Origin of the sequence: Micromonospora sp. NPDC049175, assembly GCF_043197345.1 — a bacterium.
GTDB lineage: Bacteria > Actinomycetota > Actinomycetes > Mycobacteriales > Micromonosporaceae > Micromonospora.
Window position 1 is genome coordinate 1 of the sequence record NZ_JBICSY010000010.1, and the last position, 57,163, is coordinate 57,163.

49 protein-coding genes and 2 tRNA genes are annotated in these 57,163 nt (G+C 70.4%); 13 read left to right on the plus strand and 38 right to left on the minus strand.

Annotated elements, in window-relative coordinates:
- The first annotated feature begins 539 nt into the window (after positions 1-539).
- Complete coding sequence (locus ACGFH8_RS29790) at positions 540-764, plus strand: hypothetical protein (protein ID WP_393373609.1); 225 nt, start codon at positions 540-542, stop codon at positions 762-764.
- A gap of 69 nt (positions 765-833) precedes the next feature.
- Here ACGFH8_RS29790 and ACGFH8_RS29795 read toward each other — a convergent pair whose 3' ends face one another.
- Positions 834-1,631: a carbon-nitrogen hydrolase family protein gene (locus tag ACGFH8_RS29795; protein ID WP_393373611.1), complete on the minus strand. Its 798-nt coding sequence runs from the start codon at positions 1,629-1,631 to the stop codon at positions 834-836.
- A gap of 38 nt (positions 1,632-1,669) precedes the next feature.
- Positions 1,670-2,503 carry an EamA family transporter gene (locus ACGFH8_RS29800; RefSeq protein ID WP_393373614.1) on the minus strand — a complete coding sequence of 278 codons (834 nt, stop codon included), beginning with the start codon at positions 2,501-2,503 and terminating at the stop codon, positions 1,670-1,672.
- 41 nt (positions 2,504-2,544) lie between these two features.
- On the opposite strand from ACGFH8_RS29800, the gene ACGFH8_RS29805 reads away from it, so the two are divergent.
- Positions 2,545-3,171 (plus strand): helix-turn-helix domain-containing protein, encoded by a 627-nt coding sequence (locus tag ACGFH8_RS29805; protein WP_393373617.1) that lies wholly within the window; start codon positions 2,545-2,547, stop codon positions 3,169-3,171.
- 44 nt (positions 3,172-3,215) lie between these two features.
- Here the strand turns inward: ACGFH8_RS29805 and clpX are convergent, their stop codons facing one another.
- From clpX to ACGFH8_RS29830, 5 genes are all read right to left on the minus strand, one after another.
- A complete protein-coding gene (clpX, locus tag ACGFH8_RS29810; RefSeq protein WP_053652977.1) occupies positions 3,216-4,511 on the minus strand; it encodes an ATP-dependent Clp protease ATP-binding subunit ClpX in 1,296 nt (431 codons plus the stop codon).
- A gap of 211 nt (positions 4,512-4,722) precedes the next feature.
- Positions 4,723-5,385, minus strand: coding sequence for an ATP-dependent Clp protease proteolytic subunit (locus tag ACGFH8_RS29815; RefSeq protein WP_393373620.1), 663 nt, complete (start codon positions 5,383-5,385; stop codon positions 4,723-4,725).
- Between the two features lie 10 nt (positions 5,386-5,395).
- Positions 5,396-6,037: an ATP-dependent Clp protease proteolytic subunit gene (locus ACGFH8_RS29820; RefSeq protein ID WP_007464111.1), complete on the minus strand. Its 642-nt coding sequence runs from the start codon at positions 6,035-6,037 to the stop codon at positions 5,396-5,398.
- 247 nt (positions 6,038-6,284) lie between these two features.
- Complete coding sequence (gene tig, locus ACGFH8_RS29825) at positions 6,285-7,631, minus strand: trigger factor (protein ID WP_393373622.1); 1,347 nt, start codon at positions 7,629-7,631, stop codon at positions 6,285-6,287.
- Between the two features lie 137 nt (positions 7,632-7,768).
- Positions 7,769-7,842, minus strand: a tRNA-Pro gene (locus tag ACGFH8_RS29830).
- Positions 7,843-8,070: 228 nt separating this feature from the next.
- Here ACGFH8_RS29830 and ACGFH8_RS29835 point away from each other — a divergent pair.
- A tRNA-Gly gene (locus tag ACGFH8_RS29835) sits at positions 8,071-8,141 on the plus strand.
- A gap of 198 nt (positions 8,142-8,339) precedes the next feature.
- Here the strand turns inward: ACGFH8_RS29835 and ACGFH8_RS29840 are convergent.
- The gene (locus ACGFH8_RS29840) at positions 8,340-8,837 is read right to left on the minus strand and encodes a GNAT family N-acetyltransferase (protein WP_393373624.1); all 498 of its coding nucleotides are present in this window, start codon (positions 8,835-8,837) and stop codon (positions 8,340-8,342) included.
- Positions 8,838-9,025: 188 nt separating this feature from the next.
- Between ACGFH8_RS29840 and ACGFH8_RS29845 the strand changes: the two genes are divergently transcribed.
- Positions 9,026-10,678, plus strand: a complete 1,653-nt coding sequence (locus ACGFH8_RS29845; RefSeq protein WP_393373627.1) for a hypothetical protein — start codon at positions 9,026-9,028, stop codon at positions 10,676-10,678.
- Here ACGFH8_RS29845 and ACGFH8_RS29850 read toward each other — a convergent pair.
- The 6 genes from ACGFH8_RS29850 to ACGFH8_RS29875 are packed head-to-tail and all read right to left on the minus strand — an operon-like array spanning position 10,655 to position 18,274.
- On the minus strand, positions 10,655-12,016 hold the full coding sequence (locus ACGFH8_RS29850) for an O-antigen ligase family protein (protein WP_393373629.1): 1,362 nt from the start codon (positions 12,014-12,016) through the stop codon (positions 10,655-10,657). The genes ACGFH8_RS29845 and ACGFH8_RS29850 overlap by 24 nt on opposite strands.
- Entirely contained in the window at positions 12,013-13,377 is a 1,365-nt protein-coding gene (locus tag ACGFH8_RS29855) for a lipopolysaccharide biosynthesis protein (protein WP_393373632.1), read from the minus strand. Before ACGFH8_RS29855 ends, ACGFH8_RS29850 begins: the two co-directional genes overlap by 4 nt.
- Positions 13,377-14,582 (minus strand): glycosyltransferase, encoded by a 1,206-nt coding sequence (locus tag ACGFH8_RS29860; RefSeq protein WP_393373635.1) that lies wholly within the window; start codon positions 14,580-14,582, stop codon positions 13,377-13,379. The genes ACGFH8_RS29855 and ACGFH8_RS29860 overlap by 1 nt, the downstream gene beginning before the upstream one ends.
- On the minus strand, positions 14,579-15,811 hold the full coding sequence (locus ACGFH8_RS29865) for a glycosyltransferase family 4 protein (RefSeq protein ID WP_393373636.1): 1,233 nt from the start codon (positions 15,809-15,811) through the stop codon (positions 14,579-14,581). The genes ACGFH8_RS29860 and ACGFH8_RS29865 overlap by 4 nt, the downstream gene beginning before the upstream one ends.
- The gene (locus tag ACGFH8_RS29870) at positions 15,808-16,989 is read right to left on the minus strand and encodes a glycosyltransferase (RefSeq protein WP_393373639.1); all 1,182 of its coding nucleotides are present in this window, start codon (positions 16,987-16,989) and stop codon (positions 15,808-15,810) included. The genes ACGFH8_RS29865 and ACGFH8_RS29870 overlap by 4 nt, the downstream gene beginning before the upstream one ends.
- Positions 16,976-18,274, minus strand: coding sequence for a glycosyltransferase (locus ACGFH8_RS29875; protein WP_393373642.1), 1,299 nt, complete (start codon positions 18,272-18,274; stop codon positions 16,976-16,978). Before ACGFH8_RS29875 ends, ACGFH8_RS29870 begins: the two co-directional genes overlap by 14 nt.
- A gap of 265 nt (positions 18,275-18,539) precedes the next feature.
- Between ACGFH8_RS29875 and ACGFH8_RS29880 the strand changes: the two genes are divergently transcribed.
- Complete coding sequence (locus ACGFH8_RS29880) at positions 18,540-19,808, plus strand: DUF1800 family protein (protein WP_393373645.1); 1,269 nt, start codon at positions 18,540-18,542, stop codon at positions 19,806-19,808.
- A gap of 1 nt (position 19,809) precedes the next feature.
- Positions 19,810-21,063, plus strand: coding sequence for a DUF1501 domain-containing protein (locus ACGFH8_RS29885; protein WP_393373647.1), 1,254 nt, complete (start codon positions 19,810-19,812; stop codon positions 21,061-21,063).
- 48 nt (positions 21,064-21,111) lie between these two features.
- Here the strand turns inward: ACGFH8_RS29885 and ACGFH8_RS29890 are convergent, their stop codons facing one another.
- From ACGFH8_RS29890 to ACGFH8_RS29935, 10 genes are all read right to left on the minus strand, one after another.
- A complete protein-coding gene (locus ACGFH8_RS29890; protein WP_393373649.1) occupies positions 21,112-21,777 on the minus strand; it encodes a hypothetical protein in 666 nt (221 codons plus the stop codon).
- Positions 21,778-22,171: 394 nt separating this feature from the next.
- Positions 22,172-22,636 carry a hypothetical protein gene (locus tag ACGFH8_RS29895; protein ID WP_393373651.1) on the minus strand — a complete coding sequence of 155 codons (465 nt, stop codon included), beginning with the start codon at positions 22,634-22,636 and terminating at the stop codon, positions 22,172-22,174.
- Positions 22,627-27,171 carry a DUF6531 domain-containing protein gene (locus ACGFH8_RS29900; protein ID WP_393373652.1) on the minus strand — a complete coding sequence of 1,515 codons (4,545 nt, stop codon included), beginning with the start codon at positions 27,169-27,171 and terminating at the stop codon, positions 22,627-22,629. Before ACGFH8_RS29900 ends, ACGFH8_RS29895 begins: the two co-directional genes overlap by 10 nt.
- Before the next feature lie 338 nt (positions 27,172-27,509).
- Complete coding sequence (locus ACGFH8_RS29905; protein WP_393373654.1) at positions 27,510-28,046, minus strand: hypothetical protein; 537 nt, start codon at positions 28,044-28,046, stop codon at positions 27,510-27,512.
- 204 nt (positions 28,047-28,250) lie between these two features.
- A complete protein-coding gene (locus tag ACGFH8_RS29910; RefSeq protein WP_393373656.1) occupies positions 28,251-28,895 on the minus strand; it encodes a hypothetical protein in 645 nt (214 codons plus the stop codon).
- Between the two features lie 155 nt (positions 28,896-29,050).
- Positions 29,051-29,614 carry a hypothetical protein gene (locus tag ACGFH8_RS29915; RefSeq protein ID WP_393373658.1) on the minus strand — a complete coding sequence of 188 codons (564 nt, stop codon included), beginning with the start codon at positions 29,612-29,614 and terminating at the stop codon, positions 29,051-29,053.
- Positions 29,614-34,188, minus strand: a complete 4,575-nt coding sequence (locus ACGFH8_RS29920; RefSeq protein ID WP_393373661.1) for a DUF6531 domain-containing protein — start codon at positions 34,186-34,188, stop codon at positions 29,614-29,616. Before ACGFH8_RS29920 ends, ACGFH8_RS29915 begins: the two co-directional genes overlap by 1 nt.
- Before the next feature lie 83 nt (positions 34,189-34,271).
- Positions 34,272-34,565 carry a WXG100 family type VII secretion target gene (locus tag ACGFH8_RS29925; protein ID WP_393373663.1) on the minus strand — a complete coding sequence of 98 codons (294 nt, stop codon included), beginning with the start codon at positions 34,563-34,565 and terminating at the stop codon, positions 34,272-34,274.
- Positions 34,566-34,584: 19 nt separating this feature from the next.
- Positions 34,585-34,920, minus strand: a complete 336-nt coding sequence (locus ACGFH8_RS29930; protein ID WP_355032311.1) for a WXG100 family type VII secretion target — start codon at positions 34,918-34,920, stop codon at positions 34,585-34,587.
- A 66-nt stretch (positions 34,921-34,986) separates the two neighbouring features.
- Entirely contained in the window at positions 34,987-35,847 is an 861-nt protein-coding gene (locus ACGFH8_RS29935) for a hypothetical protein (protein ID WP_393373665.1), read from the minus strand.
- 60 nt (positions 35,848-35,907) lie between these two features.
- Between ACGFH8_RS29935 and ACGFH8_RS29940 the strand changes: the two genes are divergently transcribed.
- Genes ACGFH8_RS29940 through ACGFH8_RS29950 form a run of 3 tightly spaced genes read left to right on the plus strand, consistent with a single transcriptional unit; the run spans position 35,908 to position 37,329 of the window.
- Positions 35,908-36,201 (plus strand): hypothetical protein, encoded by a 294-nt coding sequence (locus ACGFH8_RS29940; RefSeq protein ID WP_393373666.1) that lies wholly within the window; start codon positions 35,908-35,910, stop codon positions 36,199-36,201.
- Between the two features lie 10 nt (positions 36,202-36,211).
- The gene (locus ACGFH8_RS29945) at positions 36,212-36,931 is read left to right on the plus strand and encodes a hypothetical protein (RefSeq protein WP_393373669.1); all 720 of its coding nucleotides are present in this window, start codon (positions 36,212-36,214) and stop codon (positions 36,929-36,931) included.
- A gap of 47 nt (positions 36,932-36,978) precedes the next feature.
- Positions 36,979-37,329, plus strand: a complete 351-nt coding sequence (locus ACGFH8_RS29950; RefSeq protein ID WP_393373671.1) for a hypothetical protein — start codon at positions 36,979-36,981, stop codon at positions 37,327-37,329.
- 25 nt (positions 37,330-37,354) lie between these two features.
- Here ACGFH8_RS29950 and eccD read toward each other — a convergent pair whose 3' ends face one another.
- Positions 37,355-38,677, minus strand: coding sequence for a type VII secretion integral membrane protein EccD (gene eccD / locus ACGFH8_RS29955; RefSeq protein ID WP_393373673.1), 1,323 nt, complete (start codon positions 38,675-38,677; stop codon positions 37,355-37,357).
- Positions 38,678-38,793: 116 nt separating this feature from the next.
- On the opposite strand from eccD, the gene eccCa reads away from it, so the two are divergent.
- Positions 38,794-42,816, plus strand: a complete 4,023-nt coding sequence (gene eccCa, locus ACGFH8_RS29960) for a type VII secretion protein EccCa (protein WP_393373675.1) — start codon at positions 38,794-38,796, stop codon at positions 42,814-42,816.
- 163 nt (positions 42,817-42,979) lie between these two features.
- On the opposite strand, the gene ACGFH8_RS29965 is transcribed toward eccCa, so the two are convergent.
- From ACGFH8_RS29965 to ACGFH8_RS29990, 6 genes are all read right to left on the minus strand, one after another.
- The gene (locus ACGFH8_RS29965; protein ID WP_393373677.1) at positions 42,980-43,585 is read right to left on the minus strand and encodes a hypothetical protein; all 606 of its coding nucleotides are present in this window, start codon (positions 43,583-43,585) and stop codon (positions 42,980-42,982) included.
- A gap of 163 nt (positions 43,586-43,748) precedes the next feature.
- Positions 43,749-44,591, minus strand: coding sequence for a hypothetical protein (locus tag ACGFH8_RS29970; RefSeq protein ID WP_393373680.1), 843 nt, complete (start codon positions 44,589-44,591; stop codon positions 43,749-43,751).
- A complete protein-coding gene (locus ACGFH8_RS29975; RefSeq protein ID WP_393373683.1) occupies positions 44,588-45,097 on the minus strand; it encodes a SigE family RNA polymerase sigma factor in 510 nt (169 codons plus the stop codon). Before ACGFH8_RS29975 ends, ACGFH8_RS29970 begins: the two co-directional genes overlap by 4 nt.
- A 120-nt stretch (positions 45,098-45,217) precedes the next feature.
- Positions 45,218-46,222, minus strand: coding sequence for a PQQ-binding-like beta-propeller repeat protein (locus ACGFH8_RS29980; RefSeq protein ID WP_393373684.1), 1,005 nt, complete (start codon positions 46,220-46,222; stop codon positions 45,218-45,220).
- 129 nt (positions 46,223-46,351) lie between these two features.
- The gene (locus tag ACGFH8_RS29985) at positions 46,352-46,807 is read right to left on the minus strand and encodes a hypothetical protein (RefSeq protein ID WP_393373687.1); all 456 of its coding nucleotides are present in this window, start codon (positions 46,805-46,807) and stop codon (positions 46,352-46,354) included.
- A 207-nt stretch (positions 46,808-47,014) separates the two neighbouring features.
- Entirely contained in the window at positions 47,015-47,560 is a 546-nt protein-coding gene (locus tag ACGFH8_RS29990; RefSeq protein ID WP_393373690.1) for a hypothetical protein, read from the minus strand.
- Positions 47,561-47,700: 140 nt separating this feature from the next.
- Here ACGFH8_RS29990 and ACGFH8_RS29995 point away from each other — a divergent pair, with 140 nt between their 5' ends.
- Positions 47,701-48,042 (plus strand): hypothetical protein, encoded by a 342-nt coding sequence (locus tag ACGFH8_RS29995; protein ID WP_393373691.1) that lies wholly within the window; start codon positions 47,701-47,703, stop codon positions 48,040-48,042.
- A gap of 8 nt (positions 48,043-48,050) precedes the next feature.
- Here the strand turns inward: ACGFH8_RS29995 and ACGFH8_RS30000 are convergent, their stop codons facing one another.
- The 4 genes from ACGFH8_RS30000 to ACGFH8_RS30015 form a co-directional block, all read right to left on the minus strand.
- Complete coding sequence (locus ACGFH8_RS30000; RefSeq protein WP_393373694.1) at positions 48,051-48,518, minus strand: ribose-5-phosphate isomerase; 468 nt, start codon at positions 48,516-48,518, stop codon at positions 48,051-48,053.
- Between the two features lie 88 nt (positions 48,519-48,606).
- Positions 48,607-49,806, minus strand: coding sequence for a DUF1015 family protein (locus ACGFH8_RS30005; RefSeq protein ID WP_393373696.1), 1,200 nt, complete (start codon positions 49,804-49,806; stop codon positions 48,607-48,609).
- Between the two features lie 79 nt (positions 49,807-49,885).
- Positions 49,886-50,503: a hypothetical protein gene (locus ACGFH8_RS30010; RefSeq protein ID WP_393373697.1), complete on the minus strand. Its 618-nt coding sequence runs from the start codon at positions 50,501-50,503 to the stop codon at positions 49,886-49,888.
- Between the two features lie 197 nt (positions 50,504-50,700).
- A complete protein-coding gene (locus ACGFH8_RS30015; protein WP_393373700.1) occupies positions 50,701-51,327 on the minus strand; it encodes a DsbA family protein in 627 nt (208 codons plus the stop codon).
- Positions 51,328-51,547: 220 nt separating this feature from the next.
- Here ACGFH8_RS30015 and pepN point away from each other — a divergent pair, with 220 nt between their 5' ends.
- Positions 51,548-54,097, plus strand: coding sequence for an aminopeptidase N (pepN, locus tag ACGFH8_RS30020; RefSeq protein ID WP_393373702.1), 2,550 nt, complete (start codon positions 51,548-51,550; stop codon positions 54,095-54,097).
- A gap of 88 nt (positions 54,098-54,185) precedes the next feature.
- Positions 54,186-54,749, plus strand: coding sequence for a Uma2 family endonuclease (locus ACGFH8_RS30025; protein ID WP_393373705.1), 564 nt, complete (start codon positions 54,186-54,188; stop codon positions 54,747-54,749).
- Positions 54,750-54,805: 56 nt separating this feature from the next.
- Here the strand turns inward: ACGFH8_RS30025 and ACGFH8_RS30030 are convergent, their stop codons facing one another.
- The 3 genes from ACGFH8_RS30030 to ACGFH8_RS30040 form a co-directional block, all read right to left on the minus strand.
- Positions 54,806-55,213 (minus strand): DUF5130 family protein, encoded by a 408-nt coding sequence (locus tag ACGFH8_RS30030; RefSeq protein WP_393373708.1) that lies wholly within the window; start codon positions 55,211-55,213, stop codon positions 54,806-54,808.
- Positions 55,200-55,496: a hypothetical protein gene (locus tag ACGFH8_RS30035; RefSeq protein WP_355032334.1), complete on the minus strand. Its 297-nt coding sequence runs from the start codon at positions 55,494-55,496 to the stop codon at positions 55,200-55,202. Before ACGFH8_RS30035 ends, ACGFH8_RS30030 begins: the two co-directional genes overlap by 14 nt.
- A gap of 75 nt (positions 55,497-55,571) precedes the next feature.
- Complete coding sequence (locus tag ACGFH8_RS30040; protein ID WP_393373710.1) at positions 55,572-57,035, minus strand: amidase; 1,464 nt, start codon at positions 57,033-57,035, stop codon at positions 55,572-55,574.
- Between the last annotated feature and the right edge of the window lie 128 nt (positions 57,036-57,163).

The window sequence follows — 57,163 nt, forward strand, 5'->3', positions numbered from 1 at the left end:
AATTGGCACTGGCTTTACAAGCACCCTGTTGAGTTCTCAAAGAACAACCACACACCGACCAGAAGCCCCACCTCAGTGGAACCCCGTTTCGGGGCAACCGCTCAAACCTACTTGGTCGAACTTTCATTGTCAACCTCAGGTTCGAGGTGATCAATGTGGTTCGTCCGGACCCACGATGACGCACGCCGAACCCGGCGGTCGTTACTGTCGTGGGAAACCGCAGACCGGCCGATCGCCGCTTCGCGGCTATCCGCCCGGCTCCTGCCGGCTTCAGAACCTTACCCGGTCGGCTTCGCGTTCGCAACCCCGTTTCCGGGATGTTCCGCACCGCCCGATCCTCAGCCTCGCTCGGCGTCTCCGCCACGAGCCTGGTGCCCGGTCTCAGCCAGTTTGTCCGGCCTCCCCCGTGCAGAGAGAAAGTTACGCGGACGGCCCGGAGAAGGCAAATCAGGGTTCATCACTGGTTCCGGTGGACAGGTTCGCAACGGTCCCGGTGCAGCCGGAGACGCGGGCCGTCCCGCCGTGCCAGAGTGTCAGACATGGATGAGTCCGGGCTCGGCACCACTGTGCTCGCCGAGGAGTCGCTGCTCGGCGTTCTTCTGCCGTTCTGGCAGGTGGTGATCGGTGCGGTCGTGTTGGTCGTGCTGGTGCTCTCCGTCGGACGCCTGGCCCGACGGGGCAGGTCCCGAATGACCACCGCGCTGCTGGTGACCGCCGCCGCCATCGCCGGCTTCGCGGTGATCGGCGTCCTGCTGCAGGGCTGAGGCTCCTGCGGCAGCGCTGAGGCGCAGAGCCCGGCAGCGCTGAGGCTCAGGGCCCGGCAGCGCTGAGGCTCAGAGCCGCCGGTTGGCCAGGCTCGGCAACTCGGCCCGGATCGCGGCGAGCCGGTCGAGGTCCAGGTCGACGACTGACACACCCGGGCCGTCCGGCAACTGGGTGAGGACCGTCCCCCACGGGTCGACAACCATGCTGCGCCCGAAGCAGGTCCGGCCCGGGTCGTGGTCGCCGGTCTGGCCGGCCGCCGCCACGAAACACTGGTTCTCGATGGCCCGGGCTCGCAACAGAACCTCCCAGTGGTCCCGGCCGGTGTGCATCATGAATGCCGCCGGCACCACGAGCAGTTGTGCCCCACCGTCGGTGGCGAGCAACCGGTACAACTCCGGGAAGCGCAGGTCGTAGCAGATCGACAGGCCGACCCGCAGACCTTCGACGTCCACCACCACCGGCTGCACGCCGGCTGCGACAGCCGCCGACTCCCGGTAGGAGACCCGCCCCGGGATCTCCACGTCGTACAGGTGGATCTTGCGATAACTCGCGGCCAGGTTGCCGGCGCGGTCGAAGACCAGCGACGTGTTCCAGGTGTGTTCCGGGTCCGGACCGGCCTCGTGGAAGGAGCCGGCCACCAGCCAGATTCCGAGCCGGGCGGCGATGTCGGCGAAGAAGCTGCCGACCTCACCGTCCACCGGCTCCGGCTCGGGCATCCCGGTGGCCGGGCCGAGGTAGTCGACGTACTCCGGAAGAACGGCGAGGTCCGCACCGCCGGCGGCGGCGCGGACCAGCAGGGCCTCCGCGGCGGCCAGGTTGGCCTTACGGTCGTCCCGGGCATTCAGTTGGCAGACCGCGACGCGCATCAGCCCAGGGTACGGCGGGAGGGGCGGCTCGGACAGCGTCAGAGGCTGGCCAGCACCAACGCTCCGGCGGCGAAGCCGAGCCCGGTGATCTGGACAACGCGCAGCCGTTCCCGGTCGACGGCCAACGCCAGCAGCACGGTGCTGGCCGGGTAGAGGGCGGCGACCGCCGCCACGATGCTCAGGTGGCCACGGGCCGCGGCGGCCAGGAACAGCGCGTTGGCGCCACTGTCGAGCAGACCGGCGACCGCCGCCCAGCCCCACTCCCGCCGCCCCAGGCGCAGCCGCGCCCGGGTGCCGACGGCAAGCGCGAAGCCGAACGCGATCGAGCTTGCCCGGACCGCCGCCACCGGCCACATCCCGGCGCTCTCGTCGGCCTGGCCCAGGAGGGTGTAGAAGACACCGAAGAGCGCCCCGGCGGCGAGGGCGAGCCCGACCAGCCGTGCGGGGACGGCTCGTGTGCCGCCGCTCTCCCCCAGGCTGACGAGCGCGATGGCCACCACCGCGAGGCCGGCGCCGGTGAGCGCCAGGACACCCGGGAAGGACGCCGTGAAGAGACCGGCGACGATCGGCACCACCGCGGCGGTGATCGCGGTGATCGGTGCCACCACCACCATCATCCCGCCGGCGAGGGCCCGGTAGAGCAGCATGACGCCGCCCCCACCGGCCACCCCGGCGAGAAGCCCCCAGCCGAGGTCAGCGACGTGTGGTGTCCCGGGCACGACAAGCACCAGCACGACCAGCAGCGGGACACTCAGCAGCTGGGAGATGAGGGTTACGGCAATCGGGTCGGCGTGCCGGGACGCCTTGCCACCGGAGAAGTCGGCCGTGCCGAACGCGACGGCGGCCAGCGCGGCCAGGACAATGGGTACCATGTATCTGTCGTACCACAATAGTGACCGTGAGGGATAGTTTAATGACCGAACCGGGACCGGATCGGGTGGGCGCGGTCACCGCCGCGGTAGCCCGACAGGTACGCGAACTACGGGCCGCCCGAGGCTGGTCCTTCGACGAGCTGGCCGGCCGGTCCGGAGTGAGCAAGGGCATGCTCGTGCAGATCGAGGGCGCGCGCACCAACCCGAGCGTCGGCACGCTGTGCCGGGTCGCCGACGCGTTCGGCGTCAACATCGGCCACCTGCTCGAACCGGCCGAGGAACGGGCCGTGAAGATCGTTTCAGCCGGCGAGGCGCCCGTGCTCTGGCAGGGCGAGCACGGCGGCACGGCCCGCCTGCTGAGCGGGTTGGGCGAACCGGATCTCGTCGAGCTCTGGGACTGGCGGCTCGTCCCCGGGGAGGCGCACCGTTCCCTCGACCACCCGCGCGGCACCCGCGAGGTGCTGCACATCCTGGACGGCACGGTGATCGTCCGGGTCGACGGGCAGGACCATCAGGTCCGCGCCGGTGAGACGATCGAGATCCACGCCGACCGGGAGCACGGCTACCGCAACGACGGCGACGCCCCGGCTCGACTGATGATGGTGGTCGTCACCCCGTCGGGCGAATGGGACCGCCGGACACGATCACGCCGGCCGCGTCAGGAGTAGGGCTGTGGCACAGTCCTGACGCGGCCGGCGTGGCGTGGCAAGGATCAGGCCGACTTCTCCTCGCGGTCCCGCCGGGCCCGACGCCCGGTGAACTCGCGCGGAACGATCGTCGGGTTGACGTTCTCCAGGACCACCTCACGAGTGATCAACACCCGGGCGGCGTCGGGGTTGCTCGGCACCTCGTACATCGCGGAGAGCAGCACCTCTTCGATGATGGCCCGCAGGCCACGGGCACCGGTGCCCCGCAGCATCGCCTGGTCGGCGATCGCCTCCAGCGCCGGCTCGTCGAACTCCAGCTCAACCCCGTCCAGCTCGAACAGGCGCTGGTACTGCCGGACCAGGGCGTTACGCGGCTCGGTGAGGATGCGCACCAGGGCGCTGCGGTCCAGACTGCGCACGTTGGTGATCACCGGCAGCCGGCCCACGAACTCGGGGATCAACCCGAACTTGAGCATGTCTTCCGGCATGACCTGGCTGAAGATGTCGTCGGTCGAGCGCTCGGAAACCGACCGGAGCCGGGCGCCGAAGCCGGTGCCGCCCTGCCCGGTGCGGGACTCGATGATCTGGTCGAGACCGGCGAAGGCGCCACCACAGATGAACAGCACGTTCGTGGTGTCGATCTGGATGAACTCCTGGTGCGGATGCTTACGGCCACCCTGCGGCGGCACGTTGGCGACAGTGCCCTCGAGCATCTTGAGCAGGGCCTGCTGGACACCCTCACCGGAGACGTCGCGCGTGATCGACGGATTCTCCGACTTGCGGGCGATCTTGTCGACCTCGTCGATGTAGATGATGCCGGTCTCGGCGCGCTTGATGTCGTAGTCAGCGGCCTGGATCAGCTTGAGGAGGATGTTTTCCACGTCCTCGCCGACGTAGCCCGCCTCGGTCAGTGCCGTGGCGTCGGCGATGGCGAACGGGACGTTCAACATCCGGGCGAGGGTCTGCGCCAGGTGGGTCTTGCCGCACCCGGTCGGGCCGAGCAGCAGGATGTTGGACTTGGCCAGCTCGACGGCGTCATTACCGGAGCCCGGCGCACCAGCCGCCTCGGCCTGGATCCGCTTGTAGTGGTTGTAGACCGCGACCGCGAGCGCCTTCTTGGCCTGGTCCTGCCCCACGACGTAGTTGTCGAGGAACTGGCAGATCTCCATCGGCTTGGGAAGCTCTTCCCACTTCACCTCGCCGGACTCGGCCAACTCCTCTTCGATGATCTCGTTACAGAGATCGATGCACTCGTCGCAGATGTAGACCCCTGGGCCCGCGATGAGCTTCTTGACCTGCTTCTGCGACTTGCCGCAGAAGGAGCATTTCAGTAGGTCGCCGCCGTCACCGATCCGTGCCACCTACGTTCTCCCTGCACTCATCGGCCGGAGACCCGGCCCTGACCTGCGGACGCTGCGCGCCGTCCGGTTTGGTTCACCTCACCGGCCCAACCGGCGAAGCGGTACGGACCCGACGTTACCCGCTGGCGGGGCATTCTCCGACCCCCAAAACGGGTGTGTCAGAGGTCGGCCGGGAACTGCACGCCCCGGCCAACCTCTGACCCGGCACTGCTCAGCTGGCGGAGTGGGTCGCCAGCAGACCCTTCTTGCGGCTGGTCAGGATCGTGTCGACCAGCCCGTACTCCTTGGACTCCTCGGCCGTCATGATCTTGTCACGGTCGATGTCCTTGCGCACCTGCTCGGTCGGGCGGTTGCAGTGGCGGGACAGCATGTCCTCCAACTGCGTCCGCATCCGCAGGATCTCCCGGGCCTGGATCTCGATGTCCGAACCCTGCCCGTAGCCACCCTCGGTGGCGGGCTGGTGGATGATGATCCGCGAGTTCGGCAGCGCCATCCGCTTACCGGGAGTGCCCGCCGACAGCAACACCGCCGCGGCGCTGGCGGCCTGCCCGAGGCAGACCGTCTGGATGTCCGGACGGACGTACTGCATGGTGTCGTAGATCGCCGTCATGGCGGTGAACGACCCACCCGGCGAGTTGATGTACATGATGATGTCGCGGTCCGGATCGGTGCCCTCGAGCGTCAGCAGCTGGGCCATCACGTCGTTGGCCGACGCGTCGTCCACCTGGACGCCGAGGAAGATGATCCGGTCCTCGAAGAGCTTGTTGTACGGGTTCGATTCCTTGACCCCGTACGACGTGCGCTCGACGAACGACGGCAGCACGTAACGGTTGTGCACGGCCGCGAACTGGGGCGGCAAGCTCAGATCGGTCATCGTCAGCTCCTCAGCTCAGGGTCCCGGCGCCATCCGGAACCTGAGCGGCCCCGATGATCACCTTGTCGATGAAGCCGTAGTCCATGGCCTCCTGGGCGGTGAACCAACGGTCCCGGTCGGAGTCCGCCTCGATCTGCGACTGACTCTGGCCGGTGTGGTGCGCGACCCGCTCCTGGAACATCCGCTTCGTGTAGAGCATCTGCTCCGCCTGGATGGCGATGTCGGACGCCGTGCCACCCAGCCCACCGGACGGCTGGTGCATCATGATCCGGGCGTGGGGCAGGGCGTACCGCTTGCCCTTGGTGCCCGCGCAGAGCAGCAGCTGGCCCATCGAGGCCGCCATGCCCATCGCCACGGTCGACACATCGTTGTCGATGAACTGCATGGTGTCGTAGATCGCCATGCCGGAGTAGACCGAGCCACCCGGCGAGTTGATCCACAGGTTGATGTCGCGGTCCGGGTCCTCCGCGGCGAGCAGCAGCAGCTGCGCGCAGATGCGGTTGGCGACCTGGTCGGTCACCTCACTGCCCAGGAAGATGATGCGTTCCTTGAGCAACCGGTTGTAGACCGAGTCGTCGAGGTTGCCAATGGAGTCGCCACCGCGCGCGTCAATCGCCCGGAGCGACTTCTTGGGGATGTGCATGTCGGTCATGGCAGCCCTTCGCTCTCCGTACCGTCTTTCCCGACACTAACCGCTGTGCGGGGCGGCAGAGTCCCGGTCGGGGCACTGTTCGCTCTCAGCGCAGCTGTGTCGAGGGCACCCGCGGCGCGGGCTTCCGGGCGTACCCGGTAACGCTGACCTCCGGGCGTACCCGGCAACGCTGACCTCCGGGCGTACCCAGAAAACGGGTTCGGCCGCCATCCACCGCGCAGCGGCGGACGGCGGCCGCACCCGACGATCAGTGGTCGTGGTTGTGCTCCGCCTCGTTGGCGGCGCGCAGGGCGTCGAGGGTGACCTCGTTGCCCGCCGAGTCCTTGATCGTGATCCGCTCCATGACGGCGGCGAGCGCCTTGCCCCGCCGCACGTCGCCGAAGACCGCGGCGGCGGCGCCGGAGCGCACCAGCTGGTCGTAGTACTGCTGGGGGGCCATGCCGGCACGCTGCGCCCGGTGCACGATCTCGTGCCCGAACTCGTCGTCGGAGACCTGCACGTCCTCCGCGTCGGCAAGCGTGTCCAGCAGGAGCTGCACCTTGACGCCCTCGGTCGCCGCCTCGGTCAGCTCGGTGTCGATCTGCTCCTCGGTCTTGTCCTCGGCCGCGAGGTATTCCTCCATGGAGGCGCCGATCCGCTCCAGCTGGTCGATCATGGCCTGCTTGCGGCTCTCGACCTCCTCGCGGACGACACCCTCCGGGGCGGGGATCTCGGCGGCCTCGACGAGCTGGGCCAGGGCCTTGTCCCGAGCGGCGTAGATCTGCTCGACCTGCTTGCCCTGGTTGACCCGGGCGCGCAGGTCGCCGCGCAGCTCCTCGATCGTGTCGAACTCGCTCGCCATCTGGGCGAACTCGTCGTTCAGCTCCGGCAGCTCCTTCTCCTTGACCGTGCGCACGGTCACCGCCACCTCGGCGTCCCGACCGGCGAAGTCGCCGCCGACGAGCTGGGTGGTGAAGGTGGTGTCGTCGCCGGCGGCGAGGCCGACGACGGCCTCGTCCAGGCCGGGCAGGAGCTGCTTGCTGCCCACCTCGTGGGAGATGTTGCTCGCCTGGCCGCCCGGCACGTCCTCGCCGTCGACGGTGGCGTTCAGGTCGATCTGGACGAAGTCGCCCTCGGCGGCGGCCCGCTCGACGGTCTTGAGGGTCGCGAAACGCTCCCGCAGGTTCTTCACCTGCTCGTCGATCTCGCTCTCGTCGATCTGCAGCTCGTCGACGGTCACCTCGATGGAGGACGCGTCCGGGATGGTGATCTCCGGACGGACGTCGACCTCGGCGGTGAAGTTGAGCGAGTCGCCGTCGTTGAACTCGGTGATCTCGACCTCGGGGCGCCCCAGCGTCTTGAGGTCGTGCTCGCGCACCGCGGCGAGGATGTTCTCCGGGATGGCCTCCTGCACCGCCTCGTTGAGGACGGTGCCGCGGCCCACCCGCTGGTCGATCACCGCGGTCGGCACCTTGCCCCGACGGAAGCCGGGAACCTGGACCTGCGAACCGATCTCCCGGTACGCCTTCTTGAGGCTCGGCTCGAGCTCGACGAACGGCACCTCGATGGCGAGCCGCACGCGCGTCGGGCTCAGAGTCTCGACGGTGCTCTTCACAGGCGTACTCCTTGACGGATCTCAGTTGAGTCTGGGCGTGATTCAGCCCATCGAGTGTAGGCGAGCCGGCCTGACGCTCCGGCAGCGCCCGGGAACCGCACGTGCGGCACCCGGGGCGGCCCGGCCGCAGACGACAGTCGGGGTGGCGGGATTTGAACCCACGGCCCCTCGCTCCCAAAGCGAGTGCGCTACCAAGCTGCGCCACACCCCGTGGCGACGTGCAGTCTATGCCGTCGGCGCGACTCAGGCGGTGCCGGGGCACCCTCCACCCGGACACATCTTGCCAAACCGCCCCTATCGCCCACGCGTCACGCATCCCGAGCCGCCCCGGGCGGCGGCGGGGCGCGCACACCCCGGCGGCTCCGGGCGGTGGCGTCGCTGCGCGGTCGGCAAAGCCATTGGGTACGCTGTCCGCACGCCCCGTTTCGGCGGGGTGCACGCGGGCGTAGCTCAATGGTAGAGCTTCAGTCTTCCAAACTGACTACGCGAGTTCGATTCTCGTCGCCCGCTCCGCTCACGAAGGCCCAGGTAGACCCGGTGATCGCGGCGCCTGGGCGGGCACCTCGTCCGCACTCCGGATCCTGCGCGCCATCCGACTGCCGTCCACGGCCGTCGGCCACGTCCGGCGGATCGGATCGCGTCGGACCCATCCCCTCGGATCGGATCGCCTCGGACCCCATCCCCTCGGATCGGATCGCGTCGGACCGGTCACGCGGCGGGCGGCAGCGCGAGCCAGTCCTGCCAGGTGATGTCTCGGCCCAGGTAACGGGGCTGCCGGAAGGGCCACTCGGCGGCTATCCACCGCGGCACCAGCGCGTCGAGCGCGCGCTCCGCCGCGCTGCCGACAAGGTCGTCCACCACCCACCAGGAGATCTCGCCGTCGGCGCCGGCGCGCTCGGGCGGGTCGACGTAGACACAACCGAAGATCGCCGTCTCCTCCTCGTCCAACAACGCGTAGTTGAACGACTGGTGCGCGGCGATCTCCTTCTCGTGCCGCAGCAGGTCGATGCGGTCCTCCTCGTAGGTCATCGTCTCCGGAGGCCACCGCCAGGCCGGGCCGAAGATCTCCCACAGGCGCTCTCGGGAGCCCATCACGGCGGGGTAGTCGAGCGCCGTGTCCGCCTCCCGGATCGGTCGCAGGTGCAGCGCGCTGCCGGGCACGGGCACGTGCACGGGGTGGACGAAGTCGTCGGGCAGCCAACTCATGGGGGGAGGCTATCGCCGGCAGGTGCCAGATGGTCCAGGGTTATGCGGGCCGGGGCGGTCGACAAACGGCCACCTGATCGCTGACTGTCGTCATCCAGCCAGAGACTCCTCGACTCCGGGGGTTGGCCCGCCCGATCCGGATGGGTCGGCATGGATATCATCACGTGGGCAAGCGGAAGAGGTCGCACATGCAGCCAATTGGTCCGTACCAACGGATCCGGAGACTGGGCATCTGCCAGATTGGCAGCATCTGGTCTGCCGTCGACGGTGGACAACAGTCTCTCGTGGTGGTGGTGCTCGACGTCGGCATCGCCGGCGAGTCACGGTGGCGGGACGCCTTCGCGGCCACCACCCACGCGATCGCTCACTCGGAAGCGGGCAGCCCGCTCTGGGTCAGTGCGGACTTCTCCGCCACCACTCCCTGGGTGGCGTACCCGAAAGATCTCCTTCCGACGGCCGAGCGCACGTTCGCCGCCCTCGGGATGACCTACCAGCCGGCTCCGGCCGAGCCGGACGATCCGCCCGCGGATGCGGAGCACGCACAGCAGGCGGCGATACCGGTGCCGCGCCAGACGCCGCAGGCCGAGCAGACGCCCCCGACCGAGCAGACGCGCCCGACCGAGCAGACGCCACGGGCGCAGACCACGCACACGCCACCGGCCGAGGCCACGCGGACGCCACTTGCCGACGCGACGCGGTCGCAACGAACCGAGGCGACGCAGACGCAACCGACCGACGCGACGCGCACGCCACTTGCCGACGCGACGCGGTCGCAAGGGATCGAGGCGACGCAGACCCGACCGGCCGACGCGACGCGGACGCCACCGGCCGAGGTCACGCGCACGCAACCTGCTGACGCGACGCGGACGCCACCGGCCGACCAGCGGCTCCCGGCCGAGCCGACGCCGACACCTCGCGCCCATCAGACGACGTCCACGGACGACCAGGCACCGCCGGCCGTCGCGCCGACAACGCCACCGACACCGACACCGCCGGCGCCACCGACACCGCCGGAGCCGGCTCCGATGCCGGTGTGGGCCGTCCCGTCGCCAGCGCGGGACACGCGGCCGCGCTCGACGTCCACCGACTCGAAGCCCGAACCGAAAGCCGAACCGGAAGCCCAACCGGAGCCGGCTCGGACGTTGGAGCCGAAACAGTCCCGCGCGGGCCGGTGGGCCATGCCGGTCATCGGTCTGGTGCTCGGCCTCGTCGCCGGTGGTGGTCTGGTCCTGCTGCTCGACCCCGGCACGGATCCGCCCCAACCGAAGCCCACCGCGAGCCAGTCGGCGGCACTACCCGCGCCGGCCCCGGCCTCCGCACCACTGAGCCCTGGGCTCGAACCGCCGGCCCCGGGCGAGTGGCCTGCCCTCTGGGTGCGGTTCGCCGCCACCGACCGGATCCTCACCCTCCACGGCCTGGACGGTCTGCCGTTTCCGGTGAAGGTGCCGCCGAGCTGGCAGTGCACGTCCGTCGAGCGGGCCGCGGGACTCAGCAGACACCAGTGCGGCGCGCCGGCGGGCAGCGAAGCCGCGCTCGGCGGTGAGCTGGTCGTGCGCGACTGCCCGGCGCCCTGCGACGGGCCACGTCAGACCGCGATGCGTATCGCCGAGGAAGCCTGGGGGCTGCAGTGGGTACGCAGCGGCCCCTCCTCGGCGTACGCCGAGACCAGCAGCCTCACCGTCGACGGTACGCAGCGGTACGGCCTGGTGGTGGTCGCGTACTGGCGCAGTGACAGCGGCGACATCGACAAGCAGTTGGTGTTGCGGATGACCGCGCCGGTCGGTGGCGCCAACCAGCTCCGCCGGGTCGCCAACTACCTACGGGACGTCCTGATCTTCTGACTCGGTCGTCCGCTCGGGCGCGGGGCTGGGCAACTCGGGCGCGGGGCTGGGCAACTCGGCCCGTACGACCAGAGCGAGCGGAAGCCAGGTCAGGAACCCGGCGAGGGTGACGGACACGTGCGATGCCTCCAGCCAGGAGACCCAGAGGAGCGCGATCAGGAAGAGTGCCGGCCCCGGCGTGCCGGCCCCGGCCAGGAACATCGACCGCCGCCAGACCTGGTAGAGCAGCACCGCGAACAGCACGACGGCGAGCAGGCCCCCGATGGTCAGCAGGTGCACGAGCACGTTGTGCCCGTGGGTGTACCGGCCGCCGAGCGCCGCGGCCAGGTCCGGCTGCCGTTCGAAGTACTCCGGGCCGTGGCCGGTCAGCGGTCGCTCCGCCCATCGGCTCAGCAGGGCACGCCACGTCCGGCCGCGGTTGGTGAAGCCGGCCGGGTCGGTGGTCAGCAGCGGGCAGAGGACGATCAGACCGAGCGCGACGACCAGCGGGACGCCGATCAGCATCGACAGGTGCCGGCGGCTTCCCCGGCCGGGCCGGTCGGCCCGCCCACCGATACGCCAGCGCAGCAGCCCCCAGGTCAGCAGGACGACGATCGCCGCGAGTTGGCTGGTCCGGGAACCGGTCCAGAGCAACGCGATCAGGATCAACGCCAGGGTGACCCGACGTGTCGCCGTCGACCGGATGCCGAACACGAACGGCAGACTGAGGGCGAGGATGAGCCCGAGCACGTTCGAGTGTGGGTACGGACCGGACAGCAGCCCGCCGATCGCCCAGCCCTTGTTGCCCGCGTCTTCTCCGGTGAGCAGACCCAGGTCCGGCCGTACGACCGCCAACAGCATCGCGACGACAGCGGTGGCCGCGCCGAGCACACCGATCGCGGCCAGCGCCTGCGCCCCGGGTCGGACCACCCAGATGGCGACCACTGCGATCGGGAGGGCCAGGGACACCGGGCCGAGGGGTTGCCCGTTCACCAGGCCGGCGAGGTGGATGGCTGCCAGCGGGGCGAGGACCACGACGAGCGCCCACAGGCGGTCCGGGCGTCGCTGTCGGAGCCCGTACGCGGTGAGGAGGAGGGCCAGGCCGATGAACGCCGCGGTGGTGACGTCACCCAGGACGCGACCGGCGGGCGGCATCGTCTCCGCGGCGGAGTTGAAGACCGGTCGCCCGTTCTGCAGGATCTGGATGAGTTGGGGAAAGGTCACCCTGATCCAGGCGAGGACCAGCAGCACGACCACACCCATGGTGCCGAGTAACTCGGTGGTGCCCGGGTCGGGTCGGATCAGTCTGCTGGCCCGAAGCAGGGCGCCCTTCGTCTGACCGCTGAACACCGCACTCATCGGACTCCCCCGCCTGTGCCTGCTGACTGTGAATTGGCCGCGTCCGGCGCCTCGGGAGGACCGGTCCGGCGAGCCCGCCACCGCTGCCCGAGTTCGGCGTGCAGGTGACGGAGGTCCGCACCGTACGGCACGGTCACCGCTCGCAGTGACGGCACCGCCGGCAACCTGCGTACCGACCGGGCGGCGATGCCGGCCGCGACGGCGTACCCGACCAGGCTGGCGAGGGCCGCGCCGACCGCGCCGAGCGGGGCCAGCACGACGAGCAGCAGTACGCCGGTGAGTGAGCCGACGACGAGGGCGATCGACGATCGGCCCGCCTTGTCGTGGACGAGCAGCAGGGCGCTGAAGATCTGCACGCAGGTGAACACGACGGTGGCCGCGCAGAGGATGACTGTGGGCAGTGTGGCGGGGGCGAACGCGGCGCCGAAGAACAGTGGCACCAGCAGTCCCGCGCTCGCGGCGAGGACCGTGCACCCGAGTGCCGCCACCGGGACGGCGATCCGGGCCACCCGCAGGACGGATTCGTTGTCCTCGCCGCCCGCCCCGCCCATCAGGACGGTCCGGGCCGCGGTCGCCACGACGGTCGGCAGTTCCGCCACGCTGACCGCCACCGCGTAGAAGCCGAGTTCCCGTGCCCCGAGCAGCGGTAGGCCGATGACCTGGTCGAGTCGGGCGTTGGAGGTCGCCGCGAGCACCCCCGGCAGGCAGACGAGCGCGTACCGGATCAGCGACCGGACGGGAATCGGCTCGGCCCGGTCGGCTGGCTCGGTGCTGCTCGCCGGCACCGGGCGGCGCAGCCGGGGCAGCCCGACGAGCACTCCGCTGGCCGTCGCGGTCAGGAAGAGCGCGGCCGCCCAGAAGGCGCTCAGGTCGAGGGCCACGCAGGCGATGACCAGCAGGATCGTCCGCAGCGCCGCCGGCACGACCTTCATCAGGTTGACGCCGCCGATGTCCGCGGCGCCGGTGAGGGCGCCGATCGCCAGGTTCGCCAGGATGTGCAGCGGCGCGAGCAGGGCGAGCACCAGGAACTGCTGCCTGTCGACCTCGCCCTGGTCGAAGACGAACAGGCTCAGCACGCCCAGGAGCAGCACGGCGACCAGGCCGAGCGGCACGGCGGCCAGCAGACTGACCCGGGCCGCGTCCCGCCGGGAGAGCCGGCGCTGCCGGACGTGGAAGGTCAGCGCGTCCTGCAGACCGTAGGTGCCCAGCCAGCCGCAGATCACGATCGGCAGGGTGAGCGCGGCGTACAGCCCGCGCCCCTCCGGCCCGAGTTCGCGGGAGAGGAAGGGGCTGACGAGCAGCCCGCTGACCGGGATCAGCAGGTTGGCGGCGGTGGAGGTGACCAGCCGGTTGACGGCCATCACCGTGCGGGTTCAGCGCCGGTGGCACCGCGCTCGGCGAGGTAGCCGTCGGCGGCGAGCGCCGTGCGGAGACGCTCGGCGAACCGGTCCTCGGAGAACTCCTGGCCCACCAGCCGCGTCGCCTCGGCGGCCATCGTGTCCAGGGCGGTCGAGGTGGTCGCGAGGAGTTCCGCGGCCATCGCGGTCGGGTCCGCGGCGATCCGGACGGCGGGGCTCGCCGGCACGCCCTCGGCGCCGACAGCCGTGGTGAAGACCGGCACCGCGTGGGCCAGCAGGGTGAGGGTCTTCAGCTTGACGCCGGCTCCGCTCCACAGTGGCACCACGCCGGCGCGGGCGTTGGCGAGCGCGCCGCGCAGGTCCTCGACGTAACCACGCACCCGTACGCCGGGGTGCCGGTCCAGCTCGGCGCGGACCGGTGCGGTCAGACCCGAGCCGATCAGGGTGAGGGTGTAACCGGCCCGGGCCAGCGCCGGCCAGCCCTCGGCCAGGAAGCGCCGCAGGCCGGTCAGGTTCGGTTCGTACGCGAAGCTGCCCAGCCAGACCAACTCCCGCTCCTGGGGCCGAGGTTGGTGGCCGGACGGGAGCGGGACGCAGCTGGGGAGCACGAAGGTGGCCGCCCGGTCGTGGTGCCGACGCAGCCGCTCGGCCTCGTCGGCGCTGGTCACCGAGACCGTCGCGCAGGATGCCAGCGCCCGCCGCTCGAAGCGGGTCGAGACGGCGGTCAGATAACGGGCGCGCAGCCGGTACGTGAGGTCGCCCGCCGCCTCGATCTCCTGCCGGACGCTGGCGGCGAGCACGTTCGCCTTGTCCCAGTGCCAGCGCAGCCCGGTCCCGTGCACGTAGGCGCCGGCTGCCTCGCCGAGGGCTATCGCCGCGCCGTCGCGTCGCCGAAGCTCGTCGTGCAGGTCGGCGCTGTAGCGGCTGCGGACCCAGGGCGGCAGACCGGAGGTGAGGGCCTGCGAGTATCGCCCCGGCGGACCCAGACGGTCGTAGCGGAACGGCGTGGCCTCGAAGGTGCGCACCCGCATCGGGTGGAGCATCTCGCGCAACTGCTCCTCCTGGTCGGCGGTGGTGTCCGGGCGGCGGACCACCAGCAGGGTGCAGTCCGGCACCTGAGCCAGCGCCCGCAACACCATCGCCACCCGGACGGGATCGCCCCGGTCCAGCGGGATCGGCAGGTACGACGAGACGACGCTGAGGGTCACCGGTGGCCACCTTCGCAGGGCACGGTCGGTCGGGTCGGGGTCGAGTCGGCCAGTTCCCGCCAGACGGACAGCAACCTGTCGGCCTGCACCGCCGGGGCGAACTCCGACCGGAGCCGGAGCAGCAGCGCCTGCGCGCGTCGCCGAGCCGTGACCGGCTCGGCGACCACCGTCCGGATCGCGGTGGCGAGGGCGACCGGATCGTCCGGCGGGACGAGCCAGCCGCTGTCCGGACCGACGAGTTCGGGGATGCCCGAGACCGCTGTGGTGACCACGGGGACGCCCTGACTTGCCGCCTCCATCAGGAACACCGGGATGCCGTCGAGGTCGCCGTCCGGGGCGGGCCGGCAGGGCAGGGCGGCGACCTGCGCGCCGGCGAGTGCGGCGGTGGCCACCGGATGTGGCACCGCGCCGTGCAGCACCACGCTGTCGGCCAGCCCCGCCGAGTCGACCCGGCGGCGCAGTTCATCCCGCAGTGGACCGTCGCCGTAGATGTCGTACCGGATCGGATGCCCGGCCTGGACGAGCCGGGCCACCGCGTCGATCGTGGTGTCGACCCCCTTCTTCGGGATCAGCCGGGCGACGGTGACGATCCTCGTCGGCGCGCCCGGCGTGGGGGTGGTTGGCACGGCCGGTGGGGCGTCCAGGAGCCCGGCGTCGAGGCCGGCCCGGACGACCCGGTGGGGAGTCGTCGCGATCGGCACCCCCCGTGCCGCGAGTTGGCCGGCGGTCGCCGCGGAGACGACGAAGAGGTGCCGCAGTCGGGCGATCCGGCGACTCAGCGCCGCCGCGTCCGGGTCGAGCAGGAAGTCGGCGGCGTGCGCGGTCGCCGTCACCGGCCGGTCGAGTCGGCGCCCGACCAGCAGGGCGACAGCGGTGGGCACGTTGACGAAGTGGGCGTGCAGGACGTCCGGGTCGAAGCGCGCGATCTCGTCGGTGAGGGTGGTGGCAGCGCCACTGGCCAGCAGACCACGAGCCAGTCCCCGCCCCCCGGCAGCCCGCGACGGCAGTCCGAGCAGGCGCAGGTCGGCCGGGAGCCCGCCGGGACGGCGGAGCAGGTGCACGGCGGCCCGACCCGGCTCGGCCCGACGGTTGCCGTCCGGGTTGGCCACGAACACCTCGACCGTCGCCCCGGCCGCCCGCACCGCCTCGATCTCGGCGGGGATGAAGGTCTCGGTGAGCCCGGGTGGGCGGATCTGGACGTACCCGATCCGTAGTGCCTTTGCGCTCACGCGGCGTCCCGCGCTGGGGCCGGCCGGTGGGCGCGGCGGACGGACTCGAAGAACCCGGCGTGCTGATCGACGCAGTCCGCGTCGGTCAGGAGGCCCGGGGTGCGGGCGGCGGCGGTGGCCAGGTCGTGCCGTAGCTGCGGCGAGCCCACCAGGTCACGCAGCACCGCGGCGAGCGCGTCGGCGTCTCCGGGCGGGATGAGCATTCCGTTGACGCCGGAGCGGATCCACTCCCCCGGCCCACCGCCCTCGGTGGCCACCACCGGCAGCGCCCGGGCCAGTCCCTGCAACACGGTCTGGCCCAGCGGCTCGGCTCCGAGCGACGAGTGCACCAGGACGTCGACCGAGTCGAGGAAACCGTTGATGTCGTCGACGTGGCCGCGAAAGATGACCTGTTCGCTGATGCCCAGCGTCGCGGCGAGTTCCCGTAGTTGCGTCTCATAGGCCTCCTCGCCGAAGAGCGGGGCACCGCAGAGGTACGCGCGCACGTCGGTGCCGCGCAGGCTCGCGGCGAACGCGCGGAGGAAGACGTGCTGGCCCTTCCAGTGCTGGAGCCGGCCGACCATGCCGATGGCCTTGACCTGCGGGCGGACCTCGGGGTGCGTACGCCGCTCGGAGATCCCGCTGGGACTTTGCAGCACCGTGCGCTGGGCCGGGATCCGGGGGCCCGACGGAACGCTGGCGAGGGTGAACCCGGAGTTGGCGATGATCCCGTCGGCGCGCCGCATGGCCAGCCGACGGAACGCGGGCAGACCGATCGGGCCGAGGCTCTCGACGGTCAACGGGCCGCGGAGGTGCACCACGAGGGGCCGGCGTCTGGCGCGGTCGGCGAGCGCGCACATGATCGCCGCGGCGGCGGTGTTCGCGTGCACCAGGTCGGCCTGCTGATACAGCGGGCTGCGCCGCAGCACCCGGGCGCCGTCGCGCAGCGCGGTCAGGTAGCGGGCCGCCAGCAGGGGCGCCGAACTGCGGGTGCCGCCGGTGGGCAGTGTCGGCAGATCCCGGGCCTGCGCCACCTCCTGCGGGGGGAGTTGGTCGAAGGCGACGCCGGTGGGTGGGCCGTACAGGGATGCCTGCCAGGGGTGCCGCTGATTGAGCAGGCGGGCCAGGGCCAGCTCGGCCCCGCCGGGTTGCGCGGTGTGGGTGACGTGCAGCACCCGCATCGGGTCAGTCACACTCATGATCGACCCACTCGGTCACCCGGCGGGCGAAGGTCTGCGTCGAGAACCGTTCCGCCTGAACGGGCATCCGCGCCTGGTCCAGCTCGTCGAGCCGGCCGATCGCCGCCGCGTGGTCGTGGGGGTCGAGTGAGTCGACCAGGACTCCGGTCTCCGCGTCGACGACCGTTTCCAGCAGACCGCCACGGCGCAGGCCGAGGACCGGGGTGCGGCAGGCCTGCGCTTCGACCGGCACGATGCCGAAGTCCTCGTGGACGGGGAAGAGCAGGGCGCGGGCGCCCCAGTAGAGCTGCCGCAACCGGAAGCGGTCGGGGTGGACCTCGATGGTGACGGGCACGCGCGCCTGGTGTGCCAGGCGTCGCAGTCGGTCCTCCTCGGGCCCGGACCCGGCGAGGACCAGGGGCAGCCCGGCCTCCTCGGCGATGGCGATGATCAGGTCGAAGTTCTTGTAGGGCACCCAGCGCCCGACACCCAGCAGGTAGTCGCGCGGTTGCGCCTGGTCGGCGGCCGGTGCGGCGGAGAAGAAGTCCACATCGACCGGAGGGTTGATCACCCAGGCGTCGCGCCCCCAGTGCCGGCGGATCCGGTCACGCACCTCGACGGAGTTGGCCGCGTAACTGTGCACGTGGTGACTGAGCCCCACGTCGAGCGCCCGCATCAGTCGTCGGGGCACCGCAAGCATCGGCCCCGACGCGCGATCGTCGACACGCGGGTTCCAGAGATAACGGGCGGGAGCGTGGACGTAGCTGAGGTGCCGGGTGCGGTCGGGATTGCCGAGCCGGACCGTGTGCGCGAACGCGTGGCTTGAGGAGATCACCACGTCGAACCGGTCGCGGGTGAGGGTCCGCCAGACCAGCGGCATGAACGGCAGGGCGACCGCCTTGTTGCCCCGCAGCGGTGTCCGGGCCAGCCACGACACCCGCAGCGGCGGCGGGTCCGCGTCGTCGTCACTCCAGAGCGCGAACCGCGCTGCGGTCGGGAAGACCTCGGTGAGCTGCCGGAAGACCTGTTCCGCGCCGCCGGTGGCGGTGAACCACTCGTGCACGAGCGCAACCGAACGGACGGTCTCGACGGGTGGTACCGGACGGCCGGCTTCGACGGGCGGGATCGGGCGGCCGGTCTCGACGGGCGGGATCGGACGGCCGGCTTCGACAGGTGGGACCGGACGGGGCCCGGCGGGTTGCCCCGGGATGCCCGGCCAGGTGTCGGTGTCCGCCCCGGCACCCGCGAGCGCGACCGGCGACTGCCCGGACGGTTGGCGCAGGCTGGGTGGAACCGGCTGATCCATCACCTCGTACCCCCGTAAGAGTGTGGACGATCGGCGATGCAGCCGCCGACGATAGCTAACATATCGAGCGCAACACATACCACAGTCGACAGAAGTCAGTAAACGGACATCGGATCACCACCGCGGACAACGATCGTCCATACTCTATGCGGTACGTCCATCGGGGACGTATCGTCGGGGCGCGGCTCGACCCGTCGCCGACGGGCGGAATTCCGGATGATGGTGAAATGCCGCTCCCTGCTGAGGGTCCCACCATGGTGTCGTTATGACCGACGACGTGGCTCTGCTGCTACGCCGAACGGGGTTCGGACCAACCGCCAACGAGCTGGCGGCAGCACGGCGGGCCGGCTACACCGCCACCCTGGCCGCGCTGACCACCCCCACGGGGCCTGACATCGGCGCCACCCGCGCGCCCGTGCCCCCGCTCGGTCCCGACCCGTACGTCGGCACACCCGAGCCGACGCCGGCGCAGCGGGTCGAAGCCGACGGGCGACGTCGAGCACAGGCAAGCAGCCTCACCCAGTGGTGGCTGGACCGGATGACCGTCGCCGACCAGCAGGCCGTGGAGAAGCTGCTCTTCTTCTGGCACGGCCACTGGGCCACCTCGATCGTCAAGGTCAAGAGCCCGCAGCTGATGTTGGCCCAGCACCTCACCCTGCGGGAATCCCGCGACTTTCGGGACATGGCCCATCGGATGATCGTCGATCCAGCCCTGGTCTACTGGCTGGACGGCCAGCTGAACAGCCGAGAAGCCCCCAACGAGAATCTCGCCCGGGAGTTCTTCGAGTTGTTCACCCTCGGCCTCGGGCAGTACACCGAATCCGACGTGCAACAGGCCGGACTGGCGTTGACCGGTTGGTGGATCGACCTCGCCGGGCAGCGCTCGGGCTTCGACCCTCGGCGCCACCACGACGGCGCGTCGAGCATCCTCGGCGTGACCAGGCACTTCACCACCGACAGCCTGGCCGATCTGGTGCTGGACCAGGAGGCCTGCCCGCGGTTCGTGGCCGCCCGGCTCTGGCACCGGTACGCCTCCAGCACCCAGCCGATCCCGGAACGCACCAGGGAGCAGATGGCCGCCGCCTTCCCCGAGCCGCTGCCGATGCTCCGGGTGCTGCTGGCCGATGAGACGTTCCCGAGCACCCGTGCCACCATGGTCAAACAGCCGGTCGAGTGGCTGGTCGGCGCGCTGCGGCAACTCGGGTTGCGACCGGCCACCCTCCCGGCGGAGACGGTCACCGGGCTGCTCGACGGGCTCGGCGGTCTCGGGCAACGCCCGTTCGCCCCGCCCAGTGTGGGTGGCTGGCCGGCCGGGGTGGCCTGGCTGACCTCGGCCGCCGCCCGGCTGAAACTGTCCCTGGCCGGCAAGCTCGCCAGCCAGCTCAGCCCGGAGCGGATGACCCCGGAGGAGGTGGCCCACCTGCTCTGCGTGGACACCTGGACCGACCGCACGTACGAGGTGCTGCGCGGCACCACCAACTCCCGACTGATGCTCACCCTCGGGCTGGTCAGCCCGGAATACCAGGTGACCTGAGATGGACCGACTGACCCGACGACGATTCCTGCTCGCCTCCGGTGTGGCCGGCGGCGGCGCCCTCGCCGCCGGAGCCGGCGCGGTCACCCTGTCCCGGCTGCTCGACAGCGCGGACCCGGAACCACGCGTCGCCCGGCGTCCGGTGGAGACGGTCGTGCTTGTCACCCTCTACGGCGGTAACGACGGGCTGAACACCGTCATCCCGTACGCCGACCCGGCCTACCGGGCCTCCCGGCCCGAGCTGGCGTACCCGGAGGAGCAGGTGCTGCGGTTGGACAACGACCACGGTCTGCACCCGGTAATGCGTGGCCTACAGGGGCTCTGGTCGACCGGCCGACTCGCCATCGTGCACGGGGTCGGCTACCCGAAACCGGACCGCAGCCACTTCCGGTCGATGGACATCTGGCAGACCGCGGCGCCGGGCGGCCCGGCCGACACCGGTTGGGTGGGGCGCTGGCTGGACGAGACGCAGGCCCCCGTCGAGGCGGCGGTCAGCTTCGAACCGGTCCTGCCGCCACTGCTTGTCGGACGGCGGCGGGTCGGCGCCTGCGTCAGCTACCAGGGGTTGGAGTTGCCCGACTGGGTGGCGCCCGCGATGGTGGCGTCGCTCGGCCGGGTGCAGGCCGGCGAGTCGGCGATGCAGGCGCGGGCCGCTACCGCCTACGCCGATCTGGTCGACATGGGCCGGCTGGTCCAGGCGGCGGTGGCCCCGGCCGCCAGCCCGACCGACGCGACCCCGGTCGCCACCGCTACCGGCACCGGCGGCGGCGGGGCGCTCGGCGCGCAACTGGCCCTGGTCGCCCGCTGCGTCGAGGCCGGGGTGCCGACCCGCGTGTACTCGGTAAGCCTCGGCGGCTTCGACACCCACGCCGGCGAACGGGCCGCGCAGGAGGCCCTGCTCGGCCAACTCGACGCGGCGGTGACCGGCTTCGTGGACCGAATGGCCGGCAGCGACGCCGGCCGCCGGGTCGCGGTGGTCGTCTACAGCGAATTCGGCAGGCGGGTACGCGCCAACGCCTCCGACGGCACCGACCACGGCACCGCCGGGCCGGTGCTGGTGGCCGGAGCGCGGGTGGCCGGCGGCTTCCACGGCCAACCGCCCAGCCTCACCGACCTCGACCACGGCGACCTGAAGGCGACGACCGACTTCCGGGACGTGTTCGGGGCGGTCCTCGACACGGTGCTCGGGGCGGACCCGGAGCAGTACCTACTCGGCTATCGGGGTGAACCGCTCCCGCTGTTCCGTGCCGGCTGACGAGCTGCCGGGTCGGTCCCGAACCTGGCGACGGATGCTCCGGCGGGGCTAATTGTCGGGTCGACTCACGGAGAGTCTGGATTCCACCTGTAGCGCCAGAGCCCTCAAGCGCGCCCTCCTTGCCTCACTCATGTTCGAGTCAGGACGCAGGGCCTGGGACAGATGCGCGATCCGCCATGAACTGACCACGCTCGCCAGAACCGAACCAGCGGCCGCGCCGATGACCTCAGCGACAGCACGCATCGACTCGACAACGAGTGGTGCTGCCGACCGGACCGCGGGGCCGCGAACGAGCGCCGCACCAACCAACCCTTGCAGCAGGTTCACCAACTGCAGATCGGTGCCAGCGTCGATGACGCGTCGTACGGTGGCGGCATCAGCGAGGTCGAGGGGGTACTCCGCGAGGAATCCGGAGTACGTCAGGAGGCTGGCACCGAGCTGATCCGGTACGAATTCCGGATCGGCGCCGGACCAGCCCCCCTGCTCCTCGAAGATGGCCACTGTCTGGTCGGAGAGGTCACCGACCGCCTGGACCGCCGAGAGGAGCCTGGCCAGGCTGTCTCGTCGGGCCGTGACAAAAGCGAGGAAGACCGGGCGGAACGGGGAAGTACCGTCCCACTCTCTTGCCGCGCCCAATTGGAGAAGCCCCCACAGCGGCGCGAATATGTCGTAGCCCAGCGACACCTCGGACGGCTCGACACTCTTGGGCCCCATGTCCGCTCCTCGGCTGAAAACTTGCCTGGAAAGTGGCCAGGGCCGAAGCGTGGCCAGCCGATCGAAGTGAGTTCTCACCGTAGTGGTGGGCCAACCCTGAGTCTCACCTGGCGGGTGACGTCCTGATGCCCAGCCACGGTCACCTCGACCGAATCCCCGACTGCTGGCCAGAGAGAATGATCAGTAACGTCACGACCGCCAGGACGATAGCTAATCCCGTCCACCAACCCCAGGATTGGCACATCTCCCAAGATTCGAACGAAGAAGCCGAAAGTCATCCACCGCTCCACCTGCCCACGTACTCGCGCGCCGAGCGGGAGTCGCGATTTTATGCCCAGCCACTCAGAATCGTCGATCATCGCTGGCGGAGTCCCCCGACTATCGCTCGAACAAGCTACGCGGCGTCGAGGTGTTCCACGACGTAGGGAAGGGTGGGCTCCCCGCATACCGGGCAATTTTGCCGGAACTCATGCTCGGCGATACGGGGAGCCAGGTCGCCACCCAACACGGAAATAGCCGTTTCCGCCACAACCACCCGAAGAATCGCGGCACAGTTGCGGCAGACGACAGAACGCACCTCGGCCACCAACGCACCTTGGAAGTCCTTGGCATCGACTGTCCCAGCAGTTACTCGGCTGTCGACGGCATGGAGGTCCGATCCATCACTCCAGTGCAGCACGTAGGGCAGGGCCGGCATCGAGGGATAGCTGCGCACCAGGATCCGACGGAGCCGCGGATGGTCGATGAGTAAAGGATCCTCGAGCTGGTCACCGTGGACAACGTCGCCGGGAATGCCCCAGGGCTCGCCCGCCGGGAAGAAGACGAATGGGGTTCCCCCGAGGTCAAGGGTCACGGCCATGGCAGCACATCGATCATGTTACGCACCAGAATCTCCGACTCGCCGGCTCCGGGCAGCGATTGGACGATCACCTGACTCGGGTCCACCATCGCTTGATGGATCTGCCCGTTCGGCCCGGCGAAGTTCTTCGCCGTATCGATGTCGCCGGTGAAAGATATCATGGAGCGCTCCCCGACCTCCGCCATCTCCGTGCCGAACTCCGCATGCGCGTGCGCATAGTTCTGCTCATTACCCCAGGCCCGGACTCCAGCTTGGTGAGCATCCTGGGAGGCGCGCGCCGCGTCGTCGACAACGCCACCACTCTCCATGAACGCGCGCTGGGCGGCGTCGCTCATCACCTTTCCGGTCTCACTGACAATGTGATTCTCCAGCGCCCGCGACGTGCCTCGATAAATCGGGATCTTGCTCCCGGCCTGGTAAGGCGACAGGCCAAGCGGGTCGACAAACCGGAACGGGTTGACCACGTATCTGTACGGGTTCGAGCCAGGAACAAGACCAAGGGGGTCGGCGCTGAGATATCGCGCGATGTCAGGGTCGTAGTAACGGTGGTAGTTGCTCGATGCGCCGGTTTCTGGATCATGGAAATGTCCGGGGAAGCGCAACGGACAGTCGACGCCCGTGGCACTGACGTGGGTCGGGATGCCCCAGATGGTGGTCCGCTGCTGCCAGGCGATCTCGCCGTCCGGGCTGACCAGTTCGGTGGGCGTACCGACCAGGTCGGTCACGATCGCGTAGAAGCGGCGGTCCACCTCGCCCTGGTCGGCCACGCCGTCGGTCTGGGCGATCGGGATAAACGCGCCGGGCGCGTACTCCCAGGTGCTGCTCTTGTCGCCGTCGTCGCCGCGTCGGGTCTGCTCGATCAGGCGCGGGCCGTCCCACGCGAAGTCGACCTGCTCGACAACGGCACCGTCGGCGTCGAGGCGTTGCTTGGCGACCCGCCGGCCCAGCGCGTCGTACCGGTAGCGCCACCGCGTTCCGTCCGGAGTGGTGACCGCGACCAGCCGATCATCGCTGTCCCAGGTGTAACGCCAGCTCAGCGGCTTGGTCGAACGTTGCTTGATCTGCCGCAGCGTGACCCGGCCGGCGGCGTCGTGCTCGTAGCGCACGTTCCCGGCGGACCGGATGAGGGTGCCGGTGTACTCCCGCTCGCCTCGAGCGTCGCGATCGCTGTCGTCGCCCGTGTCGCCAGACCAGGTGGCGCTGGCGACGTTGCCCGCGTCGTCGTAGGCGTACCGCTCGGTCCACTCGGCGGCCCGCACGGCGGTGACCCGGCCGGACCGGTCCAACTCCAGCCGGCGTTCGCCGGTGGCTTGGTCGGCAATGTCGGTCAGGTGACCGTCGGCACGGTACTGGTACGCCCGGTGCGCGACCAGGTCTGGCACGCCGCCGTCGACGGTAGGGCTCGCGGTGAGGATCTGGGAGAGCAGCCGGTGGCTGGCATCCCAGCTCTGGGTCAGGGCGAGGCTCCCGACCATCCTCCGGGTCTCCCGGCCGGCCGCGTCGTAGGTAAAGCTGACCGTCGCGCCGCCGGTGTGCAGGGCCACGGGCCGTTGGCCGTCGTACTCCCAGGCACTTTCCACGCCCGACGGGGTACGCCGGTGCGTCCGTCGACCAAGCGCGTCGTAGGAGGAGGTGACGGGCTGGCCGTCCTGGATCTCGGCCAGCACCCGACCCAACGGATCCCGCTCGAACCGGAGTTCGACATCGGGTGAGGTCGCGTGTAAGAGCCGGCCGACCGGGTCGTACCCGAAGGTGGTGACGCCCTCAGGGGTGCGCTTCTCCACGACGTTGCCCAGCAGGTCGCGGATCAGTTCGATGCTCTGCTCAGCGCCGTTGGCCCGGCTCACGACCTGGCCGACGGCATCAAGCGTGTAGGCCTGGGAGCGGCCGTTGAAGTCGGTCTCGGCGACCAGCCGCCCGGCCGGGTCGTAGTCGTAACGCCAGACGAGCCCCTGCGGGTTCGTCACCGTGGTGAGCCGCAACTCCGTGTCGTAACCAAAAGCCAACCGGGCGCCCAGCGGCCCGGTACGCGCCACCGGCAGATCGAAGTGCCCGACCTCGAACTCGGTGGTCGCACCGGTCTGATCGGTGTGGCTGACCAGGTTGCCTTCCGGGTCGTAGGTCCACTCCTCACTCGCGCCGTCCGGGCTTCGTCGCCATGCGAGTCGTCCCTCGACAGTCCAGCCGAGGTGGGTGGTGCCGCCGACCGGATCGGTCACCATGGTGATCCGTCCTGCCCGGTCTCGCCGGTAGCTGGTCGCCGCGCCGGTGGGGTCGGTGAGTTGGCTGATCAGCCCGGTCGGGTCGGTGGCCACCATCAGGGCGTTGCCGAGCGCGTCGATCACCTCGCTGAGGTGACCGGCCTCGTCGTACCGGTACCTGGTCGCCGCGCCGGCCGGGTCGGTGACCATGGTCAGGTTGCCGCGCTCGTCGTACGCGCGCCGCCAGATCGCGCCGTCGACGTCGGTGACCACGACCGGCTGACGCAGCTCGTTGTACGACGCCAACGCCCGGCTGCCGTCCGGGCGGGTGACCTCGACCAGGTTGCCGTCGTCATCGTAGGACCAACGAGTCGTCCGCCCGAGCGCATCGGTCTCGGACAGCTTCCGATCGAACCGATCCCAGGTGGAGGAGGTGACGTTCCCCAGCGGATCCGTGACCCGTTCGGCCTGCCGCAGGTCGTTGAGCGCGTAGACGGTCGCGTGGCCGAGCGAGTCGACCACCGTGGTGACCCGGGCCTCGGTGTCGTAGCGCAGCAGGCCGGTCAGGTAGCCACCGGTGCCGGAGGTGGCGACACAGCGGCCATCCTCGTCATAGGTGTAGCGGTACTCGGTGCCGTTGCGATCGGCCCACCGGGTGACCCGTCCGTCGATGTCGTAGTCGAAACGCAGCGGCATTCCGGAGGAGTTGACGACCTCGGTCAGGTCGCCGGCCTCGTCGTAGCCGAAGCGGACCAGCTCGGTATCGGTGTCGTCGCCGGCAAGGTCGAACCCGACGATCCGGTTTTCCTCGATGTGCACCCGAACCCGGTAACCACCGGAGTGCACCAGCTCGACAGGTGCTCCGCTGTCGTCGTGCCGCACGTCGACCCGGTGACCGTTGCGGTCGGTCAGCGCGACCAGCGGGAGTTGGGCCGCCAGGCTGCCGGGCACCGGCCCGAAGTGCCAGGTCCAGCCCCGTGTCGGGTCGGTGACCTGGTAGGCGCCGCCCGCCGGATCCTGCGCCAACAGCCAGCGCGGCCCCTCGGTTGGCAGCCGGTCCGGACGACCGTCGTCGCCGACCGGGTAGATCAACGTCATCCCATCGGCGGTCGCGACGTAGACCCCGCTCTCGTCGACCTCGATCCGCTGATCGAGCGTGGAGGCCCAGGACCGGCCGAACCAGCTCCCCATTCGGTACGACGACAGGTGCGTGCGGGACAGTAGTAGCGGCAACGCACCGGGCAACTCGACGTCGGTCTGGGTGAGCACCATGTCACCACAGGCGATATCGATCGGATCCAACCGCGCCAGCCGCTTGATCGCCTCGATGCCGTTGGCCCTCGGGTTCGCCAAACCCCAGCGGGCCACCGAGCCCATGTTGCGACCCCGAGCCGCCACCGACGAAAACGCCGACGCCACACGGGTGCCCTTCAACGCACCCGCCCCGAGCCGAGCCAGCTTGCCCACCCCAGGTAACAGATTCAGCCCGACGTCGATCAGGATCGTCTTCAGGCTGCCCTTACCGGTGGCGGCGTAGATCGACAGGTCGATCGCGGACGCGAGCAGGGCGCTGCCAATCGCGATCGGACCCATGATCGGCGCGAGAATCGGAATGAACGACAGCAGACCCGCGACCAGCGAGACGATCTTCAGCGCGCCGGACAGCTGCGCCAACAACTCCTGATTGTCCCGCACGAAGTTGGTGAACTGACCCTTCAGATCCCACCACTTCGGGTTCTCCTTGAACCGCAAACCCTTCGCATCGTTGACCACCCGCACGCAGTCACGCACCGCCGCGGCCAACTCACCCCGCAGGGCGCCGGCCTGGCCCACACACTCGTCCCAGTCGCGCTGCGCCTGCGACAACGCCGAACCCGCCGCCCCCGCATCCGAGCGATACGCATCCGGTGCCGCCGCCGCGGCTTCCTCCGGCGGCCGGTCGGCGACCTCCCGCTCATGACGCTCATCGGCCTGCCTCGCCCGATCAGCCCGCCCCCGCGCCGCCTGCAACGCCGCCCACAAACCCGGCGCACGCTGCGCCAACGGACGCATCCGATCCTGCAACGACGACAACGACCCCGCGAACACCGTCAACCCGGTCGACACCCTGCCGAACGCATCACCCGTGACCCGCAAATGCCCCGGCATCTGGGCATTGAGCCCCTCCCGGAACAGATCACCCTCCGGACCCACGAACTGACTCGTATCCAAACCCGTGATCTGCCCCGCCGCCTGCGACGCCGCCGACCCAAAACCCTGCCACCGCGACGCCGACGACCGAACCGCCGACGGATCACCATCCATCTTGAACAGATGCGCCGGAAACTCAGCCATCGCGCCCGGACCTCCCCCGTGTCCACGCCAACAAGCTCGTGTCCGTAGCTCGCACAACGCCTCAGCGCGGGACAGCTAACCGCCCGGCACCACGGCGATGCGTCCGCGAGTCACCTGACGTGGAGCCATCCCTGGTGGTCGACTACGGTCCGAACATAGACGTGCACCGAACTTTGATCACTGCTTCGGTCGCTTATTTGCACAATCTGCGCAGCGGCCCGCACCGCCGAATCGGCCGGCGACGGGAGGACGGGACAGGCCAGACCGGCCGGAGGCAGCGCCGGCCTAGAGGCCACGGCGTGGTCGAACAGCCGGGCCCCTCATTCGGGAAGGACCGTTCAGGTCACCTGGCCACACCCGAGCCGGCCCGCTGCCCGCTCGGCCCTATCTTCCCAGGTAGCACCATGAAAAAGATCAGCAAGCAGCCCTTCCGACTCTTCGGGCGAGAGTCGCTTGCCACCCAGACCGGTGCCCGAGAGGTCGCCACCGGCAGCCATATTCCAGTGTGCGGCGACGACCACCCCGAGCGCTACCGAGCCTCTGTCCCGGTTCGCGGTGACATACCCTATGCAGGTGCCACTCGAAGAATCGGAGCCGAGTTGCACCAACTCGACGCTGGACAATTTTCCAGCTATCTCAGACTTCAGAACAAAGGAGAATTCCGGGCCGCCTTCCGCCGGCTCGGAACCCATTCGGACGTCCTGTTCGAGGTGCACAACCACCGCCGTATCGGCCAGCATCTCAAGCGTCTTCCCTACCTGCTCGACGAGGCTCTGCGGGTCCAGAGGTCGCCCACCTTCGATACTCCACTCAAGTGCCATAGTGAACCCAGCCTTCACCAGTCCGAATCGAAATTTGGGAGAATGCTGGCCCATCGGCCATCCTGGCCAGATGGTCAATTCCAAAGGCGTCAGCCCTCGCGCCCGAACCTCCCCGTGTCGCCAAAAAGCCTGAACCCATCGATGAGCCCCGACACAGGACGACCACCCGCTCGGCACCACTGACCAGAACGACTCCGATGGAGTCGTTCCACAGTCATCCGATCATAGACATGCGACGAACTTTGACCATTACGTCAGTCACAGTTTCGCTATCTGAGTAGGCCGCCGGGACCGCTGCGCGCCGACGTGTGAGCGAACGGCCAAGCACCGGTAGCGCAGGTTTACCTGGTTAATGGCCTCTCCGTACTTGGCGTTGTAGACCTCGGTCAACAGCACCATCGGGAATTCGGCGTCCGCAGCGGTGAATGCGCTGATCGGCAGGGAGAGGTGGAACAGCTTGCGCATCTCCACCACTGCCTTCACACCGGGACGACGGGTGACCAGGACGTCGATCGGGCCGTCCGCTGCCTCAGGCCTGGCGTCCTCCGTCGAATCGATCGAGCGGAAGCCCTCCGCTGCCAGTACCGACAACCGACCAGCGCGCCTGCCGTCGGACGTGCCCACCGCCCCGAGACCGATAAGGAAGACCTCGGGATCGCGGTCGTTCGTCGCGACGAACAAGCCGTCTCCCCCACCGTCGCTGCCGATCAGCAGCAGACCCGGAGCGGCTTCCGAAACCTCGTACGCGAGGTTGCGTTCGGCGATCTCGTCGGGACCGTAGACGTAGACGTCGCCTTCGTCCACCGGCCGCACGCCGGTCCACACGTCAAGCAGGCCCACCGGCGGCCGGACGCCCAACTGCGCCTCGACCCGTTGGGAGATCGCCTTGCGATCGTCCTCCACGGAAAGCTCCCCTGATGGCCTCGATGCTGTTGAAACACGTGTTCGCGTTATCGATTGTCTTCTGGGCCACGTCCCGCGGTACAGCGACGTTCAACAGTTCTCGAGACGATGCGCAGCGGGCCTGGTTCCGAAGAAGCGCCATCCCGGCTAGCCGTTCACGCTCCCCACGACGAACTCTCTCCGGCCGGAATGACGTAGGACCTGGCGAGATTCTCGTCAAACAGGACGAGTAGCGAGTCCGGCATATATCGGGGTGTTCCATCGTCGACTTCGCCAAGTGCGATGACGGCAGACCCGGTAACACCGAAATCGAATCGCACCGCCCACAGCAGCTCTGGACAGTCATCGCCCGGCTGGTGCCACGCCCATGAAATGCCCTCGACGGCGTGTCCCAACCGGGACGGCCAAGGAGGAATGGCGCTGGCATCGACCGCGACGGCCGACCTGCCAAAAAACAGCGGATCCACCGGGTCGGTGGCGACGGCCAGACCTTCATTGAACCCGTTCATCGACCACGCCACGTTGAACGTAAGATCGTCAAAACGAAGTGAGACACCCATGTCGGCGACATGAACCGCACCGGCAGGCGAGTCCTCCTCCACCCACTCCAGCCCGGGCGGAACGAAGTAGGTGACACCCCGGAATCGACGTGCCGCTACCGCCGCAGACAACTCGTCGATTCGGGTCTTGTCCTCGCGCTGCACCAAAGCCATGCTCATCAACTAATCTTTCCAAAGAACTGGAATACGTTGTTTGCGTCGAAGAACGCCGAGATGAAGCCGTCACCGCCGGGTGAAACGATGTTACTGACGACATGATACCCGCCAGGGAAGTTGGTCTTGAGACCAGCCGGCACCACGCTCGCAAGAGGATCCTTCAATACTTTTTCGAGCATCCCCTGCCCAGCTTGGTTCAGGATTTTTGGCGACTGCGAGGGCAGGTGCGGAAGGTCGCCCTGCATCATGTGTTGTTGATATTTTCTGCCGGCATGAGTTAGCCCCGTCTTGGCTGCCTTCGCGCTATCCGCCGCCCGGCCACCGGTCGCCGCCATCTGGGCCAGACAGCCTATGAGTCCAAGTGGGTCGAGCCAGCCGAGCGGGTTTATCACATAGGCGTGCGGGTTGGGACCAGCTTCGAGGCCGATAGGATCCGTCGACACGTAGCGAGCTGTATCGGGGTCGTAGTACCGGTGATAGTTGTACGAGGTGCCGCTCTCCGGGTCATGGATCTGCCCGGGGAAGCGCAGCGGGCAGTCGACCCCCGCAGTGCTGACGTGAGTCGGAATCCCCCAGATTGTCGTCCGCTGCTGCCAGGCGACATCGCCGTCCGGGCTGACCAGCTCGGTGGGCGCCCCCACCAGGTCGGTCACGATCGCGTAGAACCGGCGGTCGACCTCGTCCTGATCGCCCGGGCCGTCGGTCTGGCTGATCGGGGTGAACGTGTCCGGGGCGTACTCCCAAGTGCTGGTCCGGTCGCCGTCGTCGCCGCGGTGGGTCTGCTCGATCAGGCGTGGGCCGTCCCAGGCGAAGTCGACCTGCTCGACCACACCACCGTCGTCATCGAGGCGCTGCTTGGCGACCCGGCGACCGAGGGCGTCGTACCGGTAGCGCCAACGGATGCCGTCCGGTGTCGTGACCGCGACCAGTCGGTCCTCGCTGTCCCAGGTGTAGCGCCAGGTCAAGGGCTTGGCCGACCGTTGCTTGAGCTGCCGCAGCGTGACCCGACCGGCGTTGTCGTGCTCGTAGCGCACATCACCGGCACGGCGGATCAGGGTGCCCTTGTACTCCCGCTCGCCACGAGCCGCGCCGTCACCGTGTGAGCCGGGCCAGGTAGCAGTGGCGATGTTGCCGGCCTCGTCATAGACATACCGCTCGGTCCAGTCGCCGGCCTGGACGGCGGTGATCCGGCCGGCTCGGTCCAGCTCCAACTTCCGCTCGCCGCTGAGCTGGTCGGCGATGTCGGTGAGGTAGCCGTCGGCGCGATACCGGTAGACCCGCTGGGCAACCAGGTCCGGCACCGCGGCTGGCCCCGCGGGACTCGCGGTGAGGATCTGGGAGAGCAGCCGGTGATTGGCGTCCCAGCTCTGGGTCAGAGCCAGACTGCCGACTGCCCGCCGGGTCTCCCGACCGGCCACATCGTGGGTGAAGCGGACCGTCGCACCGCCGGTGTGCAGCGCCACCGGCAGGTGACCGGCGTCGTACTCCCAGACACTCTCGACCCCCTGGGGGGTGCGTCGCTGCGTCTGCCGCCCGAGGGCATCGTAGGCCGAGGTGACGGTCTGACCGTCGCGGATCTCGGCGAGCACCCGGCCCACCGGATCCCGCTCGAAGCGGAGATCGACCGCGGGTGAGGTGGCGTGCAGCAGCCGGCCGGCCGGGTCGTACTCGAAGGTGGTGACACCTTCGGCGGTGCGCTTCTCGACGACGTTGCCCAGCAGGTCGCGGACAAGCTCGATGGTCTGCCCGGCGCCATTGGTCCACGCCACCATCTGACCGGCGGCGTCGTGCGTATAGGTCTGCGTCCTACCGTTGAAGTCAGTCTCGGTTGCCAGCCGCCCGGCAGGGTCGTAGTCGTAACGCCAGACGAGCCCTTGCGGATTGGTGACCGAGGTGAGCCGCAACTCGGCGTCGTAATCGAAGGCAAGCCGGGAGCCGTCCGGCCCGGTACGTGTCACCGGCAGGTCGAAGGGCCCGATCTCGAACTCGGTGGTCGCCCCGGTCTGGTCGGTGTGGCTGACCAGGTTGCCTTCCGGGTCGTAGGTCCACTCCTCACTCACCCCGCCCGGGCCACGCCGCCATGCCAGCCGTCCCTCGACCGTCCAGCCGAGATGGGTGCTGCCACCGAGCGGATCGATCACCTCCGCGACCCGCCCAGCCCGATCCCGTCGGTAGGTCGTCACCGCTCCAGTGGGCTCGGTAACCTGGCTGATCAACCCGGCCGGATCGGTGGCCACCACCAGGGTATTGCCGAGCGCGTCGATTACCTCGCTGAGGTGACCGGAATCGTCGTAGCGGTAGTGGGTAGCCGCGCCGGCCGGGTCGGTGACCATGGTCAGGTTGCCGCGCTCGTCGTACTCACGCCGCCAGACCGCTGCGTCGACGTCGGCGACCACGACCGGTTGGCGCAAGTCGTTGTACGACACGGACACCCGGCTGTCATCCGGGCGGGTGACCTCGACCAGATTGCCGTCGTCATCGTAGGACCAACGAGTGATTCGCCCGAGAGCATCGGTCTCGGACAGCTTGCGATCAAACCGATCCAAGGTGAACGCTGTCACGTTCCCCAACGGGTCGGTAACCCGATGCGTGTGACCGCGCTCGGTCAGCTCGTAGACGGTGGTTTGGCCGAGCGAGTCCTCTACGGCGGTCTTCCGGTCAGCCGGGTTGTAATGCAGCCGCGCGGAGAGGAAACCACCCGAGCCGGTCGCGGCCACACAACGGCCCTGCTCGTCGTAGGTGTAGTGGTACTCCTGCCCATTACGGTCCTGCCAGTGGGCCAACCGGCCGTCGTCGTCGTAGCCGAACCGCAGCGGCAGCCCCGACCCGTTGATCACCTCGGCGAGGTGACCGTTCTCGTCGTAGCCGAACCGCACCAGAGTCCGGGCCTCACCGGAGGACTCCGCGTCGAGCAGACTCAGCGCCGCGACCTGACCATGCAGAGTGTCGACAGCGATCCGGTACCCACCGCTGTGCCGAACCTCGGTGACCACACCGTCGCGCCAGTCCAGGTCGATCCGGTGACCGTTACGGTCGGTCACGGCAACCAACGGCAGAACCCGAACGAGGACGCCATCGCCCTCCGGCTCGGACTCGGGCTGGCCGGGCGCCGCCTGCAAGTCCGGCACCGCCCGAAAGTCCGGTACTGCCTCGACGTCGGGCACCACCTCGAAGTGCAGGGCACGCCCGGTCTCGGGCTGCTCAACGCGATAGCCGTCGGCGGTCCGGGTGAGCGGCCAACGGGGACCCGTCGCCGGCAGGACCTGCCCGCCGGTCACGGGCGTCGGGTAGGACAGGACCATGCCGTCCTCGGCGACGAAGCAGACCCCCTCGTCGTCGACCTCGACCCGCTGATCAAGGGTGGACGCCCAGGACGGCCCGAACCACCTACCCACCCGATACGACGACACGTGACTACGGTTGAGGACTAACGGGAGCAGACCCGGTAGCTCGGCGTCGGTCTGGGCGAGCACCACCTCACCACTTGCCACGTCGATCGGGTCACCCGCGCACTTACGCAACCCCAGGGGAATACTCGGGCGGGGCATGCTCGGAAGCGCCGCGCGCACCTTGGGAAGGCCCCTGGCGAGGGTCGGCAATCCACGCTTGGCGAGTGCCAACACCGGTCTGCCGAGCATCGCGAGCCGACCGATGGGCACAACCGTCAACACCGTATCGATCAACAAACTCGTCAAACTGCCCTTACCCGTCGCCGCGTAGATCGACGCATCGATCAGCAGAGCCGCCGCACCCGCAGCGATCGCGATCGGACCCATGATCGGCGCAAGAATCGGAATGAACGACAACAACCCCGCGACCAGCGACACGATCTTCAACGCACCCGACAGCTGCGCCAACAACTCCTGATTGTCCCGCACGAAGTTGGTGAACTGACCCTTCAGATCCCACCACTTCGGATTCTCCTTGAACCGCAAACCCTTCGCATCATTCACGGCCCGCACACAGTCACGCACCGCCGTGGCCAACTCACCCCGCAGGGCGCCGGCCTGGGCCACACACTCGTCCCAGTCCCGCTGCGCCTGCGACAACGCCGAACCCGCAGCCCCCGCATCCGAGCGATACGCATCCGGCACCGCAGCCGCGGCTTCCTCCGGCGGCCGGTCGGCGACCTCCCGCTCATGACGCTCATCAGCCTGCCTCGCCCGATCAGCCCGCCCCCGCGCCGCCTGCAACGCCGCCCACAAACCCGGCGCACGCTGCGCCAACGGACGCATCCGATCCTGCAACGACGACAACGACCCCGCAAACACCGTCAACCCCAACGACACCCTGCCGAACGCATCACCCGTGACCCGCAAATGCCCCGGCATCTGGGCATTGAGCCCCTCCCGGAACAGATCACCCTCCGGACCCACGAACTGACTCGTATCCAAACCCGTGATCTGCCCCGCCGCCTGCGACGCCGCCGACCCAAAACCCTGCCACCGCGACGCCGACGACCGAACCGCCGACGGATCACCATCCATCTTGAACAGATGCGCCGGAAACTCAGCCATCGCGCCAGGACCTCCCCGTGTCCACGCCAACAAGCTCGTATCCCTCGCAGCACCCGACACGGGACCACCACCCGCTCGGCACCACAGACCAGAACGACGCGTCCGGGTCTCGATCGAGGCCCGGACGCGATCGCACGAATGGATCAGCCCTGCAGAGTCCCCCGCACCTGACCGCGCATCTCCTGCACGGACGTCGTGGTTTGACCCAGGGCACCCTTCACCGAGTCGAGGATCTGCTTCACGGTGTCCGCCGCAGTGTTCCACTGCAACTGGATACCGTTGTAGATCTCCATCTCGTCGCCCTCCCAGTTGGCCTTGACCCGGGTGACGAAGTTGGTCAGATCATCGAGACTTGCCTGGACCCCGTTGGCCACCGAAGCAATGTCGCCCTGCGCCGACCCGGCGGTCGACTCGTCGTAACTGAAGACGTCACCCATGATCCCCGTAACCTTCCCGTCAGCCCCGGAACTTCGCGCTGTCCCAGTTGGCCGACCCCATGGTCGACTGCAACTGGCTGGTCTGCTCCGAGTGGTAGGTGTCGTAAAGCTGCCCCGCCGAACCCACCCGGCTCGTGATGTCGGTCAACGCCTTGTTGAGATCGGCCATCGCCGTGTTCCACCGCTGGGTCAGCTGGTCCCAGCTCTGGTAGGCGGATCCCTTCCAGACCGCCGGCAGCGGCTCGATCGCGCTGATGAACGATCGCGCCTGGCTGTTGAGCGCGGCGACCGACGTGTCTAGGTTTGACGAGTGTTGGTTGACCGCATTGTCGGTGATCGAAAACTTCGCACCCATCCGAAGCCCCTCCCGTAGATTCGACCCACAGTCATTCGAACATAGACACGCAACGACCTTTCCGCGCTACCCGAGTCGCATATCTCGCACAGTCTGCGCGGCAACGTCGAGAATGATCTCCTGCGTGCCGCCCGCGAGATCGGCCCAGCGCAGCGCTTCGGGGGTCCGCAGCGCCGGGTCGAACGGCAGGACGAAGGTCGGGAGGTCGCCGGGCGACTGCTCGACCGCGGCGACGCCGGGCTGGGGGTCCTGGCCGACCAACACCTGGACGCCGACCCGGTCGAGCGGCTCACGCAGCAGGGGCGCGATCCACGACCGGCAGTCGGCAAGCATCCGGGAGCCGCGCTCGTCGTTCGGGGCCACGAGCACCACCCGGTCGGCCCGGGTCAGCACCGCCGGCACGACCGGATCGTCGGTCAGCGGCGGGGTGTCGACGACACGTACGGGGAACCAACGGCTGAGGGTGGCCGAGACCGTGCCGTACTCGGCCGCCGTCACCGGGGGTTCGACGTCGCCCGGGGGGCCGGCCAACAGCATCGCCCGCTCGGCCAGCGCTAGGCGCTCCCGCAGCCAGCGGTGACCCACCGCCGGCCGGCGACCGGCGGTGGCGCCGCGCAGGCCGAGACCGGCCAGCACCACCTCGGTGGACCCACCGGCCCGGATCGCCAGCCGGGCGTGCAGGCCACCACCGTGGCCGGTGTCCACGGCGAGCACCCTCGCGCCCTGGTGGCGGGCCAGCGCCGAGGTCACCAGCGCCGCGACGGTCGACCGGCCGGTGCCCGAGCCAGGCCCGACCACGGCGATCACGCCTGGCCGGAGCCGGGCGGAGAGAATCTCGTCGCGCTCCCGCTCGACCCGCAGCCGTGCGGTGATCCGGGGGTCGAGGGCGCGCACCATCGTCCGGCCAATCTGTCGGTACTCGGTCATCGGGGTCCCCCGGTATAGACGTGAGTTGTTAGCCTTGGTGAGCGATGACGGGGAGGCGGGATGACGTACGTTCAGTATCCTTACGCGACGCTGGTGAGCCTAGGTGGAAATTTGACCACCCTTGCCGACCAGTTGGAGACGGATCATCGCGGGGTGGTCGACTGCGACGGCCTGACCGATGATCATGCCGATATCCAGGGTGCGATCTCCGATTTTCGGGACGAATGGAAGACCAGCCTGCTCGAGTTGATGAACAACATCGGCGAGTGGGGCGGGCTCTCCAGCGCGATCGGCAAGATGGTCGCCGACTTCGACACCCAGACCGCCGCCGCGCTGCGCCCCACCGAATCGTAGGGGGTGCCGCATGAGCGACGTCTCCATGCTCGATCCGCTGCCCGCCCACGATCTGAAGCTCAACCCCCATGCCCCGCACCCCGACTTCCCGTGGTTCATCGGGGTCCCCTCAGACTGGGCGCTGCTCGACACCAATCCGGAGTCCTGGCAGCGCAGCGCCGCCCGGATGGTCGACGACCGGTTCTTCGGGCAACGGCTGCGCGCCGCCGAGCGCCGGGAGGTGCTCCAGTTCGTGGAGCAGCTCGTCGCCGACTGCCAACGTGCCGGCGCGTCGCTGAGCCTGGTGCAGCTGGGGCGGATGTCCACTGGTGCGGTCGGCAGCGCCGGGCTGCACCTGGGCTGGTTCAACTCGGCGCCCCAGCCGGCCGGCCTCGCCCTGGTCCGGCAGACGCTGCCGCGCACCGGCACGACGGAGGAGGTCGAGACTCCGACCGGGCCGGGAGTGCTGCACCGCGACGTCGCGTCCACGGTGCCGCCGGGCGGCCTGACCCGGGTCCGTTCGATGGTGTTGCAGCTGTTCCTGCCACTGCCCGGCACCACCTGGACGGCCCTGCTCAGTGCCGCGACACCGCACCCCGAGATGGAGCAGGTGCTCGCCGACGTGATCGTGGCGGTGGCCCAGAGCATCAAGCCCGCCGACCCGGACGACGTAGCGGCCGCAAACGAGGCCTACCGGGCCGATCAGGCCGAGCGCGCCGGCCAGGCCGAGCGGGCGCACGACAATGACTGACAGCCGGTCGGTCGCGACGATCACCGGCGACCGGGCTGGGCTCGGCCGTGGCTGACGGCCGGGACCGGGTGGTGGTCGAGGCGCACGCGCTGCGTACCGCCACGGCCAAGGCCGCGCTCCTGCACGGGTCCCGGCGCGGCCCACGTGATCTGCGCCGTCCCTACGCGACGGTGATCGCGAGCCTGGTCGTCGGTGCCCTGCTGCTGATCGCCGTCTGGGCGATCACAAGTATCGGTGGCCTCCTTGCCCAGCAGCGCCAGAAGCGAGGGCTGGCCCCGCCCGCCGCCACGCAGCCGGCGTCGGACGCGCCACGTTCGTTCCTCGTGCGACCGGCAGGATCGGCGGACCGGCCCGGGGAGACCACGATGATCGTGTCCCGCACCGCGCTGATCGGCTGATCAGCGGATGCGGTCGGCCCTCGGCTCAGCGGGCCGCCCAGTCGAAGCCCCCGAAGACCGCGATCACCAGCGGCGCGAGGCTGACCACCGCGAGCACCTCGGCCAGGTCGAGGAGCTGTCGCAGTCGGGCCGCGCCGACGTCGTCCAACCGGGGACGGCCGGCCCAGAGCACCGCGCCCACCACGACCAGGACACCGACCACTGCCAACCAGGCACGCACCGCCTCGTCGGCATCGGTGAGGCGGACGGCACCGAGCACCGCGACGGTGGCCGCCGTCACCGGTGGGACGAGCATGGGCAGCACCTGACCGAAGCGGGTGAAGACCCGCGCTCGCAGCGCGAACACCAGGCCCAGCACCGCACCGAGCACCACGCCGACGCCGGCCGGCCCGGTCAACAGCACGACGGAGGCGGCGGTGGCGGCCAGCGCGACGCCGACCAGGGCACCGGACAGCACGCTCTGGCCTCGGCGGACCGCCGCCGCGACCAGGTGCCGGCCGACCCACTGGCTCTCCTCCTGCCGGCGCAGCAGATCGACGAGGCGGGCCGAGCTGAGCGCGAGCTGCGGCGCCAGACCCACCGCGAAGACGACCACGACAGATCCCACGGCCGCCGCCTGCTGCGGGTCGAGCCCGGCGACGAGCAGTGTGGTGCCGAGCCCGCCGAGCACCGTCACCGCGAGCCCGCCGGCGGCGACGCCGTACCAACGCTCACCGGCCAGGACGAACAGGGCGGCGCCGAGACCGGCGCCGAGGGCGCCGGCGGTGAACCAGGCCGGCTCGGGCCAACCGGCCGCTCGGGCCACCGCGAAGCCGGCGACCAGCCAGGCCGGCACGGCAGCGGTGATCAGGAGTGTGCCTCCGGGCGCGCCCAGCAGGCGCCCGGCCAGCACCGTCAGGGCGGCCACCGCGAACAGCATGGCCGGAGCCGCGGCCACCGGCACCGGCATGGTGGTGAGCGCGTACGTGAGGATCAGCACCACGACACCGGCCAGTGCCGCGCTGCCCGTCATCCGTGCGGTGTCCCGCCATTCGCTGCCGTCACCGTCCAGAGTGGTCTGCACCTCGTCCACCACGTCGTCGACGAACGGCGGCAGGGGCGCCTGCTCGGGCGGGGTCAGGTAGAGCGTCTCGGCGTCGATGATGCCGGCCTCGTCCAGGGAGCGGCGTGGGTCCAACCCACCGGCAGCCACGGTGGACAGTTTCCAACGCCCGGCGGCCTCGGGCGTGAGCGAGAGCAGCTCGCACACCTGCGGCACGAACTCCAGCACCGGCCGGGCCGCCGGCAGGCTGATATCGAGGCTTCGCCCGCCGGCCACCACTGTCACTCGGGTGAATCGGGTTGCCATGACCCTCCGTCCCCGCACGGTCGGCCCAGTGTGCCGACCGGTACTACTGTAGGCAGTCGGAGCACTACCGGTAACCCGGCCGAGGCACTGATCGGTTCGGCCCGGAGGGGGTCGCGATGACGCAGCGGGTGATTCACCGACCGGCCCGGGTCCCACCAACGGAGCCGGAGCCGACCGCGCTCGACGTGGTCTCACCACCGGCGGTGCCCGACGGCGGCGGTGGGTTCGCGGGCGTCATGCAGGTCTTCCTCCCGATCATGGGCGGGGCCGGCATGTTGCTCATGATGATGGCCAACCAAAACCCGATCATGATGATCGCCGGGCTCGGCATGCTCGTCGCCACGGTGTTCGGCGGGATCGCCGCGTACGTCACCCAGCGCACCGGCGCGGCCCGCCGTTTCGCCCGACAACGGCAGCGGTACCTGGAGTACATCGACCGGATCCGCGACCAGATCCGGGCGGACGCCGTCACCCAGCGGGCCGCGGCCCAGCACCGGCACCCCGCACCGGAGGTGCTGCCGGACCTGCTCCGGGACCCGCACCGGCGGTGGGAGCGACGGCTGGCCGACCCGGACTTCCTGGTGCTGCGGGTCGGGCACGGTCAGGATCGCCTCTGGCGCCGGGTCACCCTCCAGGCCGACGAGAACAACCCGATGGTCGATCTGGACCCGGTCACCCTGGCCGCCGCCCGGTTGGTCGTGGACCGGGACCGACTGCTCGACGGCATGCCGGTCGCGGTGCCGGTCACCGGTGTGGTCTCGGTGGTCGGCAGCCCGGCCGACACCCGCAACCTGGTGCGGGTGCTGGTGGCGCAGCTCGCCACCCTGCACGCTCCGGACGACGTGCGCCTCGCGTGGCTGCTCGGCGGCACCGCCGGCCCGGAGTTCGACTGGCTGAAGTGGCTTCCGCACTGCCTGCACCCGAGCGAGTACGACGGCCCGGCCCCGCAGCGGCTGGTGGCCGCGGAGCCGATGGCGCTGGCGTCGCTGCTCACCGCGGAGCTGTCCCGGCGTGTCGGTGAGGTCGCCCGGGCCCGGCGACTGGGCGATCCGCAGCACCGGTTCCGGGGCAGCCGGTTGGTCGTCGTGGTCGACCAGATCTCCGCCGGGCGAGCCGACCCACTCGGTCACCTCGAAGCCGGTCTCGCCCCCGACGACCTGGGCATGGCGGTGGTGGTGCTCGTCGACGACCGGCAGCACGAGCCGTCCCACGTGGACGTCCGGGTGCTCTGCGAGGGTGATCAGGTCACCGTGCAGGATCTGCGCAAGGTCAAGGACACTCGGGCGCAGGTGATCCTGGCCGAGCGTGAGCGGTTGCGCGGCGCACCCGCCGGGACTGTCGACAAGCTCGACCTGGCGGAGATGGAGATGCTGGCCCGGCGGGTCTCGCCGCTGCGGCTGGTGGCCGACCTGGTGGAGGACACGCCGCTGGAGTCGACAGTCGACCTGCGTGGGCTGCTCGGCATCGTGGACGAGGCGAGCTACGACGTGCGGTCGCTGTGGGCGCCCCGGATGCTCTCGGACTTCCTCACGGTGCCGTTCGGTGTGGGCACGGACGGCAACCCGGTGCACCTGGACATCAAGGAGGCCGCGTTGGGCGGCATGGGCCCGCACGGGCTCTGCGTCGGCGCGACCGGCTCCGGCAAGTCCGAGGTCCTGCGGACGCTGGTGCTCACCCTGGCGATGACCCACCCGCCCGAGCGGCTCAGCCTGGTGCTTGTCGACTACAAGGGCGGCGCGACCTTCGCCGGGTTGGAACATCTGCCGCACACCTCGGCGATGATCTCGAACCTGTCCGACGACTCCGGCCTGGTGGATCGGCTGCACGACGCGATCCAGGGGGAGATGAAGCGCCGCCAGCAGATCCTGCTCGACGCCGGGCAACTGGCCAACATCACCGAGTACAACAGGCGGCGGGACGCGGGCCGGCCGTTGCCGCCGCTGCCCAACCTGATGGTGATCATCGACGAGTTCAGCGAGCTGCTGACCGCCAAACCGGACTTCATCGAGCTGTTCATCGCGATCGGCCGGATCGGCCGGTCGATCGGCATCCACCAGATGCTCGCCTCGCAGCGGCTGGAGGAGGGCCGACTGCGCGGGTTGGAGTCGTTCCTGTCGTACCGGCTGGGGTTGCGCACCTTCAACGAGCAGGAGAGCCGCACCGTGCTGGGGGTGCCCGACGCGTACCGGTTGCCGCCGCTGCCCGGATCGGGCTACCTGAAGGTCGACACCACGGTCTTCGAGCGGTTCAAGGCGGCGTACGTGTCCGGCACGTACCGGCCGCCGGCCGGCGAGGAGGTGGTGGACGCCGCACCCGACCCGACGGTCTTCCTGATGTACAACGTGGCCCGGCACCTGCCGAAGCCGTTGACGACCGAGGAGTCGGCGGAGGCGGACGAGAGCGTCTCGGCGCCGAGCACCCTGGACGTCGTGGTCGACCGGTTGCGCGAGCACGGGCGGCAGGCGCACCGGATCTGGCTGCCGCCGCTGCCGGCCGCGCTGCCGCTGGACTCCGTCGTCGGCCCGCTGGAGACCGATCCGGCGTACGGCCTGGTGGCCCCGGTGGAGCGTCGCGGGCGGCTGCGGATTCCGCTCGGCCTGCTCGATCGGCCCACCGAGCAGAAACAGGAACCGTTCGTGCTGGACATCTCCGGCGCGGGTGGGCACGTCTGTGTGCTCGGCGCGCCGCAGACCGGTAAGTCGACGTTGCTGCGCAGCCTGGTGGCCGGCGCCGCGCTGACCCACACGCCGCAGGACATCGCGTTCTACTGCGTCGATGTCGGCGGTGGCGCGCTGAACGCGCTGGCCGGGCTGCCGCACGTCGGTGGGGTGGCCGGCCGGCTGGACCCGGACCGGATTCGCCGGACGGTGACCGAGGTCAGCATGTTGATGACCGAACGGGAGGAGCTTTTCGCCGCACACGGCATCGACTCGATCGACACGATGCGGCGGATGCACCGGGAGGGCCGGCTGCCCGAGTTGGCCGCCGCCGACGTCGTATTGGTGATCGACAACTATCCGGTGCTGAAGACGGAGTTCGAGGATCTCGCCGATCTCGTCCAGGACATCGGCTCCCGGGGGCTCGGGTATGCCGTACACCTGGTGTTGACCGCCGGTCGGTGGTCGGACCTGCGGATGCAGCTCCAGGCGGTGATCGGCTCGAAGATCGAGTTCCGGTTGAACGACCCGCTGGACTCGACGATCAAGCGGCAGGCCGCCGAGAACCTGCGCGCCGACACCCCGGGCCGCTGCCTGACCCAGGACGCGCTGACCGCGCACATCGCGCTGCCCCGCATCGACGGCAGTGACGACGTGACCACCCTGCCGAAGGGGCTCGACGATCTGGTGTCCCGGGTGGCGACGGCCTGGACCGGCCCGTCGGCCCCGGCCATCCGGATGCTACCCACCATGATCGGGTACGGGGAGGTGGCCACCGGGCTGCCCGCCGACGGGCGGGTCCGGCTCGGGCTCGACGAGGCGGAGCTGCGACCCACGATGCTCGACCTGTTCGGCACCGACCCGCACCTGCTCGTCTTCGGCGACTCGGCGAGCGGCAAGACGTCGTTGCTCCGCCTGCTGGTCCGGGACCTGACCGCGCAGTTCACCGACGAGCAGTTGGTCTTCGCGGTCATCGACCTGCGGCGCACCATGTTGGACGCGGTGCCCGAGGCGTATCTCGGCGCGTACGCCGGCACCGCCAAGGCCGCCCAGGGCCTGGTGCAGAATCTCGCCACGGTATTCCACGATCGGCTGCCCCCGGACACCCTGACCGTCGACCAGCTCCGGAGTCGGTCCTGGTGGAAGGGGCCGGAGATCGTGGTGCTCTGCGACGACTACGACCTGCTGCCCACCGGCGGCGCCGGCCCGTTGGGCCCGTTCCTGGAGTTCCTGCCGCAGTCGAAGGACCTCGGCTTCCACCTGGTGCTGACTCGGCGCAGCGGCGGCGCGGGCCGGGCCGTCCACGAGCCGGTGCCGCAGCGGATGAAGGAGGTCGGCTGCGCCGGGCTGCTGCTCTCCGGCGAGCGGCAGGAGGGCCAACTCTGGCCGCAGGCCCACCTCTCCGTGCAACCCCCCGGCCGGGGGCGGCTGGTGCGTCGGGGCCGGCGCACCACCCTGGTGCAGTTGGCGTACGTCGAGTAGAACGCGGCTATCGGGTCGTCCCGCCCGGGCCGGAACCCGCCGCCGTCGTCCCCGATCAGCAACAGGTCCGGTGCGTAGTCCGGGATCTCGTACGTGCGGTTGCGTTCGGCGATCTCGTCCGGGACCGTAGCCGGACACGTCGGCTGCGGCGTCCACCGGCCGCTCACCGGTCCCCAGGGCCCGATCGGCGCCGATGCTGAGGAAGCGGGTCAAGCCCAGGCATCCCCGAACCGCGGGCAGGGCGACGGCGCACGTGGTAGGCGTAGGTCAGGGCGAGCACTATCGGACCCCAGAGCCCTATCGGGCTGATGCACACCATGGCCAGCGCCTGCCACCAGCCGTTCTCGTACGCCACGCCGTCGGACACACCGACCCAGGTGAGCGCCATCCAGACCGAGACCGTGGTCAGGAGCAGCCCTCCGAGCACGGCAGGGACAACCGTCGCCATGGACGGCACACGTCTGCCACCAATGACCGGGATCCAGCTCGGGACCACTTCGCCCCAGCCGCGCACCAGACCGATGCTGAGCAGCGCCAGCAACTCGGTGAGCACACTGAGTCCGATGACGTACGGGACAGTGATCCACAACGGAGACACGGGTGCGTCGTCGAGCTGGCCCATGTCGAACTGAAAGGCAAACGGCAACCTCCACAGGCATGAGGGAAGCAGCAGCCAGGGGAGCGCGTAGGCGGTACGGAGCGCCCACCGTGGGACGGGTTGCTCGGTGTCGCTGCTGGCCGGGGCCGCATGCCATAACGTGATCGCCATATCTAAATTCTTTACCGGCGACGACGGCAGATGATCCCCGGTGCGGACCAACCACCTCCCCCGCGCGAGCTAGGGTGCGGCGCCGGCCGAGCGGCAGGAGGGCCGAGCAGGACGCGGCGCGCGGCCGTCCCCGCCCGGGCCGGAACCCGGGGCGGGGAACGGGTCAGCGCAGGTGGAACCGTTCGTCGACCGCGAGGGTCGCCAACTGCCGTACGGAGAACGGCAACTCCTTCAACGACGGCCGGGTCTCGTCGAGCTTCGCGCCCTGCGCCACGTAGACCACCACGCCGTCCGGGTGCCGGTACGCCGACCACTGGTCGAGCCGGTCGTCGCTGCCCGGTCGGACCACCACGCCTACCTGCGCGGCTCCGACGGTCTCGACCTGGCATTCGCCCCGCATGCCCCAGAAGTCGCGGGCCAGGGCGCACGGCTCGGTCGGCAACCGGTTGCCGGCATCGTGGACCTCGACGATCACCCGCCCGGTACCGATGCCTCGGGCCACGGCGACCGAGGTCAGGTAACTCCACCTGTCGACACCGTTCACCTTCTCCTCGAACTGCGCCTGGTGGGTCCGCAACGTCCGCTGGTCGGCGTGCTGGTCGGCCGGATCCTCTGGTGCGGTGTAGCCGGTGGGCACGACGGCGACGACTTCGTTGAGCAGTCGGACGCCCCGGTCGTACTGGGATCCGGCCCGTGCCGTCCGGTCCTCCTGCGGTTGACCGTCCGGCCCGGTCGGCCACGGCTCCTTGGTGTCCGTCGACGCATCCGCGGAGAGGGGGAACCCTCCGCCCGCCGGTTGGTAGACCGGGTCTCCCGGACCGCCGACGGCCGCGAAGCCGGCGACCGCCAACACCACGGCCGCCGATCCGAGCGACGCGCACGTTGCTCGGCGGCGAAAACGTGCCCGTCGCGCCCTGCCGAGCGTGGCTGCCGTACTCAGTGGTGGTGGCGGGGTGGTGCTCGCCATCTCGCTGCGCAACGCGTCGCGCAACTCTTGTCCGTTCATCGCTCCCCCATCTCGGTCCCGCTGTAGGTGGGTGCCAGGAGGCCACGCAGGGTGTCGAGCCCGCGTGCCGCCTGGCTCTTCACCGTCCCTGGAGAGCACTCCAGCAGCGCGGCGACGTCCTCGATCGATTGGTCCTCCCAGTAGCGGAGGACCAGCACGGCCCGTTGGCGCGGTGCGACGCGGGCCAGGGCCTCGAGCAGCACCAGCCGACTCTCCGGCGAGTCCGGAACGGCCGCCTGCTCGGCGTCCTCGCTCCCCACCCGTTCACGCCGCCACCAGCCGCGCCGCCGCTCGTCGAGGAAGGTCCGGACCAGGATCTGGCGGACGTAGCTGTCGAGCACCTCGTGCCGCGAGATCCGGTGCCAGACCCGGTAGAGCTTGACGAACGTGGTCTGCACCAGGTCTTCCGCACGGTGCCAGTCGCCGCACAGCAGGTACGCCGTGGCGCGCATGGCAGCGGACCGTGCCGCGAAGTACTCGGCGAACGCCTCGTCGCGATCGCTCATTCAGGCCTCCGATCCCCGTTTCGAGATAGACACGCGAGGTCTGCCCCGCGGGGTTGCTCCGCAACTCGTGTAGGTCTCAAAGGGATCAACGCCGAACGGCGTCCGGAGGCGACAAACCACTCATGCCGTCGGGGTGGCCGCGTCCACCGCGAGCAGCGTGCCCTTGCCAGCCACCAGCAGGACGCCCGGCATCAGCGGGCGTAGCCCGCCGATCTGCTGGTCGACGAGGCGGCGCTCGCGGGGACGGCCAGCGTCGTCGACGAGCAGCAGCATGCCGGGTCGCCCGGTGGCCAGCACGTGCCCGGCGGCGGCCGGGACGACCTGACCCACCACGTCCGGCCCGACGCTCACCCGCCCACGGAATTCACGGGTGGTCAGGTCCAGCGCGACGGCACCGCGGTGGCGCTCGCGCGCCCACACCACCGCGCCGACGGTGCTGATCCCCGTGGCGGCCAGGTCGCGGTCGTGCCGGAAGAACTCGCCGGCTGTCCCCGCGCCCGGGTTGACCTGCCACAGCGTCCGCGCCCCGCAGCGCAGCAGGAAGCGGTCCGGACCGGCGGCCACGAACGCCTGCCACTGTCCGTCGCCGCCCACGAGGGGTTCCGGCAGGCTCCAGCGGCAGACCTCGGTGCCGTCGCGCACGTCCAGCAGCCGCACCGACGAGCCGCCTGGTTCGCCGACGAGCACCCGCTCGCCGACCGCGGCCGGCAGCACGGTTGCCGCCCGGTGCCGTTCGGCCCAGAGCAGGGCGCCGGTCCACCTGTCGAACGCCCGCAGCGCCGTGTAGCCCCGCCAACCGCCCACCAGGACCCGATCGCCGGCCACCACGATATGAGCCGTGAAGCGGGGCAGGTCGACACTCCAGTGGACCTCGCCGCTGCGCACGTCGAGGCAGCGCAGCTCGTTGCGGTCCTGGCTGATCACCCAGCACTGCCGCCCATCGGCGACGACCGCGCGGGGCCAGGTGCCGACCGGTACGTCCCACCGGGCCACACCGTCGGCCGGGTCGAGACAGACCAGACGGGTCGAGCGCTCGTGCACGAACACCCCGTCGGGTGTGCTCGCCGTCGCGGTCGGGGCAGGCCGCTGGAGCAGCGGGCGACGCCAGAGGACGTCGAAGATCACCGAGCCTATCCCGCTTCGGCTGCGGGCAGCGCTGTCGGCGCAGGGAAGTCGCGGCGCTTCAACTTCGCTCGCCGGCCGTCGGGATGGTGCCAGACGATCCCCTCGTACCGCGGGTGCGCCAACAGCCAGTCACGCAGACCGTCCAGGTCGGTCCCGTGGCACGTCGAACCGCTCGGCATCGGCGTGGGGCACGAGCTCGTGGCCCCGTACACCCTCGGGGTTGCCGTTGATCTTCGGGCCGATCAGTTCGTAGGTGCCCGGAGATCGCCGTTCCGGCGCGGCGGCCAGGGCCTCGGCGTGGTACTTGGCGTACGGCGACTGCTCGACCGGCTCCCAGCCCATGGTCTTGCCCGTCGCGTCGTCGGTCATCACCGGGCGGTAGCCCGGCGGTTGCGTCCGGCCCGCCCGCACCTCGCGCCGGGCCCACCACACGCCGTCCTCGTCGAGCAGCAGGCAGGTGCCGTCGTACTTTCGCGTCGACGTCCCCTCTCCGTCGAGGACCCACTGGCAGGCGGGGTTGACCTCGGAAAGGACGTGCTTGCGGTCGTCGGGGTTCCGTAGAAAAAGGGTGGGAATCTTCTTCACCCGAGCATCGTCCCATCGGCCCGAAACGATTTATCGCAGGAACTGGGGTCCTGGACGCGAGACGGACCGGCCGCGCACGGATGAACCGTGGCCAGCGGGGTATGCGGCGGCCCTGTCTGGTGGAGGAGACGACCGGCCTCGCGGCGTGCCGCGAGGCCGACGCCCGGGCGGGCGGCGCTCGCCGGCCGCCTGGGCGTTTCCCGATCCTCAGTTCGAGGAGATCCAGTTCCAGGCCGAGACGATCCACTCGGTCTGCTGCAGCCACGCCACGCCGAGGCCGACGAGGAACACCGCCGTCGCCAGGTGGGCGCCTCGGGCGCTGCGCCGCACCCGGCCGAGCTGCCGCTCCCACACCACCCGGCCGACCAGCCGGGACAGCGCGAACAGGCCGACCGCCACCAGCATGCTGAGCACCAGCACCAGCACCGGGCCACTCAGGTCACCCTGGCCGGAGAGCGCCCAGATCCCCCAGCACACGAACGCGAAGAGCCCGGCCGCCGCGCTCCACTCGCCGCCGCGCCGCAACTGCGCCATCCGCCAGCTCAGCGGCCGACGCGGGGCCTGCTCGCCGGGCCAACCGGTGCCGGTCGGCTCCTGCTCTACCACCGGGAACGGCTCGGTCCGCGGGCTGCGCCGCTGACCCACCGGAGCCACGCCCCGCCGGAATCCGTCGCGCTGCGGCGGCACCCCGACGCCGGCCTGCGGTGGCACCTCCACGGTCCGCTCCGCCCACGGCTGCGTCTGGTCTGCCATCTCGTCCTCCCCCTGACCGACGGCACCACCACCGCCTGAATCCGAGGGTAACCAGCCGGCAAACAGGTCGCCGACCCCGCCCGAGACGCGGACCGGCACGACGGTGCCGAATCGCCCGCCGGGCAGGGTACGGTCGGCTGATGGCTGACCCCGACCGACGACGGCGACGGCTGCGCCACCACCCCGATGCCGAGACGGCCGCTCGGAGCACCGACACCCCGACGGCCAGCACCACAGGCGTGCACGACGGTGACGACCCGCCCCCGCGCCGCCGGAGTTCCGGCGGCGACGAGCGCGACGGCGAGCGGGGGCTGCGCGGGTTGGTCGGTTCCGGATCGTCCCAGGTGGGGCTCAGCGCCGCGCTACGGGCCCGGGACGCGGCGCGACCTTCCGACGACGACCTCGCCGAGGCGGAGGCCCGGGTGGTTGTCGTCCGACGCAACTGGGTGCCCCGCGAGGAGTTGCCCCGCTCGCCGCGCTGACCCACCGGTCAGGGCAGCTCGGGCAGCTCCCGGGTCTTCTCGTACTCGGCCACCTGGTCGATCCGTCGGGCATGCCGCTCGTTGCCGGAGAACGGCGTGTTGAGGAACGCCTCGACGATGCCCGTGGCGTCGTCGAGCGTGTGCTGGCGGGCACCGATCGCGACCACGTTCGCGTCGTTGTGCTGGCGGGCCAGTTGGGCGGTCTCCACGCTCCAGGCCAGCGCGGCACGGACACCGGCGACCTTGTTCGCGGCGATCTGCTCACCGTTGCCGGACCCGCCGATGACCACACCGAGACCCGTCTCGTCGGCCACCACCTGATCGCCGGTGTGCAGGCAGAACGTCGGATAGTCGTCGTCCGGGTCGTAGCTGTGCGGACCGACGTCGACCACGTCGTACCCCTGTTTGGCCAGGTGGTTGGCCAGGTGCACCTTCAACTCGAAACCGGCGTGATCGGATCCCAGGTAGACGCGCATACCGCGCAGTCTCTCAGGCCGCGCTCTCCGACGCCGCGCGGGCGGCGTCGGAGAGCCGGGTACGTCACACGGTCGGGTGCGGGACCGCTCAGCGCGGCAGCTCGGCGACGACCAGACCGCCGCGCGCCTTCGGGGTGAACCAGGTGCTCTTGCGGGGCATCTTCTCCCGGGCCAGGTTCACCGCGACGAAGTCCGCCACGGTCACCGGCGCGATCAGGATCGCCAGCTCGGCCCGGCCGGCGTCGACCTCACCGGTGAGCCAGCTCGCCGGGTAGTCACCGCCGACATAGGTGATCCGCTTGTCGCCCGGGTCCAGACCGAGCGCGTCGCGCAGCAGCAGCCGCTCGACAAGCGCGTGGTCCAGGTTCTCCAGGTCGCCGGCGGCCGTGGCGGGCAGGCGCACCGCGTACCCCTGGTCGCCGACACGGAGGTGCACGGTGCCGCCGGCCGCCGGGACCTCGACCGGGCCGTCGATCGGCGCGACCTCGGCGCCCGCCGCGCGCAGCCGGTCGAGCAGCTCCGCAGGCGTGGTGGTCAGCTCGCTGACCAGCCGGTTGTAGGGCTGGATGGCCACCGACGCGGGCGTGGTGACCACGGCCAGGAAGCGCGACAGCCCGCCGGTCTGCGCGGCCAGGCTGCGGTGGTTACCGTCGGCGACGACCAGCTCCCCACCGCCGGCGAGAGCGGTGAGCGTGGCCTGCTCCGGGCCGGGGCCGAGCAGCCAGATGGCATGGGTGCGGCCCGCCTGGTCGGTGTCCGTCGCGGCGGGCGCGCCGGCCGTCTCGGTCGCCGCCGCGAGCGCGGCGTGCAGCTCGTCGCCGCGCCCGGTCTGCAGCAGGAGTACGGGTGAGAGCAGGTGACCGAGCGCCTCGGCCAGGGCCACCCGCTCGCGCACCTTGGCGATGAAGACGTCCTCGTTGCGGATGACCAGGCCCGGCTCGTCGGCCCGGGTGGAGATCTGGTCGGTGTCGACCATCGCGAACAGCCCGTACGCCGACTCCTCGCCGGGCGCGCTGATCCGGTAGAGGACCACCACCTCTTCGGCGGGCGTGTAACTGCCGTCGGCCTTCGCCTCGGCGAGGCGGGCCACCGCGGCCGGCAGCGCGTCGAGGAACGACGTGCCCAGGCTCTGCGGGGCGCGATGCGGCATCTCGATGCCGAGAGCACTGTGCGGGTTCGCCTCGATGATCGCGGTGATCTCCGCGTCGTCGGCGAACTCGTCGTAGTTTTGCGCGCCGGTGCCACCAGTGGTGACCCACGCCCGGGAGATCGGATGCACGACCGTCATGCCCACTGACGGTACCGGCGGCGGTGTCGCCGCCGACGGGGACCCGCGTGGGGTCCACCAGATGAAAGTGCCGAGCCGGTCAGCTGGCCCGGTCGGAGGCGCCCCGGCGGTGCCTGCCCGCCGCCGGTCCGGCGTTGCCGCGCCGACCGGTCGCGGCCGGCCCGGTGTTCACGGCACGGCGGGGTGACGCGGGCGGCCCCGGCACCGGACGCTCGGGCGGCGGGGACGGGACGGGACGCGGGCTCAGCGGCGGCGTCGGCACCGGACGCGGCGCGGCGGGCGCCGGCGGAGGCGGCGCGGGTTCGGCCGGCGCGGCAGCCGACGGCAGAACCGGAGCCGACGCCACGGCGGCGGCCACCGCCGCGAGCGGCGACAGGGATTCGAGAGCCGGTGCCACCGGCGGCAGGGATTCGAGAGCCGGTGCCACCGGCGGCAGGGATTCGAGAACCGCTGCCACCGCCGACGCGGGGCCGGCAAGCGGCGCCGCGGGCACGACCGGGGTCAGCCGGGAGGTCACCGGAACCCGGGCCACGCCGACCACGATGGGCGGGGCGAGCAGATCCACCACGTGGGCGGGAAGGTCGGGGCGGACCGCCGGCCAGCGGGAGTCGTCGACCGACCAGTAGGCCGCGCCGGGAGTCTCGATCACCCCCGGACGGGTCAGTTGATCGTCACCGGACGCACGGTGCTTGGCCATCGGGAAAGCCTCCACGAACTGCGGGGTGCGGCCCTGCGGGTCGCTGCGGCGGACATGCAGGCCAACGACGCGGCAGTCCCCCGGTGACGGGGCAGGCACCGCCGACCCACGACACGCCGAGCGAACGCGCGCGGTGCCCCGCCGTCGGGCGGGCCGCCCTGCCGACGCCGGGCGTCGACAGGGCGACCCTCCGCGTCTCAGTCGAAGATCGGGCCCTGCTCACGGGTGCGCTTGAGCTCGTAGAAGCCCGGGGTGCCGGCGACCAGCAGCACGCCGTCCCAGAGTCGACCGGCGGCCTCCCCCTTCGGGGCCGGGGTGATCACCGGACCGAAGAACGCGACCGGGCTGCCGTCCGGGCCGGGCGCGTGGACGACCGGAGTGCCGACGTCCTGCCCGACCGGACGCATGCCGGCCTCGTGGCTGGCCCGCAGCGCCTCGTCGTACTCGGTGCTCTCGGCGGCCGCCGCCAGCGCCGGGTCCAGGCCGGCGTCGGTCAACGCGGCGACGTAGAGCTCGTGGTTCCGCGCCTCCTTGCCGAGGTGGATCCGGGTCCCGAGCGCGGTGTAGAGCGGACGCAGGGCGTCGTTGCCGTACCGCTGCTCGGCGGCGATGCAGACCCGCACCGGCCCCCAGGCGGTCTTCAGGAACTCCTTGTAGTCCTCGGGCAGCTCGTCCCGGCCGTCGTTGAGCACGGCCAGGCTCATCACGTGGAAGCGGATGTCCACGTCTCGGATCTGCTCGACCTCCAGCAGCCAACGGGAGGTGATCCACGCCCACGGGCAGGCCGGGTCGAACCACATGTCGGCGGTGACACGTTCGGTCACGGTGAGATCCCTTCGCGACGGGTGGCGCCGACAGGTCGGCGCCTCAGGAGAATCTTCACCCCGCGGCGCATCGCCCGGCACCCGGATGAGAGCGTGACCTCGGCCACCGCGGGCTGCCCGTACATGGAAGACTCGGATCGGGCCAGCCGTCACGAGCGGTAGGCGAACGGACGCCGCCGGGCGTACGGCGAGATGTGGGATGGAGACAACAGTGCCGGGAGTGCGCAACCTGACGCAGGTCGAGGCGACCGAGCGGGCCCGCCTGCTCAACGTGACGGGGTATGACATCAGTCTGGACCTGTCCAGCGCCGTGCTGGCGGCCGACGGCCGCACGTTCCGGTCGACGACCGAGGTCCGGTTCCGCTGCTCCGAACCGGGCGCGAGCACCTTCATCGAGTTGGCCGCCGAGTCGGTGCGGTCCGCGACGCTCAACGGCACTCCCGTCGACCTCTCCGACTGGTCCGCCGAGAAGGGCCTGACCCTGTCCGGGCTGGACAGCGACAACGTCCTGGTGGTCGACGCCGACTTCGGTTACTCCAACAGCGGTCAGGGTCTGCACCGGACGGTCGACCCGGTGGACGGCGAGACCTACCTCTACAGCCAGTTCGAGACGGCCGACGCGCAGCGGGTGTTCGCCTGCTTCGACCAGCCCGACCTGAAGAGCGTCTACACCTGGCACGCCACCGTTCCGGCGCACTGGCGGGCGGTGTCCAACATGCCCGTGCAGCGGGAGGAGCCCGCGGGTGAGGGGCTCAAGACGCTGCACTTCACCGAGTCGCCCCGGATGAGCACCTACATCACGGCGATGTGCGCCGGGCCGTACCACGAGGTGCGCGACAGCCACGACGGCATCGACCTGGGGGCGTTCTGCCGGGCCTCGATGGCCCAGTACCTGGACTCCGACGACCTGTTCCTGATCACCAAGCAGGGCTTCGACTTCTTCCACGAGAAGTTCGGCGTGCGTTACCCGCTGCCGAAGTACGACCAGCTCTGGGTGCCCGACTTCAACGCCGGCGCGATGGAGAATTTCGGCTGCGTGACGCACGCCGAGTCGCACTACCTGTTCCGCTCGCAGGTCACCGACTTCGAGTACGAGCAGCGGGCCAACACGATCCTGCACGAGCTGGCCCACATGTGGTTCGGCGACCTGGTCACCATGCGCTGGTGGAACGACCTGTGGCTGAACGAGTCGTTCGCCGAGTGGGCCAGTCACTGGTGCAACACGAACGCCACCCGGTTCACCGAGGCGTGGACGACGTTCCTGTCCATCCGGAAGAACTGGGGCTACCGGCAGGACCAGCTCTCCTCCACCCACCCGGTCTACACCGAGATGCCGGACATGGAGGCCGTCGAGGTCAACTTCGACGGCATCACCTACGCCAAGGGCGCAAGTGTGCTCAAGCAGCTCGTCGCGTACGTGGGCGAGGAGCCGTTCGTGGCCGGGCTGCGGGCCTACTTCGGCAAGCACGCCTGGGGCAACGCCACCTTCGACGACCTGCTCAGCGAGCTGGAGGTCGCGTCCGGCCGGGAACTGCGCAAGTTCGCCGCGCAGTGGTTGGAGACCGCGCAGGTCAACACGCTGCGCCCGGAGGTGACGATCGGCGCGGACGGCACCTACGAGCAGGTGGCGGTCCGGCAGGAAGCGCCGACCGCGTACCCGACGCTGCGGACGCACCGCATCGGCGTGGGCCTGTACGACCTGACCGACGGGCGGCTGGTGCGCCGCGAACGGCACGAGGTGGACGTGACCGGCGAGCGGACCGACCTCGCCGAGCTGCGCGGTGTCCGGGCCGCCGACGTGCTGCTGCTCAACGACGACGACCTGAGCTACACCAAGCTGCGCCTCGACGACCGGTCGATGGCCACGGTGGTGCAGCACATCGGTGGCTTCGAGTCGTCGCTGGCGCGGGCGCTCTGCTGGACCGCGGCATGGGACATGATCCGTGACGCCGAGCTGTCGGCCCGCGACTACGTGGCGCTGGCGCTGACCGGGCTGCCCGCGGAGACCGACATCAACCTGGTCACCGCGACCCTGCGACAGGCGACCACCGCGATCACCCTCTACGCCGACCCGGCCTGGGCGCCGACCGGTTGGGCCGAGTTGGCGCGTACCGCCCGGGACGCGCTCGCCGCCGCGGAGCCCGGCAGCGGGTTCCAGCTGGCCTGGGCTCGTGCGTTCACCTCGGCGGCCCGCTCCGACGAGGACCTGGCCACGCTGCGCGGGTGGCTGGACGGGGTCGGTACGCCGGCCGGGCTGACCGTGGACACCGAGCTGCGCTGGTCGGTCCTCTCCGCGCTGGTGGCCAACGGCGCCGCCGGTGCCGCCGAGATCGAGGCGGAGCTGGCCGGGGACCGCACCGCCAGCGGCGAACGGGAGGCGGCGTACGCGCACGCGCTGGTGCCGACGGCGGAGAACAAGGAGGCGGTCTGGGCGCTGCTGACCGGTCCGGACTCCCTGCCCAACTGGCGCCACCGGGCGCTCCTGCAGGGCCTCGCCCACCCGGCGCAGGTGGACCTGATCGCGCCCTACCGGGAGCGGTACTTCGCGGCCGTCGGCCAGGTGTGGGCCACCCGGGACAGCGAGCCCGCGCAGGAGTTCGCGCAGCTGGCGTACCCGATCTATCTGGTGGAGGACGACACGGTGGCGGCCACCGACGCGTGGCTGGCCGGCGACGGGCATCCCGGCCCGCTGCGCCGGCTGGTCGCCGAGGGCCGCGACGGTGTGGTGCGGGCGCTCAAGGCCCGCACGAAGGACGCCCAGCAGAGCTGACCAACAGGGAGTACGCGGCCCGGTGCCGGCGTGGACGCGAGTCGACGCCGGTACCGGGCCGTTATGGTTGCGAAAGGAGGTGGACGCGATGGCACAGCCGACCTACGAGTGGCGGCCCCCGGACCGGGGCTGGCGCGAGCAGGATTTGTTCGACCTGCCTGCCGACGGTAACCGCTACGAGATCATCGACGGTAGCCTGCACGTGACTCCTCCGGCCGGGCCCGAGCACCATGAGCTGGCGGACGAGATTCGGATGGCGATTCGCCAGTCGGCTCCCGCCGGTTGGCGGGTGATTCGGGAGATCGGGGTGCAGGTTCCCGGCGGTAATCTCATCCCCGATCTGACGGTGTTGCTACCAAGCGCACCGCGCGGGCGCATGTGGGCCGAACCCAAGAACATCGCGCTCGTCCTGGAAGTCGAGTCGACGGGGAGCCGGCGCCACGATCGCTTCACCAAACCCGCCCTCTACGCCGAGGCGGGCATCCCGCACTACTGGCGCGTGGAGCGAGGCGACTTCGGCCCGATCATCTACCGCTATCGGCTCGGCGAGGGCGACCATTACGAGCTGCTGGGCACTATCGGTCCGGACGACGCGGTGACCGTGGACGAGCCGTGGACGATGAGGTTGGACCCGAGCGCCTGGCCCCGGTGAGGCACGAAAGCCCGGCCCGCTGAACGCGGACCGGGCTTCGTCGTAGCTGGGAGGACTCAGCCCTTGCCGGCGTGGCTGGCGAGCTGGTCGAGGCCGTTGATGATGCCGCCGGCCAGGTCCCCGCCGCTGAACGCGCCCGCCATGGAGAGCGCGGCCAGTTTGGCGTACGTGTCGGGGACGCGCTTGCGCGCGTAGCGACCGGTGATGATCTCCAACTGGCGCTGGTTTGGCGACACCGCGATCAGCACCGACCGGTCGGGGTCGGCGAGCTGGCGGTGCAGCCGCTGGGCGTGCTCCCGGATCGGCTCGTCGAGGCCGCCGACGAAGACCGAGAAGACCAGGCCGGTGCCCCGGTCGGCCAGGCGCAGCGCCTCGTCGATGCGCAGCAGCTGGCGGGTCGAGAACGGCCCGTCCAGCACCTCGGGCGGATTTTCCGACCCGGTCTGCTTCTCACCAACGGTCACTTGCGCCTCCGGTTCCACCGGCCGGCGCGTCGACGCTGGCCTGCTCAAGCTTGTGGCTGGTCAGCGCGGGCGCCTGCGCCCCCGCCGTCAGCGCGGTGCCGGCCGAGTCGGCCAGCTGCTCCGGACGGCCCAGGAACCAGACCGGAGTGAAGTCGAAGGGCCGGCCCGGCCGGTAGCGCTTGGCGCCACCGCCACCGCCGGTGGCACCCCCACGGCTGCCGGCGTACGACAGGCCGGCGATGACCAGCACCGCGGCCAACGGGATGCCGACGAAGACCAGCAACGTCTCGGTAACAGACAATCCCAACGCCCCCAGGCGGAAGAAGGACGACCTCGAACAACCGGGTCGGATGGACGATCATGTTGTCGACCGCCCGACTCCGTCACCATTCACGTTAGCGGAGTCGACGGCCCGCCAGATTGCGGGGTGCCGATCCCATCCGTCACTGGAGTTCTCCAGTTGCGCAGCGGTAGCGATGAGCCGCGCGTCGTCGCCGTATCGGCCGGTGAGCAGCACCCCGACGGGCAGGCCGTCGGTCGTTGCGCCCACCGGCAGGGAGACGGAGGGATCGCCGGTGACGTTGAAGATGGCGCAGTACGGCGAGAAGCGGCGTTGCCTGTCGAAGTCGGCCGCCGGGTCACCATCGGCGCTGAACCAGCCGACGGGTGCCTGCGGGGCCGCGAGGGTGGGACAGAGCAGCAGGTCGCAGCCGGCGGTGCGACGGGCACCGAGCCGGACCTGCGCCTGCAACTCCCCGAGGGTGGCGGCCAGGGTGCCGGCGGAGATCTCGGCGCCGCGGGCCCGCAGCAACCGGGTCAGCGGCAGCAGCTCCGCCTCCCGCTGTGGCGGCACCGGGGTGAGCGCCAGCACGTACCAGAGGATCTCGAACAGTGGCCACGCCGCCGGCCCGAGCGGCGGTGCCACCTCGACCACCTCGTGGCCGGCCGCGGTGAGCAGCGCGGCGGCCCGGTCCACGGCGGCCACGCAGTCGGGGTGCACCGGCTCGTCGGCGAGCATCGGCGTGGTGAACCGGCCGATCCGCAGCGGGCCGGGAGCGGCACGGCGCGCGGCGGCCAGGTAACCGCCCGGCGGCGCGGTTGGCGGCAGGTAGGGCTCGCCGGGGACCGGCACGGCCATGACGTCGAGCAGCGCGGCGACGTCGGTGACTGTCCGTCCGAGCGGGCCGCTGGTGGGCAGGCCGAACGCGCCGGAGCCGAGCGGCCCGCCGGAGACGAGGCCACGGCTGGGCTTGTAGCCGACGAGGCCGCAGAGCGACGCCGGGATGCGCAGCGAGCCGCCGCCGTCGGACCCCTGGGCGACCGGGACCAGCCCGGCCGCCACCGCCGCCGCCGCGCCGCCGCTGGACCCGCCCGCGGTGTACGCCAGTTGCCACGGATTGCGGGCCGGGGGCGCGACCCGGCCTTCCGAGTAGAGCGAGCAGCCCAACTCGGAGGTGGTGGTCTTGCCGAGGCTGACCAGGCCGGCGGCCTTGATGAACCGGACCACGTCGGCGTCGACCGGCGGGACGAAGTCGAGGAAGGCGGCCGACCCGAATGTGGTGCGGACCCCGGCGGTGAGCGTCAGGTCCTTGATCGCGGTCGGTACGCCGTGCAGCGGGCCTCGGGCCTCGACCGGCGCGGCGTCGGCTGCGCGGGCTGCCTGCCGGGCGAGATCCTCGGTGACGGTGACGAACGCGCCCACGGTGTCGCCGAGGGCGGCTACCCGGCGCAGGCAGTGCTCGACCAGGTCGACGCTGGACAGCTCGCCACGGGCTATCGCCGCGGCCTGCTCCAACGCGGTCAGGTCGTGCGGCTCGGCCATCCCGTCATCCTGCCGGCCGTCAGCACTTCGCGCAGCCGACACGCGCTGGCGACCGAAAACGGACCAACTGGACTTCTGCCACCCACCGGCCCTGCCGAGCCGCAGATCTTGGATACTTTCCGTTCCGC

Excerpts from the sequence above, each read along its gene's own strand:
- ACGFH8_RS29875 (WP_393373642.1), bottom strand. The coding sequence starts at position 18,274 with ATGGATCAGCCGGTTCCACCCAGCCTGCGCCAACCGTCCGGGCAGTCG.
- ACGFH8_RS29890 (WP_393373649.1), bottom strand. The coding sequence starts at position 21,777 with ATGGGGCCCAAGAGTGTCGAGCCGTCCGAGGTGTCGCTGGGCTACGAC.
- ACGFH8_RS29995 (WP_393373691.1), top strand. The coding sequence starts at position 47,701 with ATGGCTGACCCCGACCGACGACGGCGACGGCTGCGCCACCACCCCGAT.
- ACGFH8_RS29790 (WP_393373609.1), top strand. The coding sequence starts at position 540 with ATGGATGAGTCCGGGCTCGGCACCACTGTGCTCGCCGAGGAGTCGCTG.
- ACGFH8_RS29870 (WP_393373639.1), bottom strand. The coding sequence starts at position 16,989 with ATGAGTGTGACTGACCCGATGCGGGTGCTGCACGTCACCCACACCGCG.
- ACGFH8_RS29895 (WP_393373651.1), bottom strand. The coding sequence starts at position 22,636 with ATGGCCGTGACCCTTGACCTCGGGGGAACCCCATTCGTCTTCTTCCCG.
- ACGFH8_RS29795 (WP_393373611.1), bottom strand. The coding sequence starts at position 1,631 with ATGCGCGTCGCGGTCTGCCAACTGAATGCCCGGGACGACCGTAAGGCC.
- ACGFH8_RS29930 (WP_355032311.1), bottom strand. The coding sequence starts at position 34,920 with ATGGGTGCGAAGTTTTCGATCACCGACAATGCGGTCAACCAACACTCG.
- ACGFH8_RS29945 (WP_393373669.1), top strand. The coding sequence starts at position 36,212 with ATGAGCGACGTCTCCATGCTCGATCCGCTGCCCGCCCACGATCTGAAG.
- ACGFH8_RS29975 (WP_393373683.1), bottom strand. The coding sequence starts at position 45,097 with ATGAGCGATCGCGACGAGGCGTTCGCCGAGTACTTCGCGGCACGGTCC.
- ACGFH8_RS29815 (WP_393373620.1), bottom strand. The coding sequence starts at position 5,385 with ATGACCGATCTGAGCTTGCCGCCCCAGTTCGCGGCCGTGCACAACCGT.
- ACGFH8_RS29855 (WP_393373632.1), bottom strand. The coding sequence starts at position 13,377 with ATGGCCGTCAACCGGCTGGTCACCTCCACCGCCGCCAACCTGCTGATC.
- ACGFH8_RS30040 (WP_393373710.1), bottom strand. The coding sequence starts at position 57,035 with ATGGCCGAGCCGCACGACCTGACCGCGTTGGAGCAGGCCGCGGCGATA.
- ACGFH8_RS29900 (WP_393373652.1), bottom strand. The coding sequence starts at position 27,171 with ATGGCTGAGTTTCCGGCGCATCTGTTCAAGATGGATGGTGATCCGTCG.
- ACGFH8_RS29935 (WP_393373665.1), bottom strand. The coding sequence starts at position 35,847 with ATGACCGAGTACCGACAGATTGGCCGGACGATGGTGCGCGCCCTCGAC.
- ACGFH8_RS30010 (WP_393373697.1), bottom strand. The coding sequence starts at position 50,503 with ATGGCCAAGCACCGTGCGTCCGGTGACGATCAACTGACCCGTCCGGGG.
- ACGFH8_RS29990 (WP_393373690.1), bottom strand. The coding sequence starts at position 47,560 with ATGGCAGACCAGACGCAGCCGTGGGCGGAGCGGACCGTGGAGGTGCCA.
- ACGFH8_RS29915 (WP_393373658.1), bottom strand. The coding sequence starts at position 29,614 with ATGAGCATGGCTTTGGTGCAGCGCGAGGACAAGACCCGAATCGACGAG.
- ACGFH8_RS29905 (WP_393373654.1), bottom strand. The coding sequence starts at position 28,046 with ATGGGCCAGCATTCTCCCAAATTTCGATTCGGACTGGTGAAGGCTGGG.
- ACGFH8_RS29880 (WP_393373645.1), top strand. The coding sequence starts at position 18,540 with ATGACCGACGACGTGGCTCTGCTGCTACGCCGAACGGGGTTCGGACCA.
- ACGFH8_RS29885 (WP_393373647.1), top strand. The coding sequence starts at position 19,810 with ATGGACCGACTGACCCGACGACGATTCCTGCTCGCCTCCGGTGTGGCC.
- ACGFH8_RS29805 (WP_393373617.1), top strand. The coding sequence starts at position 2,545 with ATGACCGAACCGGGACCGGATCGGGTGGGCGCGGTCACCGCCGCGGTA.
- ACGFH8_RS29820 (WP_007464111.1), bottom strand. The coding sequence starts at position 6,037 with ATGACCGACATGCACATCCCCAAGAAGTCGCTCCGGGCGATTGACGCG.
- ACGFH8_RS30005 (WP_393373696.1), bottom strand. The coding sequence starts at position 49,806 with ATGACGGTCGTGCATCCGATCTCCCGGGCGTGGGTCACCACTGGTGGC.
- ACGFH8_RS30025 (WP_393373705.1), top strand. The coding sequence starts at position 54,186 with ATGGCACAGCCGACCTACGAGTGGCGGCCCCCGGACCGGGGCTGGCGC.
- ACGFH8_RS29965 (WP_393373677.1), bottom strand. The coding sequence starts at position 43,585 with ATGGCGATCACGTTATGGCATGCGGCCCCGGCCAGCAGCGACACCGAG.
- eccD (WP_393373673.1), bottom strand. The coding sequence starts at position 38,677 with ATGGCAACCCGATTCACCCGAGTGACAGTGGTGGCCGGCGGGCGAAGC.
- eccCa (WP_393373675.1), top strand. The coding sequence starts at position 38,794 with ATGACGCAGCGGGTGATTCACCGACCGGCCCGGGTCCCACCAACGGAG.
- ACGFH8_RS29845 (WP_393373627.1), top strand. The coding sequence starts at position 9,026 with ATGCAGCCAATTGGTCCGTACCAACGGATCCGGAGACTGGGCATCTGC.
- ACGFH8_RS30000 (WP_393373694.1), bottom strand. The coding sequence starts at position 48,518 with ATGCGCGTCTACCTGGGATCCGATCACGCCGGTTTCGAGTTGAAGGTG.
- ACGFH8_RS29840 (WP_393373624.1), bottom strand. The coding sequence starts at position 8,837 with ATGAGTTGGCTGCCCGACGACTTCGTCCACCCCGTGCACGTGCCCGTG.
- ACGFH8_RS29925 (WP_393373663.1), bottom strand. The coding sequence starts at position 34,565 with ATGGGTGACGTCTTCAGTTACGACGAGTCGACCGCCGGGTCGGCGCAG.
- ACGFH8_RS29970 (WP_393373680.1), bottom strand. The coding sequence starts at position 44,591 with ATGAACGGACAAGAGTTGCGCGACGCGTTGCGCAGCGAGATGGCGAGC.
- ACGFH8_RS29850 (WP_393373629.1), bottom strand. The coding sequence starts at position 12,016 with ATGAGTGCGGTGTTCAGCGGTCAGACGAAGGGCGCCCTGCTTCGGGCC.
- ACGFH8_RS29940 (WP_393373666.1), top strand. The coding sequence starts at position 35,908 with ATGACGTACGTTCAGTATCCTTACGCGACGCTGGTGAGCCTAGGTGGA.
- ACGFH8_RS29800 (WP_393373614.1), bottom strand. The coding sequence starts at position 2,503 with ATGGTACCCATTGTCCTGGCCGCGCTGGCCGCCGTCGCGTTCGGCACG.